Below are 57671 nucleotides of genomic sequence, written 5' to 3' on the forward strand. Positions count from 1 at the left end.
GCGGCGAGCGCACCGAGGCCGCCGAAGGCCGTGGCGAACGCAATGGCAGCAACGGCCGCCGTGGTGAACGCAACGGCAATGGCAACGGCAGCACAGAAGCCCGCAACAGCCGCCCGCAGGACGGTGAACAACGCCCCGAACGCGCACCGCGCCGCGAACGCGGTGAGCGCAGTGAGCGCGCCGAACGTGGCGAACGCCGCGATGCCGAGCAGCGCCTGTCGCCCCAGGATGGCGGCGCACAGCAACTGGCCGAAGGCGTGAGCCTGGACGCCGGTAACGAGCAAGCCCGCAGCGAACGCGCCCCGCGCCGTGAACGTGGTGAGCGCACCGAACGTGGTGAGCGCACCGAACGTGGTGAAGGTCAAGGCCGCCGCGAACGTGGCGAGCGCGCTGAACGTGGTGAAGGCCAGGGCCGCCGTGAACGCAGCCAGCCCACCACCGAAGCCCCGCAAACCACCGAGCAGCTGGACGCTGCCGCCCTGCCCCAGGACGGCGAAGCTCCCACCGCCGCACCTGTGGGTGAAGACAGTGCACCACGCCAGCGCCGTTCGCGTGACCGCTATGGCCGCGACCGCCGCCGTGGCGGCCGTGAGCAGGACGGTGTGGAAGGCGAAGCCAGCGAATCCGCTCAGCCTGCAGCCTATGCAGAGCCTGCTGCCGACGCGGCCGTGACCAGCTTGGTCGCCGACAATGTGGTGGAAACCGCGGAAGCCGACGGTGGCGCACCGGCCCGCCGCAGCTACTTCGAGCGCAATGCAGCCGCCGCGGCATCTGCACCAGCCGCTATGGAAGTGCAAGCAGCACCTGCGCCCACCCCGGTGGCCCCAGCGCCTGCAGCCGAAGCACCCGCTCCGGTGGAAGCCCCTGTGGCAGCAGCGCCCGTAGCCCCGGTCCAAGCTCCCGTGGCTGCAGCACCGGTGGCTACAGCCGCCCCCGCAGCGTCTACGGCCCGCATGCCCCGCATCGGTGACTACCAGCTGCCCATGGATGCGCTGCAGCAGATCGCCACGGCCTCCGGCCTGGAGTGGATCAACTCCAACGCCGACAAGATCGCTGCCGTGCAGGCCGCGATTGCCGCCGAGCCCAAGCCCGTGCACATCCCGCGCGAGCGTCCGCCGGTGGTGATGATCGACCAAGGCCCTCTGGTGCTGGTTGAAACTCGCAAAGACCTGGCGGCCATGACGCTGCCCTTCGAGCGCGAAAACAGCACCGCTGTCTAAGCGCTGCACCAGATCACAGGGGCCCTAGCGGCCCCTGTTTTTTTACGCCGGCACTGAATACGGAGGGTTGGAGACTGCCGGAGTGGGACTTCCCAATACAGCGGGCATGCAATCCCACCCCACAACGACCAGACAGCGCTTCAGGCGCGGCGCGGGTCCGCAGACAGTGCACGTGCACGGCAAGGGCCCGCAACAAAGCATCAAGCGCTGTATGGGCGTCTCCCAACAAAGCCCGCCCCAGCTGCGACACTCCCCTGACATTCCCTCCATCACCCGTTTTCTGGGTCTTTCGTTTCACCGTTTGCCATGTTGTTTCTGCTTTCCCCGGCCAAATCTTTGGACTACGACAGCCCCATCCCTGCCGGGCTGCCCCACACCCTGCCCGCCTTCATTCCCCAATCCCAGGCCCTGATCGAGGTGCTGCGCCAACTGGCCCCGCAAGACGTGGCCAGCCTGATGTCCATCAGCGACAAGCTGGCCGCGCTGAATGTGGGCCGCTACGCCGCCTGGAGCACCACGTTCAACGCCGACAACGCCCGCCAGGCCTTGCTGGCCTTCAACGGCGATGTCTACACCGGCCTGCAAGCGCAAACGCTGTCGGTCCCGGAGCTGGAATGGGCGCAGGAGCATCTGTGCATCCTGAGCGGCCTGTACGGCGTGCTGCGCCCGCTGGACTGGATGCAGCCCTATCGCCTGGAAATGGGCACCCGCCTGACCACGCCACAGGGCAGCAGCCTCTACCAATACTGGGGCACGCGTATTGCCAACTACCTAAACCAGCGCCAGCAAAATGCCAAGGAACCCGTGGTGATCAACCTAGCATCACAGGAATATTTCAAATCGGTAGACCTGCAGCATCTCAAGGCCCGCGTCATCGAATGCGTGTTCGAAGACTTCAAGGGCGGCAAGTACAAGATCATCAGCTTCCACGCCAAGCGCGCACGCGGGCTGATGGCGCGTTACGCCATCGAGCAGCGCATCACCCGTCCGGCACAGCTTCAAGGTTTTGACAGCCAAGGCTATGCTTATGCGCCGGAAGCCTCGGCCACCGATCGCTGGGTCTTCCGCCGTACTGCCCCTTGAGCATGCGCTGACGGTCTCTGCAGACATCCCAGAGACCGCGCAGCGCGCGCTCTTCGGTCACTGCCATGGAGACCTGCCTATGCCCGAGCGCGACACCGCCACCTTCCCTCCGGAACAACTGTCTGCGGCCACCCCCGGCTCTACGCCCGAGTTGCTGCACTGGCTGCACCAGCAGCTGCAGGCAGGCCAGCGCGAAGCCAGCTTGCTGCAGTCGCTGCGCGACACCGGCTGGACCGACACCGTGGCCCACCAGGCACTGAAAGCCGTGGTGCAGTGGCGCACCAGCCAGGCACAAGCCCCCTGCGCGCCCACACCGCTGCCCGGCGCAGACCTGACACGCCGCCCCTGCCTGCTGGATGCCGGCGACCGCCAGGTGCAGGTGCTGATGTGCATGGAGCAGCCCCACATCCTGCTGCTGGGTGATCTGCTCAGCCCCGACGAATGCGAGGCCATCATCGCCGCCGCACAGCCGCAGATGGCACGCTCGCGCACCGTGGCCATACGCACAGGGGGTGAAGAAATCAATGCCGACCGCACCAGCGAAGGCATGTTTTTCCAGCGCGGCGAGACCCCTGAGGTGCAGCGCCTCGAAGCCCGGCTGGCCCGGCTGCTGCGCTGGCCGCTGGCAAATGGCGAGGGCCTGCAAGTGCTGCACTACGGCCCCGGCGCCGAATACAAGCCCCACCACGATTACTTTGACCCGGCCGAGCCCGGCACGCCCAGCATCTTGCGCCGTGGCGGCCAGCGCCTGGGTACGGTGGTGGTCTATCTGAACGAACCCGAGGAAGGTGGCGCCACCTACTTTCCCGAGACCGGGCTGCGCATCCAGCCGCGCAGGGGCAATGCCGTGTTCTTCCGCTATGCCCAGCCCCAAGCCCATACACTGACGCTGCATGGCGGCGACCCGGTGCTGCGCGGCGAGAAGTGGATTGCCACCAAATGGCTGCGCGAGCGCGAATTCCACTGAACACAGCCCCTGCCGCCACCCTTTACTTTTTCAGTCAAAACCGGCTCTAACGCTTATACAGAGAGCGTTGACAGCTCACTTTTCGATGAACACCCCTGAACAATCTCCGCTGGGCCACTCCTCGGCCTATGCCGACCAGTACGACCCCAGCCTGCTCTTTCCACTGCCACGCGCGGCCAAGCGTGAAGAGATTGGCATCCATGGCCAGCTGCCTTTTTTTGGTGCCGATCTGTGGACCGGCTACGAGCTGTCCTGGCTGAATGTGCGCGGCAAGCCCCAGGTGGCGCTGGTGCATTTCACCATCCCCTGCGAGACACCGAATATTGTGGAGAGCAAGTCCTTCAAGCTCTACCTGAACAGCTTCAACAACAGCCGTTTTGCCAGCGCCGACGAGGTCCTGGCCAAGCTGCGAGCCGATGTCAGCGCCGCCGTGTGGCGCGGCGCCCCGCATGCAGCCACCGTGGGCGTGCGCCTGGTGCTGTCCGAGGCCTTTGCCCAGCAAAAGGTTCAGGAGCTGCAAGGCCTGGAGCTGGACCGCCTGGATGTGGAATGCAGCGACTACCAGCCCCGCCCCGAGCTGCTGCGTGCCGATGCCGACAGCCCTCCGGTAAGCGAAACCCTGGTCAGCCACCTGCTCAAGAGCAACTGCCTGGTCACCGGCCAGCCCGACTGGGGCAGCGTGCAGATTGCCTATACCGGCCCTGCCATCGATCAGGAAGGCCTGCTGCGCTACATCGTGAGCTTTCGCAACCACAACGAATTCCACGAGCAATGCGTGGAGCGCATCTTCACCGACATCTGGCGCCAATGCCAGCCGCACAAGCTCAGCGTCTACGCCCGCTACACGCGCCGCGGCGGCCTGGACATCAGCCCCCTGCGCACCAGCCATCCACAAGCCATGCCCACCCCACAACGCACGGCAAGGCAGTAAAGGGACTCCAGCGCTACGACAAGGAGTGGGTTGGCATGCGTAGGTCTGCCGGAGCGGGCCTTGGATATTCAGCGGGCGCTCCACGCCCTCCACAACGGCCAGACAGCGCTTCAGGCGCGGCGCCTCGCCCGCAGGCAGTACTTGGGTACGACCAGGGCGAGCAACAAAGCATGAAGCGCTGTATGGCCGCCTCAACACGAGGCACCAGCCAAGCCGCAAGGCTTGGCAAAGCGTCTTTTTGAAATTCAGTGGCTGTTTTCCCAGGGCCAGTCGTCGCGCTGCAGCAGCACCTGGGTATAGCGCTGATCCTGCTTGCGCATCCACAACCCACGCGCCCCCTCGGTCAATCGCTCCACCTTGGCCTGGTCCCAGGCATTGCCGGCCACGGTATGCCGCGTGGCTGCCGCCGCCTCACCTTCTGCCACCTGGGTGCGAGGCCGGTCGCCATCGCGCCAGTGCAGGCCGCTGGCATCCCAGCCCAGCAGCAGCGGCATGCCCGCCCGCAGCTCCAGCGTGCGCACCTCCCGGGCATCGGGTCGCAGCCAGTGCAGCAGCCAGTGATGGGCATCGTCATTGGAGCGCGCCGCCAGCTCCAGCACCGCCCAGCCCTTGCCTTCCGGCTGCGGCACCGCACAGGGGCCGGTGCCGCACAACACGGCTCCGCCACTGGTCACGCTCACACCCTGGATGCGTGGCTCCTCGGGCGACCAGTAATTGTTCGCTCCCTGGTGGATACCGCCCCACCACCACAGCTCATCGCCCCCCGGGGCAAAACGCCAGACATAGTCCCCATCCGCGCAGGGGTGCTGCACCTGGTGGGTCTCGCGCCAACGCGGCTGCAGACGCCAGAAGCCATGTTCATCCTGGGCAATGTCCCGCCACTCATAGACAGCGGAGTTGTCGATCTGGCCCAGCGGGCCGGGTGAGGCCTCTTGTACCGGCCAACGCCAGGTGCCGGTACAGGCTTCCACCAGCTTGTCGGGCACGCAGCCTACCAACACCAGGGCCTGTACCCGGGCACCATGGCGCGCATCGGAAGGAGTGGGCCGCAGGCGCACCACGGCACCGGGCAAGTCCACGCGCTGCAACTGCTCGCCATCCCAGATCTGCACATAGCGCACACCACCATGGCGTGGCACGGCGCCGGAAGGCAGCAGCACGGCCCAGCGGCCACGCACCACCACATGCTCCAGCTCCCAGGTGTTGGGGAATTTCTGCCCCGCCCATTGCAGCTGGTAGCCTGCCGTGGCGCCATGCACATCGGCGGCCGCTTCGGTCAAGGTCCATTCCAGTGCTGTGCCGGCCACCGGCACACTGTGGGCCCGCCAGCGTTCGGGATGCTTCAGCTCGCGGCGCCAGAACAGCGGCGTGCGCGGCTGTGGACGCAGCAGCACGCGGCCATCGCGGGTATGGGCTACGGCGTTCTCTATGTCGCTGACCGTACAGCTGAGGCTGCGGCCGTCATGCAGGCGCTCCAGCTCCGGGGTGTCGATCAGCATGCGCTGCACCAACACCTCGCCATCCCATTCCAGCGCGGCCGGTGCGGCGGGTGCATCCGGATCCTGGGGTTCGGGCATGTCCACCATCAGCGACCAGGGTTTGCGGTCTTCCGGCATATTGCCGGACCAGTGCTGCCAGCCATAGGTCTGGCTCCACACGGCCAGTTGCTCCCGCCCGTCTTCGCCTTCGGACAGCAGCATTCCCATCAAGGCCAGTGCCTGGCCATCGCCACGCCATTGGATGCAAGGCTGGTGCGGCACGCCCCAGGGCTGGGCCGCATCGTCAAAGTACAGCTGCCATACGGGCGCCTCCAGCGCCTGCATGGGATGGCGCAGGGTGCGCAGCGAAGGCGGCAGATGGCGCTGCAGCGACAGCTTGACGGCGGCGTCCCTGGGCGGCTGGGGCAGAGTGGGCGGCAGCATGCGGCTGGCATCCGGCATGCAGTCCGGGGGAATCCACAAATCCAGGGCGGCAACCAGTTCCTGGGCGGAGTTGGAGACATGCTCGCCCAGCCAGCTGTCAAAGTCTTCATCACTCAGGGCGTTTTGGCCGTCTTCGGCCGCCGCCCCTTCTGCCAGGTTCCAGCGCGGCAGGCGGCCATATTCCGCCGTCACCACGGCCGCCTCATCGTGGCTCAGCAGCCAGCAGCGCCGCGTCTTGCGGTCCACCAGACGGGCCACCTGACCGGCATGGCTGCTGGTACGAATCCAGCGCCCGTCGAAGGAGGTATGGAAATGGTCTTCCCAGACATGGGGCAGGTAGATCCCGTCGGCGCAGAGCAGATCACCGTAGACCGGCCCACCCATGCCCCGCTCGCCCTGGGCGCGAAACTCCACATCCCTGGGCCCGACCTCTGGCGCAGCGGCTGCCAGATGGTGCTGCAGCGACGAGGGCCGCTTGGTGGCCGCCGCAGGCGCAGCCGCAGAAGCGGCCTGACCGGCCTCACGTTTGCCCGCTTTGAGCAAACCAAAGGCACGCCGGCTCCACCACAGCAGCCACACGCCCAATGCTGCCAGCAGCAGCCAACCCAACAGACTCATAACGGATTTCATAACCGCCGATGCTACCCAAGCCAGGCCGCTTGCATCAGGCATATTCAAGCTTCTGTGTACCCTGAAGCAAAAAGGCGGCCCAAGGACCGCCTTTTTGCACGTTCAGACCCGCACAGTGTTGCGCCCGGGCCGCATCGGCCCCATGGCACCGGCCCTCAGCGCATGGTGAACACATCCACCGAGCGTTCCAGCGTCTTGGCGCTGTGGCGCAGCGAATGGGCCGCACTGGTGGACTGCTCCACCAGGGCCGCGTTTTGCTGGGTGACCGAGTCCAGATGCGCCACGGCCTCGTTCACCTGGGCAATGCCCATGGACTGCTCGCGCGTGGCAATGCTGATCTGGTGCACCATATCGCTCACCCGCTCCACCGCCGTCACCATGCCGCTGATGGTCTGGCCTGCGGCATCCATGCGGGCATTGCCATCGTTGATGCCATCCACCGTGCGGTTGATCAGGACACTGATTTCCTTGGCGGCTTCGGCACTGCGCTGGGCCAGGGCCCGCACCTCGCCGGCCACCACGGCAAAGCCACGGCCTTGCTCGCCGGCCCGGGCCGCTTCCACCGCGGCATTCAGCGCCAGCAGATTGGTCTGGAAGGCAATACTCTCGATGACGCCAATGATTTCCCGCATGCGGGTCGAAGAGCCACGGATATGCTCCATGGCAGAGCCGACTTGCTGGATGGCCGAGCCGCTGTGACGGGCCACGTTCTTGCTGGCTTCACTTTCACGCTCCATCACCTGGGCCATGTCGGCGGTCTGGGCCACGGTGCCGGAGATCTCCTCCATCGAGGCTGCCGTTTCCTGCAGATTGCTGGACTGGGACTCGGTGCGGGTGGCCAGATCCTGGCTGCCATGGGCAATTTCCTGGGCCGTGATGGCAAAACCCCTGACCTCGCTGCGCACATCGCCCACCACGGCCCGCAGATTGATCTGGATCTGCAGCAGCCGCTGCATCAGCGCGCCCATGTCTCCGCCATAGTTGTGCTGGCAATCGGTGGACAGGTTGCAACTGGCAATGTCGGCAGCAAAGCGGCTGGCCTGCTCCAGACCGCGCACGCAGCGGTCATAAAAGCGCCAGGTGATCCAGGCACCACCGGCCAGCATCACGGCCAGTCGTGTGCCCCAGGCCTGCGCCCCTTGCCAGCCCAGCATGTCCGGCAGCAGCAGCAACAAGGCGAGCACTGCCAGCATCAGCTCCATGCGCACCACCATGCCCACGTCCTTGCGGCTGTCCCACCAGCCACGCAGGCCTTTGTGGCGCACCTCGCCGGAGCGCAGGCGGAAGCTCTCCTGGCCAGCTTCGGCTTCGGTGCGCATGTGCGCATACAGTGCTTCGGCGGCCTGGATTTCAGAGGCCGATGGCTTGGTACGCACCGACAGATAACCCCGGGGCTTGCCACCTTCCATGATGGGCGTGACATTGGCACGCACCCAGTAGTGATCCCCGTTCTTGCGCCGGTTCTTGACCAGGGCCGTCCACGGATAGCCATGGGCAATCGTGCGCCACAGGTCCTTGAACGCGGCCGCCGGCATATCGGGGTGGCGGATCAGGTTGTGGGGCTGGCCCAGCAATTCCTCATACGTGTAACCGCTCACACTGGCGAAAGCGGCATTGCAATGGGTGATCTCACCTTTGGGGTTGGTAATCGAGACCAGCAGCTCATCGCCAGGGAAATCGTAATTGTTCTGGGTAACTGGCAGATTGATGCGCATGTATGGATGCTTCCTCAACGATGCCTGAAACCTGCAGGCACATGAAAAAAGACCGCTGCGAAACGGTTGTGAGTTTCGCAGCGGCCCTCAACGATCTATGGATCATCGCACATGACGTCAGGGCCTAGAGCACTGCCGGCGGGGAAAATCCATGCTGTTTATGGCACTACCACCCTCGCGTGCCGCGCCTAGGCCACCGCCATGGCGACCACTTTTTGGGCGCCTGCCAGACTAGGGGCAGCCATGCTTGCCGTGGTCTGGGCGTGCGCCTGGTGCTGGTGTAGCGAGACATCGCCCGGCAGGCGAAACACATCCAGAGTGCGCCCCAGCACCCCTGCATTCAGGCTCATATCGTTGGCCGATGCGGCCGCCTCCTTGACCAGGCGCGCGTTGTCCTGCGTGGAGCGGTCCAGGTCCGTGACCACATCGTTCACCTGCGCAATGCCACTGGACTGCTCCCGCGTGGCATTGCCAATCTGGCCCATCAACCCATTCACATGCGCCACGGAGCTGACCACCTTCTCGATGGTGTGACTTGCCTGCACCATCTGCTCAGCACCCAGCCCGATCTGGGATTTGGACTCGCCAATCAGGTTGCGAATTTCACCGGCTGCCGCCGCACTGCGCTGGGCCAGGGCACGCACTTCGGTGGCCACCACGGCAAAACCGCGCCCCTGCTCTCCCGCACGCGCGGCCTCTACCGCCGCATTGAGCGCAAGAATATTGGTCTGGAATGCAATGCTTTCAATGGTGGTGATGATGTGGCCCATCTGCTGTGACGAATGCTCGATGCGCTGCACCACATCCGTGACCTTGCGCACCGCGTCTCCCCCTTGGCGGGCCAGCGATGCGCTGTGTTCGCTTTCCGTCATGATTTTCTGGGTGGTGTCTGCGGTCTGGCGCACCGTGCCGGAAAGCTGCTCCATGGCCGCCGCCGTTTCTTCCAGGCTGCTGGCCTGATGTTCGCTGCGTTCCGCCTGCTGGTGAGCGCTCTGGGCAATGGACAGCGCCAGCCGGCCAAAACCCTGAATCTCACGCCGCGCATCGCCCACCACCACACGCAAGTTGATGTGGATTTGGTGCAGGCGCTCCATCAGCAGGCCCATGGGGTGGTGCTCGCCGAGCGGTGGCAGCTCCTGGGACAGATTGCAGCCCGCCAGATCGCGCGCCAGATCATTGGCCTCCTGGAAAGCACCCGTAATGCGCCGGTGAAAACCGTAGAGCATCAGCAGTGACAAAACCGCCACCACGGCCAGCTGCAACCCTTGCTGCCAGGGCTGGTTCCAGCCCATAAAGCCCGGCAACAGGGCCGCCACCAGAATGGGCAGCAGCATGGCCGTCAGGCGCTGGGTGAACGTGGCGCGCCGCAGCCCGCCCCATGCATCGCGCCAGCCCTTTTGGCGGACATGGCCTGCGCACAGGGCAATGCTTTGCCTGCCGGCCTCACGCTCTTTTTCCAGCCGCTCATACAGGGCCTCAGCCTCTCGCACCTCTTCGCGCGAAGGCTTGGTACGCACCGACATATAGCCCCGGGGCTTGCCATGGACCACGATGGGCGTCACATGGGCGCGCACCCAGTAATAGTCGCCATTCTTGCGGCGGTTCTTGATGATGCCGCTCCAGTTGCGCCCACGACCGACGGTGGTCCACATGTCTTTGAAGGCCTCGCCTGGCATATGGGGATGGCGCACCAGGTTGTGCGGCTGCCCCATCAGCTCCTCCATGGTGAATCCGCTCACGCGGACAAAGGCGGCATTGCAGTGGGTGACCAAGCCCTTGTTGTCCGTCATGGACATCAACAGCTCTTCATGGGGGAAGTCGTACTCTTTTTCCGTGATGGGAAGATTGGTGCGCATGGTCCGGCTTTCATGGCTGACTTAGATGGTCATTCATACTCCGTTGCGGTATACGCTGCCCCCGCGCAGCCGACATCCACCGCTCAGCGCATTCTGAGGACTTTAGGTAGTCAGAACAACGACGCGGTAAACGGGTCTGTCCGGTGCGCCCGGTGCACGCCCGTCGCAGGCTGCAAAGGTTTGGGCTCACACACGGCATCGCCGGCCCCACCGGCCCGGGCCGCCAGACTCCCCACCCGAACACCCAGCAGGCGGATATGTTGCTTTAGTTCCACACGCTTGAGGCACTGCCCTGCAGCATGGCGAATCGCGGCGGCATCCTGGGTGAAGTAGTCCAGAGAGATGTCCCGCGTCACGCTGCGAAAGTCGGCATAGCGCAACTTGATGCCTATGGTGCGCCCCACATAGCCTTTGCGCTGCAAGTCTTCGGCCACGCGCTCGCACAGGCGCGTGAAGATGGCACCCAGCTCAGCCCTGTCCTTCACAGCGTGCAGATCGCGCTCGAAGGTGGTCTCCCGGCTCATGCTCACCGGCTCGCTTTCGGTGACCACGGGCCTATCGTCCTGCCCCTGCGCCGCGGCATGCAGCCAGGCGCCGTAGGAGCGGCCAAAGTGCTGCACCAGCCCTGGCAGCGAGCAAGCCGCCAGCTCGCCAATGGTGGTGATGCCCAGGGCCTGCAACTTGGCATCGGCCTTGGGGCCAACACCATTGATCTTGCGGCAGGGCAGCGGCCAGATGAGCCGCTCCAGATCCTGGGGCTGGACGATGGAAATGCCCTTGGGCTTGTGGAATTCGCTGGCCATCTTGGCCAGCAGCTTGTTGGGCGCCACGCCCACCGAGCAGCTCAAGCCCGTGGCCGCGTGGATGGCCTGCTGAATGCGCGCCGCCAGCGCGCGCCCGCCCTCTTCCTGACCGCCAGCCACCTGGGTGAAGTCGATATAGACCTCGTCCACCCCGCGGTCCTCCATCAGCGGCGCTATGGAAAGAATGACTTCCTTGAACTGGCGCGAATAGGTCCGGTAACGCTGAAAGTCTATGGGCAGCAAAACGGCCTGGGGGCAGCGGCGTGCAGCCTTCATCATGCCCATGGCAGAGCCCACGCCAAACTGCCGCGCCGCATAGGTGGCGGTGGTGATCACGCCCCGCCCCACATAGCGCCCCAGGCGCTCGAAGGCATCCAGCGGCACCTGGTCCAGCGCACCCCAGCGCGCCACCAGTTCGGCTTCTTGCTCGGGCGTATGCCGGCCCCCGCCAATCACCACCGGCAGCCCCTCCAACTGGGGATAGCGCAGCAGCTCCACGGAGGCAAAAAATGCATCCATATCCAGATGGGCAATGCGGCGGGGCAAGGCAGCGTTGGTCACCCCGCTATTGTGGCGGCTGACGCACGGCCTTGCAGGCCAGCAGCGCCACCATCACCTCGCTACACGGCCTGCAGACAGATCAGCACCAGGCCCAGCAGCATCAACCCCATGCCCCATTTCTCAGGGCGGCTCAGCGACTCGCTCAGCAGCCGGCGCGAGACCAGATAGCTGAACACCACCTCCACCATACCCAACGTGCGCACCGGCCCGGCACCCTGCATGGCATAGGCCGTGAACCAGGCCAGCGAGGCCGCCGCGCCCATGCTGCCCGCCACCAGCGAGATGCGCCAGGCCCTGAACAGCGGCATCAGCCCCTGCGGCGTGCGCAGCTGAACCCACAGCCCCAAGCCCAGGGTTTGCAGGGTTTGGGCAATCAACACGCCCCAGGCACCGGACAGCCAGGGCGACTCCGCCCCCAGCGCCAGCGCGCCGCCGCGAAAGCCCACGGTGGCAATGGCAAAACAGGCGCCGCAAATCAATCCATACAGCGCGCTCTTGCTCATCCAGGCTTGCAAAGACATCAGTTGGCCGCGCGGCGGCAGCGACAGCATCAGCACACCCACCGTGGCCACCACCATGGCCAGCAAGGCCAGCGGCGTGGGCAGTTCATGCAGAAACACCGTGGCAAACAGCGCCACCTGCAGCACCTCGGTCTTGGACAGGGTCACGGCCACGGCGAAGTTGCGCTCCTTCATGGCCATCAACAAAGCCACCGTGGCCCCTACCTGGAACAAGGCCCCCAACGCAATCCAGCCCAGATAGCTGTTGCTGAATGTGGGAACGGCAGGCATCTGCGCCGGCAGCCCGTACAACAGGGCCAGCCACAGCGCGGCAAACGGCAGGCCATAGAGAAAACGCACCAGCGTGGCCGACAGCGTGCCCAGCTCCTGGGTCAGGCTGCGCTGGGCCGTGTTGCGCACGGTCTGGGCCAGGGCGGCGAACAAGGTGATGGGCACCCAGAGCCAGGCAAGGTGTTGCAGGGAATCAGACATGGAACATTCAACAGACAGGGCAGCAAGCGGGTGCCCAGCATAGCCACGCCCCTGCGCGCTGCGCCCCAGCCATTGACGAGGAGCGCCCCACCCCGCAGCGATGCAATCGCCAGCGGCGAAGACCCTGTTGCCCGAGCAACAAGCCCCTGGCAGACCAAAATAAAAAAGAGAGCATTCAACGCCTATGAATCAACAGTTTCCAATGGTTTTTCATTGGAGGCCCAGATTCATCAAGCACTCAACGCTCTCTTTTTAGCAGTACCCACAGCACATGCGATGCCTTCCCATGGGGCTTGCAAAACATCAGCCAGGCCCGTTTTCACCCCTGCCGCCTAAAACCGGCGCAGCCCACGCCAGGGCACCGCGCAAGGGCCGCCCCTTACGCTCCGGTGCCGTCCCCCTCCATCGCGAAGCGATAGAGAGGGGGAAGACGCGCAGCGGCTCAGGGGGTGTTTGCAAAAGGTTTTGGGTAGGTCCCCGGCAGCAAGATCTCCTTGCCCACCTGGTCAATCTGGGTGTGGCCGCAAAAAGCCATGGTGGTGTCCAGTTCCTTCTGGATGATTTGCAGCGCGCGTGTCACGCCCGCCTGGCCGAAAGCACCCAGACCGTACAGGAAGCTGCGACCGATCAACGTGCCATGCGCACCCAACGCACGGGCCTTGAGCACATCCTGGCCGCTGCGTATGCCGCCATCCATCCACACCTCGATGTTCTTGCCCACGGCCTCGGCAATGCTGGGCAGGGCTTCGATGGACGAAGGCGCACCATCGAGCTGGCGACCGCCGTGGTTGCTGACCACCAGGGCATCGGCGCCGCTGTCCACGGCCAGACGTGCATCGGCCTCATCCATGATGCCTTTGAGGATCAGCTTGCCGCCCCAGCGCTGCTTGACCCATTCCACATCGGCCCAGCTCAAGGAAGGGTCGAACTGGTCCGCCGTCCACGAGGACAGCGAGCTCATATCGGCCACGCCGGTCACATGGCCGACGATGTTGCCAAAGCTGCGGCGCTTGGTTCCCAGCATGCCCAGGCACCAGCGTGGCTTGGTGGCCAGGTTGATGAGGTTGGCCAGCGTGGGCTTGGGCGGGGTGGACAGGCCGTTCTTGATGTCCTTGTGGCGCTGACCCAGGATTTGCAGATCCAGCGTCAGCTGCAGGGCCGAGCAGTTGGCGGCCTTGGCGCGGTCGATCAGGCGCTCCATGAATCCACGGTCGCGCATCATGTAGAGCTGGAACCAGAAGGGGTGGCGGCCGGTGTGCTCGGCAATGTCTTCCAACGAGCAAATGCTCATGGTCGACAGCGTGAACGGAATGCCGAATGCCTTGGCCGCCTTGGCCGCCAGGATTTCGCCATCCGCATGCTGCATGCCGGTCAGGCCGGTGGGGGCAATCGCCACCGGCATGACCACATCATGGCCGACCATGGTGGTGCGCGTGCTGCGCCCTTCCATGTTCACCGCCACGCGCTGACGCAGCTTGATGTGCTGGAACTGCTCCTCGTTGGCACGGTAGGTGCTCTGGGTGTAGGAGCCGGAATCGGCGTAGTCATAGAACATGCGCGGCACGCGGCGTTCGGCGATCACGCGCAGGTCTTCAATGCAGGTAATTTTGGAAAGGTCAGCGGACACAGGGCATCCCTCGCTATGCAACGGCGCCCATGGTAGTGCGCGTGTGCGGGCAGCGCTTTGAATGTATTTGTGCAGGGCGTGAATATTTTGAGAACGGCCTGTGGACACAGGGTTAACCCAGGCAAGCCTCCATGAAAATGGCCCGGAACCAGGGCTGATTCCGGGCCATTCACCGCGGTCGGCGGTTTGCACCAGGCTCAGCGCCTGGGCATATGCAGGCGCTCAACCACCCACGGCAGGAATGATGATGGCCACGCGCCGGTTCTCCTTGCGGGCATTCTGGCCCGATGCCATGGGCAGGGGCTTGGTATTGCCCCAGCCACGGGTGCTGACCTGGCTGGCGTTCATGCCCGCCTTGACCAGCTCTTCGGCCACCCGCTTGGCACGCCGCTCCGACAGCTTCTGGTTGTACGCCACCGTGCCCGTATCGTCCGTATGCCCTTCCACGCGCACGGTATAGAGGCCCACCTTCTGCAAGGCCTTGGCCAGCTGGTCCACGTAATCGGCCTGTCGGGGCTCGAGCTGGTCGGTGTCCACGGCAAACAGCAGCTTGGAAGGCATTTGCAGCGCCCAGTCGCCCTCCATGTCCTCAAAACCATAGCTCTGCAGCACCTGCAGCTGCTCGGCCGTCATACCCGGCTCCGGCTTCACCGGTGGGCTCTGGCAGGCCGCCAGAACCAGAGCCAAGCCACCCACCGCCACATACTTCACGAATCTGCGCCACATCCCCTATCCCCCCTCATTGACATTGATTGAAATCGCAAGCCTCCCGGATTGGCCTTTTGCTTGACCGCATACATGGCCGTGTCGGCGGCTTCCATCAAAGCCTCCATGCTCTGGCCATGCTCCGGGTACATGGCCATGCCAATGCTGATGGAGGGCTGGAGCACCAGGCCTCCATCGCAGGGCAGCGGCTTGCTCACGGCCGTCGCAATCTTGTGCAGCACATGTTGTACCGCAGCTTCCGAGCGCGGCTCCAGCAGCAGCACCACGAATTCATCGCCACCCAGGCGGGCCACCAGATCGGCATCCCGCACCTGGGCCTGAATGCGCTGGGCCACGGCGATGAGCAGCACATCGCCCATGCCATGGCCATAGGTGTCGTTGACTTCCTTGAAGCGGTTCAGATCCATGAACAGCACGGCCAACCGCCCCTGGGTCTGCCCGGCATGGCGCAGGGCAGACATCAGCCGCAGTTCGAAATACGCCCGGTTGAAAACGCCGGTCAGCGCATCGTGGCTGGCCTGGTGCTCCAACGCCATGTTCTCCTGCTGCAAATGCTGCTGGCGCGCCTCCAGCTCATCGAGCAAGGCGTTGAAGTGCTCGCCCAGCTCCTGCAGCTCATCGATATCGGCGCTGCGCACGCGCAGCCCCATGGCGCGGTCGCAGTGCACGGCCCGGGCCACACGGCCCAGCTCCTGCAGCGGCTGGACAATGTGGCGGTGCATGCGGCGCGAGACGATGTGCGCCACCACCATGCTGGCCGCCACGCACAGCCCCAGCGCCAGCAGGGCCCACAGCAAAAATCCCAGCAGGCCACGGCCGCTGCTCACCACGCCAATGCGGCCCACCACATGGCCATGGCTCAGCACATCCTGCTGCGCCACCTTCACACCCAGCACCCGCGCCAGCTGCGTGCCGCAGCGGCAGGGCAAGGCTTCCGGCGCCACCCACTGGGCAAATACCTGGCCCTGGGCATCCCACACCATGGCTTCGGCTACATCTTCGTTTTGCACCATGCGCTTCAGGGATTGCGCCGCATCGCCCTGGTCGCCAAAGATCAGCGCGGCCTCCACGTTGTAGAGCAGCGAACGCGCCATCAAATCCAGATTGTTCTGGGTGATGGTGCGCTGTGCCAGCAAGCCGGCAATCAGCAGCAGCACGCTGGCCACGGCCACGGCCGTGACGGCAATGCGCGTATGCGTACGGCGCAGGATCTGGCTCAAGCGCATCAGCCGCCCTCCTTGTGGCGCGCCAGGCTCAACACCCGGGGGTTCACACGGACACCGCTGCGCGCCATGGAGTCCAGGCTGAGCTCAAAACTCACGGGGGCCTTGGAAACATCCAGGCAGAACATGCCTCCCAACTGGCAGGCGCCAGCGTCTTCACTCAGGGTCAGCAGGGGCTGAGATTTGGGCCAAGCCGCCATCAGCTGCTGCCACTGGCCGCCGTGTAGCCGCCCCGCATAGACGGCGTGGCAGCCCTGCAAGGGCGCACTGCCTTCCAGCGCAATGCGCTTCACCTGTACCGTTCGCCCATCGGGCAGCTTGGTGCCAGCTTGCAGCGCTGCGGCATAAGGCGTTTCCCCCACCAGACACAGCTGCAAGGCTTCGGGCTGACCGGGCCAGCGTGCATAGCCCAAGATGCCCCACACCGTCTGGGTCAGCGATGCCACCGGCGCCCCCTGCGCTGCAGGCGTTTGGGCACCAGCTCCTGTGCTGCACAGTGCCAGCAGCACGCCTGCGGCAAGCAAGCGCATCCTGGCAGTCTGCAGCCGCAGCAAAGGTGAATTCATACATCCCGGCCCAAGTGAAAAAAACATTCTAGAAGCCCGCGCCCCTTCATGTCACGGGACAGCGCAGGCACTTTCCGGGTCTTGACATGGAACAGCTCTGTCACTCGGGTCTGCGCTGCCTTCGTTGCAGCACAGGGCCTTCCTGCCCGTGTTTGCTAGCGCACACCTGCGCCGCGCACCTCCAGCTGCACGCTATCCAGCACCTTGCCATCGGCCCCCAGCAACTCGATGCGGTGGCGCCCGGGCCAGGGCAGCCACTGGGCCTCGGGGCCCCGGCCCAGCTCACGGCGCGCGGCGGGCACGGTGTCTCCGGCCACACGCCAGCGCCACTGGCTGGATTCACGCTCCGTACTGGCGCGGGCACGCAACTGCACCCGCTGGCGGTTGGGCGGAATATCGGGGTCCAGAGCCAACACACTGCCACTCACGGGCTGGAGAATGCGCCCCGCGCCCACGGTGGCACTGCCTGGGCTGCTGCGTTCCATGCGGAACTCGGCCTGTGCCGTGCCGGGCAGAAACCATTCCTGGCGCGCGCTCTCCAGCGGCATGCCGGTGTGCGGATCACTGCCATAGCGCACGGCCTGTTGCACCAGGCCGGCCGGTGCCTGCGGTGCACGGCTGGCCTGGTTGGCATGCAAATGCCCCATGACTTCGGCCCATACCGGCGCTGCGCCACTGGCGCCGCTGACGCTGTGCATGGCCGCGCCGCTGGCATTACCCACCCACACCCCCACGGTGTAGCGCGCCGACCAGCCCACCACCCAGTTGTCGCGCATGTCCTTGCTGGTGCCGGTTTTCACGGCCGTCCAAAAGCGCGTGGCCAGCATGCTGTCCAGGCCAAACGTCATGGCACGCGCATTGCGGTCGGCCAGCATATCGCCCACGATAAAGGCCGCACCAGCATCCACGGCCTGCTGCGCGGCGGGCTGGGGGGTACTGCCCCAGCGCACGGGCTGCCAGCGTCCCTGGTTGGCCAGTGCGCGATAGGCATTGGTCAAATCCAGCAGCGTGACTTCGCTGCTGCCCAGGGCCAGGCTGTAGCCATAGTAACCACCGCTTTCGGGCAGGCGCAGGCCCAGGGCCTGCAGTTGCTCAAAGAATGCATCGGGCGTGACCATGACCAGGGTGCGCACCGCAGGCACATTCAGCGAGGCCCCCAGCGCCGTGCGTGCCGAGACCCAGCCCTTGAAGCTGCGGTCGTAGTTTTGCGGGATGTAAAGGCCGTTGGCCGTGCGAATCTGGGCCGATGAATCTTCGATCAACGAAGCTGCCGTCAGCCGCTTTTCGGCAATCGCCTGGGCATAGAGAAAAGGCTTGAGCGTGGAGCCGGGCTGGCGCCGCGCCAGCACACCATCGACCTCGGCCGCCTGGCTCAGGCTGCCCGACGAGCCCACCCAGGCCAGCACCTCACCACTGGCGTTGTCCAGTACCACCACGGCCCCGTCTTCTACATTGCGCCCCGACAGCTCGCGCAGATGCTGCTGCAAGCTGCGCAAGGCCAGACGCTGCACATCGGCACGCAAGCTGGTGCGCAGCTCGGCGGGCTTGCTTGGGTCGGGCACGCGCTGCAACCACTGGCGGGCAAAGTGCGGGGCATCGCCCTCGCTGGCCGGCCAGCGACGCTGCTGCAGCAATTGCCCCAGTTGCCACTCCAGCCCCTCGCAGTTTGGCTCTGCGCTCTCATTTTTGCTGTTTTTTGCAGCCTGGGCGCGCAGCATGTCGCGCCATACGCCGCAGGCGCGCTGGGCCACGCGCTGGGCACTGGCATTGGGCGCACGCACCAGGGCTGCGGCAATGGCGGCCTCTTGCAGGTCCAGCCCATGCGGTGCCTTGCCAAACAGGCTGCGTGCCAACGCGTCTATGCCCACAATCTCGCCGCGAAACGGCACCAGGTTCAGATAGGCCTCCAGAATCTGGTCCTTGCGCCAGCTGCGCTCCAGCCGCTGCGCCGCCACGGCCTGGCCCAGCTTCTGCGTCACGCTGCGGCCGCTGCCGCCCTGGCGCCAGTCCTCGTCCAGCAAACCCGCCAGCTGCATGGTGATGGTGCTGGCGCCGCGCGTGCGGGTGTTCCACAGATTGCCCCAGGCCGCGGCCGTGACGGCCGCCCAGTCCACGCCGCTGTGGGCATAAAAACGCTGGTCTTCGCTCAGCACCAGGGCCATGCGCAGCGCGGGCGAGATGTCGGTCAGCGGCGTCCAACTTCCGCGGCGCACCGTGGCGTCGGTGCGCAAACGCTGCAGGGGCTCACCCTCGCGCGAGAGCAGCCAGGTTTCCGAGGGGCGAAAGTCGCTGCGCACCTCCTGGTAGCTGGGCAAGGCCCAGGCGGCAGGCAGCAGGCCAACGGCCAGGCACAGGCGCAGCGCCCAACGCAGGCACCCCACTCGAAACAACGACAAAGACCCACGCACAGCAGCAGCCACGGACAACACCCACAAAAAACACCAGCCGCGGTTGTAGCAGAGCTGCAGCGGCTTTGCGCCGTGCATGGCCTCCGCAAAGCCCACCACAAAGCCCACAACCAGGGGGCCTATGCCCTGTTTTCCGCAACAGATGGGCGATGATGGGCGTTTGCCTGCGCACCCGCACCGGGTGTGCATCTGCCGACCGGAGAAAGAAAACATGAGCACGCCTTGCTTTACCGATGCTGCCTGGCAGCGCAACCTGCCCCTGTTCAATGCCACGCTGGCCCTGCCCTTCAACCGCGAACTGGCCGCCGGCACACTGTCGCGCGAGCGCTTTCAGCACTACATGATCCAGGACGCGCATTACCTGGTGGCCTTTGGCCGCAGCTTGGCCGTGGCCGCCGCCAAGGCCCATGACGCCGAGGGCGTGGTGCAGTTTGCCAAGGCTGCCGAAGAGGCCGTGGTGGTGGAGCGCGCCCTGCACGACGGATTCATGCGCGAATACGCGGTGAGCGCGGAGCAGTTTGAAGCCACACCGCTGTCCCCCGTCTGCCACCACTATGTGCACTATCTGCAGTCCATGGGCTGGAGCCGCAGCTACCCCGTGGCCCTGGCCGCGCTGCTGCCCTGCTTCTGGATCTACGCCGAAGTGGGCCGCGCCATCCTGGCCGAGGCACAGCCGAACAACCCTTACCAAAGCTGGGTGGACACCTATGCCGGCGAGGAATTCCACGCCCTGGTCGCCCGGGTGCGCACCACCATCGATGCGCTGGCGGCCCAGGCCGATGCGCGCACCTTGGAAGAGATGCACCAGGCGTATACCGATGCCGCACGACTCGAATGGATGTTCTGGGACAGTGCCTACCGACTCGGCCAATGGCCTTGCTAATTTGCTTTTAACTTGGCTTTTTTACCAGGTTGGGCGCTCCGTTTGGAGGCGCCCATACAGCGCTTCATGCTTTGTTGCGCGCCCTTGCCGTACATGCGTACTGTCTGCGGGCACACGCCGCGCCTGAAGCGCTGTTTGGGCGTTGTGGGTTGGGGTGCAAGGCCCGCTGCGCTGCATGGGCCCTCTCCGGCAAACCATCAGAAACCGTCCGACTTCTAGCCCAGGGTCACGCACACGGGCTGGTGGTCGGACAGCTGGGTGGCACTGTCCGTGTGCCAGCTGCGCACCTGACCCTGCAGGCTGTCGCTGACCAAGACGAAATCGCAGGCACCGGGCTCGGGGCCCCAGGTACGGTCGAACAGGCGAAAGGTGTCCGGCTGTTTTTTGCCAGGGTGCCGCAATGGCCAACAGTCGTGGAATACGGCTTCGCCCGGCCCGGCTGGTGCCACCAGTTGAGCGTATTCAGCCTCATGCGGCTCCAGGTTGAAGTCGCCGCAGAGCACGGCATGCTCGGTATGCACCGGCGTGGCATAGGGTGTGGCCACAGCGGCTGCACCGGGTTGGGCTGCACACTGCGCCAGCGCCTCGGCATGCAGGGCACGCAAGGCACGCACCTGCTCCTGGCGCTGCCTGGCACTGTGGTATTCCAGATGCGTGGTCATCACCCGCACCAGGCCCAATGCGGAGTCACACACCGTCACCACCAGGCAGCCGCGCGGCATGCTGACCACGCCGGCCTCGGCCCGCCAGGGCAGGCGGTGCTGGGCCACTTCGGCCACCGGCAAACGCGTGGCCACCAGATTGCCAAAGGCGCGGTGGCGGCCCTGGGCATCAAAGCCTTCGGTGGTAGCCGCGAAAAACACCTGCCAGCCCGGCAGCAGCGCACGCAGCTGCGCCACCTGGTCGCCCGGCCCGCCTTGCAGACCGCCATGGCCCACGGCGACTTCCTGCAAGCACAGCACATCCAAGCCACCGGCCTCGGCGCCCATGGCCAGCGCATGGGCCGCTATGCGCTCGGGGCTGACCACCGCATCCAGCCCGCAGCACCATTGCACATTCCAGCTCAGCAATTGCATGGGTTTTTCGCTGCGCGCTGCAGCGTCCTTGTTGGAGATTTTTGAATCAAATCGACCGCTCATTCAGCTGTAGCGCGCTACAGACGCTCCAGATACAGGAGCGGAATTCAACCATGTCGGCAGGAGCGGGCTCAGGCAGCGTAGCGGGCACCCAATCCCCTCCCACAACGGCCAGACCGCGCTTCAGGCTAGGCGCCTCGCCCGCAGACAGTACGCCTGTACGGCAAGGGCGAGCAACAACGCATGAAGCGCGGTATGGCCGCCTCAAAAAGAAGCCCCGCGAAGCCGCAAGGCTTCGCAAGTCCTTCCTTTTTATTTAATCCCAGCGCGCATAAAGCTTTGGACGAATTGGCGTTGGAAGAGGATAAAGGCCAGCAGCAGCGGCGCCGAAGTCATCAACGTGGCGGCGGTAATGGTGGACCAATCCACCCCCTGCTCCACGCTGGAAAAAACCTGCAGCCCCACGGTGAGCGGGCGCGACTCCACGCTGTTGGTGATGATCAGCGGCCAGAGAAAGTTGTTCCAGTGAAAGCTGACCGACACCAGCGCAAACGCGGTGTAGACCGGCTTGGCCAGCGGCACATAAACGCGCCACAGAATCTGCAGCGTACTGGCACCTTCCACCCGTGCGGCCTCGTCCAGCTCCTTGGGGATGCCCATAAAGGTCTGGCGCAACAAAAAGATGGCAAAGGCCGAGGCAAAGTACGGCAGGCCAATGGCGAACAAGGTATCCACCAAGCCGAGATTGGCCATGGTTTTGTAGTTCTCCACCAGCAAGATGTCCGGCATGATCATCAGCTGCACCAGCACCAGGGCAAAGGCAATGTGCTTGCCCCGGAATTCATAGCGTGCAAAGGCAAAAGCCGCCAGGGTGGACAGAATCATCTGCGCCACCAGGATGATGATCACCAGCAGCGTGGTGTTGAAAAAATAGCGCGCAAACGGCGCGGCTTCCCAGGCGTTGCGGAAGTTCTGCAGCGTCCACGGCGCGCTCAGGTCAAAGCGGATGGCGTAGTCGCTGGGGTGGAAAGCCGTCCACACCGCATAGGCCAGCGGCAGTATCCACAGCAGGGCCAGCACCCAGGCGGACAGGGTGTCCAACCAGCTGTGGCGGTAAATCACGGCAGGTGCTGCATTCATTTGTAGTGCACCTTTTTGTCTAGAACAAAGAACTGAAACAGCGCCACGCTGGCCAGCACCACCACCAGCACCACGGTGATGGCTGCGGCATAGGCCGTGTCCCAGAATTTGAAGCCCACCTCGTACAGGTGGTAGAGCAGCAGGCTGGTGGCGTTGTCCGGCCCGCCACGCGTCAAGATGAACACATGGTCCACCAGGCGGAAGGCGTTGACCACGGCATTCACCAGCACAAACAGCGTGGTGGGCATCAGCAGCGGCCATTGCACGCGGCGGAAGAAATACCAGCGCGATGCGCCTTCGATGGCCGCCGCCTCTTTCAGGCTGGGGTTGAGCGTCTGCAGCGCGGCCAGGTAGAAAATCATGAAGAAGCCGGCCTCCTTCCACACCGCCACCAAAGTCACGCAGGCCAGGGCCGTGCGCGGGTCACCCAGCCAGTTGTGCGAGGGCAGGCCCAGGGCGCCGGTCACCTGCTCCAGCAGGCCGTATTGCGGCGTGTAGAAAAACAGCCAGATATTGGCCACGGCAATCATGGGCAGCACCGTGGGCGTGAAATACGCCATGCGCACCCACATGCGCCCGGCGATGCGCTCGTTCACCCACAGCGCCATCAGCAGCGCCAGGCCAATGGATGCCGGAATCGTGGCCGCCGCAAACCACAGGTTGTTGCGCACAGCCTGCCAGAACACCGGGTCGTCCGCCATGACCTCGTAGTTCTCCAGCCCCACCCACACTGCGGCGCGCACGCCCTTGGGGGTGGAATAAAAGCTGTCGATCAAGGTGGCCACGGCCGGCCAGTGGGTGAAGGTCACCAGCAGCACCAGCGCAGGCAGCAGCAGCAACCAGGCGTGGATGCTGCGCTGGCCCGAACCGGCGATGGAGGAAGAAGAAGCACGCATTCCCAAAATTTCTCTGTTTGCCATCTCAAATCACCACCATCCAAGGTGGCAGCACAAGGTCTGAGACGAGGCGCCCAGCCGCAGGCAGTAGCAGCGCTACGGCAAGGCTGGGCAACGACATATCAGGCCTTGTGTTGACGCCGCTTACTTGTACGAACGCAGGATGCGGTCCGCTTCTCGCTGCGCATCCTTCATCGCCTGGGCCGACGTCTTGCTGCCATTCAATGCGGCCTGCACCGCATCGTTCAGCACCTTGGTCACGCGCTGGTTGTCGTGGGTGGAGAACTCGGCCACCGACACCGGCAGCTGGTCGCGGGCCACCAGAGCTTGCGGAAAGTCCTGGCCGTATTTTTTCAGCGCCGGCGTGTCATAGGCAGCGGGCGAGACGGCCACATAGCCGCTGTCCATGCTCCACTGCGCGGCGCGCTCGGGCTGGGTCACCCATTTGGCGAATTCAAAGGCAGCTTGCTGCTGCTCCTTGGCCGCCTTTTTGAAGATGTAGAAATTGCCGCCACCAGTGGGCGAGCCCTTGCGCACATTGCCAGCGATCTGGGCCACGCCAAAGTCAAACTTGGCATTGGCCTTGAGGTTGGTCAGATTGCCGGTGGTGGTGACGATGATGGCAGCCTTTTTCTCCATGAAGTCCTTGGGCGTGGTGCCCCACTCCACCACCCCCTTGGGGTGCACGCCCTGCTTGGTCAGATTCACCCAGAAGTCCAGCGCCTCGACCACCTTGGGGTTGTCGAACGTGACCTTGGTGCCGGCCTCGTTGGCCAGCAGCACGCCATTGGGCGTGGTCAGGGTCTGCAGCATCCAGTAGGCAAAACCGGTGGAGGGAATCTGGATGCCGTACTGCGTGACATTGCCATTGGCGTCCTTTTTGGTCAGCTTCTGGGCGGCCTCGCTCAGCTCCTTCCAGGTGGCGGGGGCCTTGTTCGGGTCCAGGCCTGCTTCCTTGAAGGCGTCCTTGTTGTAGTACATGACCACGGTGGAGCGCTGGAAGGGCACGCCCCAGGTCTTGCCCCCGGTCTGGCTGTTGGCCATGAAGGCGGGGTAAAAGCCCTTGAGCCAGGCCTTGTCGGCATCGGTCTTCACAAAGTCATCAATGGGGGCGATGGCGTCCTCATCAATCAGCGTGAACATATCGGTGGACAGCAGCACCGAGGTGGCAGGGGCCTTGCCGGACTTGTTGGCCGTCAGCGCCTTGACGATGGTTTCCTGGTAGGTGCCGGCGTAAATCGGCGTGATCTTGTATTGGGGATGGGCCTGATTGAACTCGGCCGCATAGCCATCAATCACCTTGGTGATGGGGCCACCCACGGCCACGGGGTAATAAAACGGTACTTCCAGCGGATTGGCAGCCTGGGCCACGGTGGCGCTCAGGCCCAGCATGGTGGCCGTGGTGGCGAGCATGGACTTCAAAAAGGTGTTGCGTTGCATGGGAACTCCAGGCGAGAGGGGAAAGAAACGAGAGGGGGAAATGGGCGAAAACGGGCAAGTGGGGGACAGAAAGCGCGGCCTGGCCCTTTGAACACGTTCTTAGGCCATGCGGCAGCCTTGCGCGTCAAAAAAATGCATGTCCTGCGGCAGCCAGGCCAGCGAGGCCGCAGCCCCTTGCGCGGCCTGCTGCTGGCCGGGCGCGCGCACCGCGAACTGCTCGCTGCCGATCTGGCAGCGCAGCACCACATCGGCGCCCAGGTATTCCTGCCCCACCACGGTGGCGGCCACGCCGTCGCGCCCGGCATCCACCCAGCGCACGGCTTCGGGCCGCAGGCCCAACCAGGCCGCACCGGCGGGCGCGGGCAGACGTATTTCGCTGCCGGCGATGGCATCACCCTGCAGCTGCAGCAAATTCATGGCCGGCGTGCCAATGAATTTTGCTGCGAAAGTGGTAGCAGGTTGTGCATACATGGTGCGCGGTGCAGCGCATTGCTCCACCTTACCCTGGTGCAGCAGCACCACCTGGTCGGCCATGCTCATGGCCTCGGCCTGGTCGTGGGTCACATAGACCACCGTGAGGCCCAGACGCTGCTGCAGCTCGCGCAGCTCGGCACGCATTTCCTGACGCAGCTGGGCGTCCAGATTGGACAGGGGCTCGTCCATCAAACACACATGGGCCTGGGCCACCAGCGCCCGACCCAGGGCCACGCGCTGCTGCTGACCACCCGAGAGCTGGCCGGGTTTGCGGTCCAGCAAATGGGTCAGGCCCAGCAGCTCGGCCGCCTCCTGCAGGCGCCGGCTGGCTTCCGCCTTGGGCACTTTGCGCACGGACAGGCCAAAGCCGATGTTCTCGCCCACGGAGAGATGGGGAAACAGGGCGTAGTTCTGAAACACCATGGCAATGCCGCGCTCTGCCGGTGGCAGATGGGTCACATCTTTTCCGCCGATGAGTACCCGGCCGGAACTGGCCGATTCCAGGCCGGCAATGATGCGCAAGGTGGTGGATTTGCCACAGCCCGAAGGGCCTAGCAGCACACAAAACGAGCCTGCAGGAATCTGCAGGTCCATCGCCCTCAGTGCCGTGGTGTTGCCCCAGGACTTGGCGATGGCTTCCAGTTGAATCGTCGACATGCAGCCAGTCTAGGCAATGCATGTGTCAAGGCCATGACGGGTAACTCCCTGTTGTCGGTCATGCACGTGACAGGGCCATGACAGGCAACACGCATGCACAGCTGTTGCGCTTTACCACAAGCACAAGCTCACAAAAACAGAGCTATCAGCGCAACAGGCATAAGCTTTACAGCCACTTCCCATGAAAATCAGGGCACTCGTGGATCATCGGCCCAGGAGATTTGTGCATCCCCCGAGATCGTCAACAGTTTGACGGGCTGGTGCGCCAGCTGCCGATGCCATAGACCTTGGGGCACGATGCAGACACTGCCTTGCCTCAGCATCGCTGTCTGCGGCCCAGCTTCTGTCAGCAACGTGAGTTCTACCTCCCCTTCCACGGCGTACAGCAGCTCATCCGTGTGGGGATGGTTTTCCCAAGGGGTCAATCCCACAAAGCTGCCGATGTAAAGCCCCCCAGTTCCGAAAGCGGTCTGCATGGGGAAAGCATCCACGTCCTGCGCTTCTGCCGCTCCCTGTGTGAGATTGGCCAGCGGAAGGGTATGGAGAATGGCGTTGACATCGAAAATGCGTAGAAGGTCTTGGGTCATGTCGTGCTCCTGAAGTGGAAAAACCCATGCTCAGCAAAAGCCTCCGACCTGTCTTGAAGAAATGTGACCTCGCCACGCAACGCAGGCTTGCAAAACCGTAGGCAATGAAAAGAAACTGCCCACGCTGATGGCCATCGGTTTTTTCAAGCAGCTCAACCACCAGGTATCTGCCATGCTGAACTGGATCGAAACCCCTGCCGGCCCTCTTCCTCCACCTGCGGCAGCTGTGAGCTTGCGCCGTCGGATTCCCCATGCCCTGCTCCGACACGCTGTGGTCGAAATCTCCGCCTACCAGGAAGGCGGCATGGTGCCGTTGCGGCAGGTTCAACCTGCACGGCTCGAAATCCCCTGGATCATCAGCTTTGGAGAGCCCTTCTTCGTCAAGATGGGCAAAGCGATACAGGCCTGCACCACGCCGGGGAGCTTTGTGGCCGGCCTCGTGGCCGGCCCTGCCGTGATCGATTCACAGGGCAAGAGCTCCTGCATCACGGTCAGCTTCACCCCTACCGGAGCCCGCCGTTTTTTTGCGCTGCCTCTGCACGAAATGACGGGATGCATGGTCACGCAGGAAGATCTGCTTGGAAACACAGGCGCCGCACTGCGCGAGCAGCTGAATTCCGAGGCCGATTGGGAGCGGCGCTTCGATATGGTGGAGCATTTTCTCGCCAGGCGTCTGCATCGCACAGAGGGGAGAGATGCCGCAACGGCGTGGGCCTTTGAGCGACTGCGGCAATCGCAGGGCAGGGGAAAAATAGAGGCTATTGCCCGTGAGATCGGCTGGAGCCGAAAGCATCTCGCCGTCAAATTCCGCGATGAGATAGGACTGACGCCCAAGACCGTTGCACAGATGGTGCGATTTCACTGCGTGCTCGCCCAGGCACGCCACCGGGCCGGCAGTTGGGCGGACCTTGCCTCAGCATGCGGCTATGCGGACCAGGTTCACATGGTGAGGGATTTCACCCGGTTCACAGGAGAAAGCCCGACGACTTGGTGGAAACGGCTGGCACCTTAGGCGCCCGTCAAGCCTCTGGCTCCCCATGGGTGAAGCGACGGCACAGCCCCCTCTCACGTCGGGCGGATCGGCGTCTTGGCGTCCTTGCCCACCACCGTGGTCCAGGGCTGGATCTCGTAGCGGGCGACCAGACCGTTCTGGTAGTAGGGGTCATCCTGCACAAAGGCTTCGATGGGCGCCGTGCTGGGCACGTCGAACACATAGACGGCGCGGTCTGGCGGGTCGCCCACCGCGCCGGCCAGCAGCAGCAGGCCCTGTGCCTGGGCCTGCCAGGCTTTGGCGATATGGACATTGCGGTAGGCGCCGCGACGCTCCAGGTAGTCGGCGGTGTAGTGGTAGGTCAGCAGATGGTGCATGGCAGTACCTCCAAAAGCTTGGTCCAGCAGATCCTGCCTTGGTGCAGCGACTCCAACAAGAGGATTTACGAAATGTCGTCGCGCCGTACAGATCCGCTCCAGCGGGCAGCGGCCAGGCCAGGAGCCGGCATAAGGCTTGGCCACAAAAAAACGCCGCAGCGGCAAAGCCGCGCGGCGCTGGTTCAAGGGCTGTGCTGCTGCCATCCATGGACAGCGGCAGCACAGTCTCGGCCCATCAGGGCTTGCCCTGGGTCACCTGCATGGTAGCGTTGGGCGCCTCACCAAACATTTCCGGGGCGTACAGCGCTTCGACCCGGGTGGGTGGCAGCGCAAACGTGCCGGCATTGTTCAGGCGCATGGTGTATTCCACCGCCGACTTGCCCTTGGGCAGGTAGGCGTAGTAGGCCCGGAAGCCGTCCTGCGCCCGCTCTTCAAAGGCGGGCCAGGCGCCTTCGGCCGGCTTCTGACCGACCACGGCGACTTCGGAGTCCCGGCCCAGGCCGCTGCCCAGGATGGTGGCGCCGGCCGGTATGGGGTCGTTGATTACGGCCCAGGTCATGTCGGCGCCAGCCTCCACTTCCAGCCGCACGCGCAGCACATCGCCGCGCTGGTAGCTACCGGCGCTGGCACCTTCACCCTGTTGCACCGCGGTGATGGTTTTGCGCACGGCATAGCCGGCGTTGAAGGCCTGCTTGCGAGGCACGGCGGCCAGCGATTGCAGCGTGACCCAGGGCTTGCCTGCGCCATGGTGGGTGATGCGCAGCTCGCCCTGGCGACGGTCACCCCAGGGCATGTAGATGCGCTGTGGCTGGGTCGGGTCTTGCTGCACGCCACCGGCCAGGACCGAGGTCAGTGCGTCCAGCGCGGCGCCGTCCTGCGCGGTGGCGGCCACGGCAGGCTGGGTCTGCACGTTCTTCCAGTCCACATTCACGGACTGGGCGCCCAGCACCGTGGTGGTGGTGCCATTGACCGGCGTGGACTCGAACTGGCGCGAGAACTGGCGCAGTGCCAGCCCACCCCAGACGTTGGCCGTGGTCGTGCCCCAGGCGCCGCCTTGCTGGCGGGCCAGCAGACCGGCCACCATGCGCGGCAGTTCCGCATGCCAGGAGCTGTCGCCCATGGCCAGCAGCAGCAGGCGTGCGGCATTGCTGTCGGTGTCCTGCATCAGCCACCACCAGCGGTCCTGGGCATCGGTGCTGAAGGCCAGCTGGCTGCCGTGGTAGCTCAATCGGCTGCGCAGCTGTTGCTGGGCTTCGGCCAGGCGCTCTTCGCGCTGGGGTACGTCCTGCACCTTGTGCAGCACGGTGATCCAGTCGATCAGCGTGTGCGTGGGCCATTGCACCGGCGTGATGTCGATGCTGCCCAGCATGCGGGCCTGGGCCTTGCCGCTCAATGCCAGGGCGGCAATGGCGGCCAGCTTGCGCTCTTGCAAGTCCTGGCGCGGGCTCCAGAACTTGCGCTGCAGACGCCCTTCGACAAAGGCGATCAGGCCGGACTCCATCTGGGCGCGCTGGGCGCCGGGGATGGCAAAGGCCGTATCCAGCTGGGCCGCAGCATGGGCCACGCTCAGCAGGTGGGCGGTGAGGCTGTCACTGCCCTGGGCGCGCTGGCCGTCCGATACCGGGAAGTACAGGGCCAGGCCGTCGCTGTCCAGGTAGGTGGGCAGGCTTTCCATGCTGCTGCGCCACAAATCGGCATTCTTCATGCCGATGGCGCGGCTGGTGGTCTGCTCCAGGCAGGTGTAGGGATAGCGTTCCCACCAGGCGCGCACGCCCGGCAGGCCATCCGGGCCACCGGCCAGTTGGGGGCTGAAGTTCAGGCGCAGGCCGCCGCGACCCGGCAGGGCATTGGCCGGCAAGCTGACCTGCTGGTTCCAGGGGCCGTCCAGCTGCTGCAGCACCGATTGCTGCACCGACAGCGGCACGGCCGCATCCACGCGCTGGCTGATCTTCAGCGTGTCGCTGGCACCGCTCTTCTTGTCCTTGGCCTGCACTTCCCACAGCAGTTGCTGGCTGCGGCTCTGGCCCAGGGCGGCGGGCACGGTTACCTCCCAGACCACCTCGCGCGATTCACCGGCAGGAATGTCCACGGTCTGGGCCTTGAGGTCCAGCCAGGTGGCACGTGGGCTCAACTCCACCTGCATGGCTGCGGTGGTGGTGTTGCGCAGCGTGAGCTGGGCGCGGAACTGGTCGCCCTCACGCACCAGCGGCGGCAGGCCGCTGACGATTTGCAGATCCTGCGTGGTGCGGATGGTGGCATCGCCGGTACCAAACCACTGCACGCCATCATCGGCCACGGCCGCAATGCGGAAGGCGGTGAGGGCATCGTTCAGCGGCACATCCACCGTGGCCTTGCCCTGGGCGTCCAGCACCACACGCGGGTTCCACAGCAGCAAGGTGTCCAGCAGCTCACGTGTGGGTGCGCGGCCACCGCCACCGCCGGCGGGTACGGCCTTTTTGCCATAGTGGCGGCGGCCGATGATTTCCATCTGCGCCGTGGCGGTCTGCACGCCCCAGCTGCGGCGCTGCCACATGGCGTCGCGCAGCTGCCAGCTGGCATTGGGCATCAGCTCCAGCAGGGCCTGGTCCACCGCGGCCAGGGCCACTTCGGCACCGGCTGCAGGCTTGCCATCGGGTCGCTTGACCTCGATGGTCACGCGGGCGGTTTCGCGGATGCGGTAGCTGTTCTTTTCCGGGGTCACGCTGACCTGCAGGGTCTGGCCCTTCTGGCCCACTTGCAGCTCAGCCATGCCCAGACGGTAGGCCGGCTTGGACAGATCGACCAGGGCCGTGGGTGCCACGTACTGCTTGCCGTCATGCCAGAAAGCCTGCCACCAGGCACGGGGGGTCTTGTAGCCCCAGGTGAAGAAGCTGTACCAGGGCACTTCGACCAGGCGGCCACGCAGCGCCATCACGCTGACGTAGACATTGGGGCCCCATTCCTTTTGGATGGGTACGTCCACCGTCGGGTTGTCGCCATGCAGCTCGACCACGCGGGCATCCAGAATGCCTTCGCGCTCCACCGTCACCAGGGCCGTGGCCTGGCGGAAGGGCATGCGCACCTGCAGGCGCGCGGTTTCGCCGGGCTCGTAGCTGCGCTTTTCGGGCAGCAAGTCCATGCGGTCATGGTCCTGGCCGCCAAACCACAGCTCGCCCTGGCGTGTGATCCACACGCTGGTGGCGGCCTGCACAGCATTGCCCTTGTCGTCCTTGGCAATGGCAATCAGCTCCACCTCGCCGGACTGCTCCAGCTTGGTGTTGCACAGCAGCAGGCCGCGGCTGTCGCTGCTGCCGCTGCAAACCTCACCCAGGTCTTTGCTGCTTTCGTGGTTGTCGTAGGTATAAAAGCCCCCCACCATGCGCTTGCGCGCCGACGTGGTGGTGTGCAGCACGGCCTTGACCGCCAGCGAGGCTCCGGCCTTGGGCTTGCCATCCAACCCCAGGGCCAGCGCCTGAAAGCGCAGTTGCTGACCGGCTGCGGCCCAACCTTCGGCGCGCACAGCGGCCACCACGGCCGAGGGCCACAGGGTGTGCGTGCTGCGCAGGGTCTGGATCTCGCCGTTCGGGTCGGCATAGGTGGCTTCCAGCACCAGGTCCTGGGCTTGCTCGGATGCGGGCAGCTTGTCGATCACTACCTGGCCCTGGCCTTGCTTGTCCAGCTTCAGCGGGGCACGGTCCAGCACGATGCGGTTGTGCTCGGTGGCTTCGCCACCGTCCTCACCTTCGCCGCCGCGCTGGGACTGGGGCGTGCCGAAGCTGTAGTCGTCCCAGCCGGGCAGGCTGGCGTAATGCGGACGCACCATGGCCGTGACCTGCACCGGCAGGCCAGCGGCGGCGCCACCGTTGACATAATCCAGGCGCACGCCCACTTCCAGCTTGGCCGGACGCACCAAGGGGCCCTTGGCCACCGGAGCCACCTGGCCTTGCAGCACGGGCAGGCGGAAGGCCTCCACACGGAAGCTGCCCGAGTCCATGGAACTGCCATCGGGCAGACGCAGCTCCACCATGTATTCACCCAGCTTGGCCGCGCGCGGCACGGCAAAGCTGCTTTCGGCGTTCTTGCCGCCGCTGGCCGTGGTGCGCCACTGCAGCGCCTGCTTGAACTGCTGACCGCTGCCCACATGGGTGATGACGGCCTCCTGCGGCCATTGCTTGGGCAGGCCCAGGCCAGCCAGCGTCTGGGTGCGCAGGAAATGCTTCATGGACACGGTTTCACCGGCACGCACCAGGGTGCGGTCCATCACCGTATGCGCCACCTGCTGGCGCTCGCCATACCAGGACACGGGCACGTTGAAGCGCCAGGGCTCTATGCCTTTTTGCCAATCGCTCCAGGTGAAAGCCATATCGGCCACACCGGCCTGGGTGGCGCGAGCGCTGATGAAGTAGGCGCCGCTGCCATGCTGGTCATCGCAGCGCGGTGCCTCATCGGGCAGCTGCGGCAAGCGCAACATGCCCTGGGCATCGGTGCGGCCCTGTGCCACGGACTTGCCACGGCAGTCGGAGACCTGGACCTGGGCGTCGGCCACGGACTTGCCCTTGTCCAGCGAAGTCACCCAGACCATGGAGCCTTCGCGGCCCAGCTTGAAGTGCACGGCCAGGTTGGTGACCAGGGTGGCGGTGCGCACATACATGGTGCGATTGTCGCCATAGCGCTCGTCCAGCAGGGCTTCGCCCAGACGGGGCGAGGCAATCTCGACCACATGAAAGCCCGTAGACAGCGGAATGCCCACCACCTCGAAGGGGCGTGGATCGTCCTTGCTGCCCTTGGGCAGCTGCAGGCGCTCGACACCGCTTTGGCCCTGCAGCAGGGAGAGCTGGCGCGTGGCGACATAGTGGCGCTGGTCTGCGTCGATCACCGGCGGCAGCGGGGACTTGAGATCGCTGCCCGCGCGTTTGCGGGACACCGAGCCCTCGTGGTAGCGGTGCACCTTGTCCAGCCAGCGGATGATGTCGGCGTCGCTTTGCGCCTTCAGCGTGCTGACCTGAGAGGCGGACAGATCCAGCTGCGGCTCCACCTTGCGCAGCGTGACGGGCAGCAGCGCCGGGCCGTCCGGCCCTTCAGCAAAGCGCTCCACGATGCCGAATGGTGCGGCCGCGAACTTGGCCAGCGGCGGCGTGTCACCCGTCTTGATGATCAGGGGGAACATGGAGGCATTGCGCAGCGGGCGGCCCGCGTCGTCGCGCAAATCCTTGGGCAGCTCCAGCTTGTAAGGCGTCAGCGGCTTGAGCCCGCCTTCAAAGCGCAGGCTGCGCACATCGCCGCCCTCGTTTTCCAGCACCGGCTTGAGGGTGTCGCCCCCGCCCACCAGGCGGATGCTTTCGGCCTGGGCACGCGGCACGGGCGCGGTGAAAGACAGGCGCATGGGGCGCACGGGCAGGCAGCCGGCCTGGGCGTTTTCGCGTTCGCAATGGGTTTCGGCGCTGAAGGCTTCGCGCACCGAGTAGTCAAAGCGCTTTTCCTCGCGGTTGGCCACGCCTTGCGGGCCGGCCACGCCCTTGCCATAGACCAGTTGCATGCTGCTGCCCGCGGTCAGGCGGCGGTTGCAGGCCAGCACGGCAAATTGGTCGGGCGATTTTTTCAGCAGTTCCTTGTCCCAGACCTGGGACTGCAGCAGGGCGTCGCGGTCCTTGCCCTCGATCCAGCGCACGGGAATGCGCTCGCCCACGTCTTCGGCCTGGCAATGCACATGCTCGCTCAGGCTTTTGCTTGTGGCCGCACCGCTGAGTTGCAGCACAAAGAACTGCTCCTCGTCGATGGACTGCCAGCTGCGCGGCCAGATTTGGCGCACAAAGGGGCCGGCCGTCTCGAATTGATAGCGTTTGCTGCTTGTCAGTGCTGCGCCTGCAAGCGATTTGAATGATTTTTTGGGCGTGACGGTGCAACGCGTGCCCGGGGGCAGCGGGCTGTTCCACTGCCAGACCCATTCACGGGCGTTGTTCCAGCGGCCGCTGCCACCGGGCAGCGCATCGGGGGTGCAGGCCATGTCGACCGGTGCCGGCCCCTCGGCCGAGCCCAATGCCACGGCGTCGGCATCCAGCCGGACCACCAGCTGGCGAATCTCCGCCACCTGCCCTTGCGGGGTGACGTTCTGTATATCCAATGCCTGGGCTTGCCCTGTCCACGCCACGGTGGCGGCTGCTGCCCATCCCAGCAAGTGCTTCATGCGGTCTCCTCTTGCGAAGCGACGAGCGTACCAAAGCATTGCGGGTGTTCAGCGTAGGAAAGCAAAGCATTGCAAGCAATGCCACTATCTTTTCCAGGCTGCGGCGGACCCTCACCCGCTTAGAACGTGTTCAAAGTCTCGCCAGATGTGAGAAGCTCGCAGGATGAGAAAAGGCTACCCCAGCGATATCAAGCGCGAGCAGTTCGAAGTGATCCGGCCAATGCTGGAGAGTGCGCGCAAAAGGACGGCCCCACGCAAGGTGGAGCTTTACGAGGTGTTCTGCGCCGTGCTGTATCTGCTGCGCACGGGCTGCCAGTGGCGAGCGCTGCCCAGCGACTTTCCCAAGTGGCGCACGGTGCATTCGTACTGGGCGATCTGGAGCGAGCCCCGCGAGGAAGGCAGCCTGCTGGAGCAGGCTTTAAAAAAATCAGGTTGGCGCGGCCCGCGAGAAACTGGGGCGCAACGCATGCAGCGCGTTCTTGATTGTGGACGCGCAGAGCGTGAAGAACACGGACACGGCGGGGCTGAAGGGCTATGACGCGGGCAAGAAGGTCTGTGGGATCAAGCGCCACATTGCGGTGGACACGCAGGGGCTGCCACATGCCATTGCGGTGACCACGGCCGAGGTAACGGACCGCAAAGGTGCCCTGCAGGCCCTGCAGCGCTGTAAGCGGACGTTGGGGCGAGTGCAAGGCGTGCTGTGCGACAGCGGCTACGTGGGCCAGCCCTTTGCGCAGGGCGTACAAGAGATTCTGGGCGAGCACGTGACGGTGCAAATCGCCAAGAGGAGCGAGATGCACAGCTTTAAGGTCATGCCCAAGCGCTGGGTAGTGGAGCGCAGCTTCGCCTGGCTGGAGAAGAACAGAAGGTTATGGAAAAACTGCGAGCGTTGGCTCAACACCAGCTTGCAGTTCGTCCATCTGGCGTTCTTGGGGCTCTTGCTCAGGAGACTTTGAACACGCTCTAAGCGCGCAGAGAGTTCTGCGCCAGGCCCTGTGTGCTGGGTGATGCAGGTTGCCCCGGCGCGGTAGCGCTGGGGTCGGGGATAGCAGGGGCGCATTCTTCGCCTACCTTCTTGTGCGAGCAAGAAGGTAGGTCGCCCGCCGGGGCGAGACCCGGCTTCGGAACATTACTTCACAACAGTGCCTGAGATAAGTACCTAATCAGGTAAAAAGCATTGAAAAGCAAGACAGCAAGCGCTATGGGTGCTCTGTTTTTGAGACTGGCTATGCAGCACGAAACCCATAAAAGGCGGCCGGAGTGGGCTGGAGAAGTCCGGCTGCGCTTTGGCTCTGCCCCAAATGATTCACACCAAGCCGCGAGGCTTTGCTTACTCTGCTGTGCGGCCGATTTCGGGCCAGCGGCGGTGCAGATAAATCCAGGAGCAAAGCCCTATCAACATCAGACCGCCAGAGGCCAGTGCCAGGGCGATGGCCGAATGCATCACCAACGGGGCCAGCACGCCGGCCACCACGCCGTTGGCGGTGGAGCCCACCACGGCCTGCAGCGAAGAAGCCATGCCTCGGCGCTGCGGGTACAGATCCAGCACCAGCAGGGTGACCACGGGCACCATCAGCGACCAGCCAAAGGCGTAAATGCCCACCGGCAGCAAGGCCCAGCCGGCATGGGCGGGGAACAGCAAATTGGCCACCACGTTGGCGATGGAGACCAGCGTCATGATCAGCAGGCCATGGCGAATCTGGCGCTTGGGCGCGATGCGCCCGGCCAGGCGGCCGCTGACCCAGGCACCACCCATGATGCCGCCAATGGTCAGCAAAAACAGCCAGAAAAACTGGGTGGGACCCAGACCTAGCAGATCACCCAGAAAAGCTGGTGACGACAGCACATAGAGGAAAAAGCCATTGAAGGGCACGCCGCTGGCCAGGGACAACAGCACAAAGCGTGGGTCCAGGCACAGCTGCTTGTAGCCCCGCATCAGGTGGCGCACATCAAAGGGCTGGCGCTGGGATGCGTGCAGCGACTCGGGCAGCTGGCGCCAGTTGACGATGAGCAGCAGCACGCCGATCAGGGTCAGTGCCCAGAAGATGCTGGCCCAGTCCAGGTGCACAAACAGCCAGCCACCCAGCATGGGGGCAATGGCCGGGGCCACGCCGAAGAAGATGGTGATCTGGCTCATCACCCGCTGGGCTTCGGTAGGGTGGAATAGGTCACGCACGATGGCGCGCGACACCACCACGCCTGCGCCGGTGGACAGGCCTTGCAGCGCGCGGAAGAACACCAGTTGGCCGATGCTGTCCGACAGCGCGCAGCCGGCCGAGGCCAGGGTGAACACGGCCAGGCCCCACAGAATCACGGGGCGGCGGCCAAAGCTGTCGGCCAGGGCTCCGTGGAACAGGTTCATGAAGGCAAAGCCGAACAGATAGGCCGACAGCGTTTGCTGCATCTGCACCGGCGTGGCGTCCAGTGCCTGGGCAATGCCGGTAAAGGCCGGCAAATAGGTGTCGATGGCAAAAGGCCCCAGCATGCCCAGCACGGCCAACAGCACGGCGAGGGTCCAGCGTGGGCCGCGCCACAGGGTATCGGCATGGGGGTGCATGGTGCGGGTTCCTTTGAACGAGGGGCAATGACTGCGCAATGCCACAGCGCTGTGCAGTGTGCCAGCTTAGGGTCGGGGTGCGCGCAGTAGGGGTGAGCGAAAAAGCACGCATGCAAGCCGGGCAGCGCCCAGCAAAAAGCCCACCGTGGACAGCCAGGGTGGGCGAAGAACATGTCGGCAATCTCTCTGCAGGCGTTCCGCGAGGAGATCGTTCACATGTCCTGAGAAAACTGGTGGGCCCTGAGTGATTCGAACACTCGACCAACGGATTAAGAGTCCGCTGCTCTACCAACTGAGCTAAGAGCCCTGGCGCAAGCGAGTGCTTGTGCAGGATGCCTGACCGATATGCACCGGAGGTGCTTCGGCAAAGCGAAAAAAACTGGTGGGCCCTGAGTGATTCGAACACTCGACCAACGGATTAAGAGTCCGCTGCTCTACCAACTGAGCTAAGAGCCCTTCCGAAAAGCCCTGAAAGCTTCCCGAAGGTGCCGGTCTGGCCAGGCAGCCAAGCCGGTGAAAAAGTGGTGGGCCCTGAGTGATTCGAACACTCGACCAACGGATTAAGAGTCCGCTGCTCTACCAACTGAGCTAAGAGCCCACTTCATTCGTATTCCGACTGCGTAGCACCCGGAAGCCCGCTATTATGCGCCAATTTTTTCCGACTGTCAGATTGCAGCCCCAAAAAAGGCAAAAAAACTCACTGCATGGCGTTGCGGCTGGCCAGTTCCACGAAGAGGCCGCTGTGGTCCAGCTCGTTGAGGCCATGCTCCACACCATCGGCGTAGAGCTGCTCGAACAGCTGGGTAATGGGTGCGTCAAAGCCGATTTCACTGGCCGTGGCCAGGGCATTGCGCATGTCCTTGAGCTGCACGCTCATCTTGGCGCGGGCGGCAAAGTCGCGCTCCACCATGCGCTGGCCATGCAACTGCAGGATGCGGCTGTCGGCAAAGCCGCCGGAGATGGCCTCGCGCACCTTGGCCATGTCGGCACCGCCCTTGGCGCACAGCAGCAAGGCCTCGGCCACGGCGCCAATGGTGATGCCCACAATCATCTGGTTGGCTGTTTTGGCCAGTTGGCCTGCGCCATGCGGGCCGACATGGGTGGCGCGGCCCAGCGGGGCAAAAAGCGGCTGGGCGCGGGCAAAGTCTTCGGCCTTGCCGCCGACCATGATGGCCAGGCTGCCGGCCTCGGCGCCCACGGTGCCGCCGGAGACGGGGGCGTCCAGGTGGCGCAGGCCGCGCTCGGCCAGGCGCGAGGCGTGGTCGCGTGCCTGGCGAGGCTGGATGGACGCCATGTCGATGAACAGGCCGCCGTCACGCATGCCATGCACCGCGCTTTCGCTGCCCATGCCGAACAGCACTTCACCGACCACACCGCCGTCCTGCAGCAGGCTGAGCACCATGTCGCTGCGCGCGGCTGCCGCACAAGGCGTGTCATGCACGATGGCTCCATGGGCCTGCAAGGCCTCGGCCTTGGCACGGGTGCGGTTCCACACCTGCACCTGGTGGCCGGCTTCGCACAGGCGGCGCACCACGGGGGCGCCCATCAGGCCGGTGCCCAGCACGGCGATGCGCAAAGAGGGTGGTGGGGTGGGGGTGGTCAATGCATGGTCTCCTAGGGCGGCTCTCGTCGGCGCCATGATGCCGAGTGTGGCGCGGCGGAGCTTGCAGATGGCTTGCACCAGTGGGCTGCGCCATGCCAATGCGCGATGCACGCAATCGGTAAAACGCTCCCAAAAAAGAAGCTGCCTGTGCGTATAGGCCAAGGATTCCACCGTGATATGGGCTGGGAATCCAAGGCCTGTGCGCACAGGCAGCTTCGGTTTTGCTGAGATGTAACTTTTTGCAGTCACACCTTGCAGCAGGACGGGCCTGCTGCCTGGGGCTTACATCAGCAGGTGTTCGCCCTGGTTGTCGCCACCCAGGACCACATAGTTCACCTTGCGGATGTCCATCAGCTTGTTCCCGCCGGCGTAGCTGATGGAAGACTGCACGTCCTGCTCCATCTCGATCAAGGTGTTTTGCAGCTTGCCCTTGATGGGCTCCAGAATGCGCTTGCCTTCCACATGCTTGTACTCGCCCTTGTTGAAGTCGCTGGCCGAGCCGTAGTATTCCTTGAACAGCTCGCCGTCCACTTCCACGGTCTGGCCGGGCGATTCTTCATGGCCGGCGAACAGCGAGCCAATCATCACCATGGTGGCGCCAAAGCGGATGCTCTTGGCAATGTCGCCATGGCTGCGGATCCCACCGTCGGCAATGATGGGCTTGGTGGCCACGCGGGCGCACCACTTCAGCGCCGACAGCTGCCAGCCGCCGGTGCCAAAACCGGTCTTGAGCTTGGTGATGCAGACCTTGCCCGGGCCCACGCCCACCTTGGTGGCGTCGGCGCCCCAGTTTTCCAGGTCGATCACGGCCTCGGGTGTGGCCACGTTGCCGGCAATCACAAAGGCCTCGGGCAGCTTGGCCTTGAGGTACTGGATCATGTTCTTCACGCTGTCGGCATGGCCGTGGGCAATGTCGATGGTGATGTATTCGGGGCAGATGTCTTCGGCCACGAAGCGGTCCACTATGGCGTAGTCCGGCTGCTTGACACCCAGCGAGATCGAGGCGAACAGGCCTTGCGACTGCATGGCCTTGGTGAAGGCCAGGTTGTCGATGTCAAAGCGGTGCATCACGTAGAAATAGCCGTGCTGCGCCAGAAATTTGCAGATCTTCTCGTCCAACACCGTTTTCATATTGGCCGGCACCACGGGCAGGCGGAAAGTGCGACGGCCCAGCTCCACGCTGGCATTGCATTCCGAGCGGCTTTCCACCACGCACTTGCGGGGCAGCAGCAGGATGTTGTCGTAGTCGAAGATTTCCATTGAATTCCAAGCTCCTGATAAGGATGCGGCAGTCTCGCCCACCGCAGAGATTGTCGAGAAAGGCGCTTGGCTTGGAGGCCGGTTCTGGGCCCTGTCACAAAACAATGGGCAAAAAAAACCGGACCACAAGAATCTTGGGCCCGGTGATTGATTCTACCCGGCAGCCTGCCGGAAAGGGCTAAGTCGGCATGCCATGCCGGGTATATGTAAAAGCATATAACCCCCTGAGTCGCTGCGCGCCTTCCCCCTCTCTGGTGCTATGCGCCGGAGGGGGACGACACCGGCGCTGCGGGGCGGCCCTTGCGCGGTGTCCTGGCGTGGGTTGCGCTGGTTGCGTGCAGATAGAAAGGCCTGGAGTTGGGACTTAGATGGAGAAACGCTCCGGAAGGGCTGGGGATTTCTACAATGCCGCTATGTTTCCGCTTGACCTGCTCGATGACGCCGAAGGCTCTTCCGCGTCCACCCACCACTCCCCCTTGCTGGCCAACCTCAATGAGGAGCAGCTGACGGCCGTCACGCTGCCGGCCGGCCATGCGCTGATCCTGGCCGGTGCCGGCTCGGGCAAGACGCGGGTGCTGACCACGCGCATCGCCTGGTTGCTGCAGACCGGGCAGGTCACGCCGGGCGGCATCATGGCCGTCACCTTCACCAACAAGGCTGCCAAGGAAATGGTGGCGCGGTTGACGGCCATGCTGCCGGTGAATGTGCGCGGCATGTGGATTGGCACGTTCCACGGTCTGTGCAACCGCCTGCTGCGCGCCCACCATGCGGCCGCCGGCCTGCCTGCCACCTTCCAGATCCTGGATACGCAAGACCAGCTCTCGGCCATCAAGCGCCTGTGCAAGCAGCACCAGGTGGACGAGGAGCGCTTTCCGCCCAAGCAGCTCTCCTGGTTCATCGCCGGCTGCAAGGAAGAAGGCATGCGGCCCAAGGACGTGGTGGCCGCCGACCCCGACACCAAGAAAAAAGTGGAGCTCTATCAGCTGTACGAAGACCAATGCCAGCGCGAAGGCGTGGTGGACTTTGGCGAGCTGATGCTGCGCAGCTTCGAGCTGCTGCGTGACGACACCCATTTGCGGGCCCACTACCAGCGCCGCTTTCGCTTTATTTTGGTGGACGAGTTTCAGGACACCAACAAGCTGCAATACGCCTGGCTCAAGCAACTGGCGGGCGAAATGGTGGCCGGCCGCATGCAGTCCGCCAGCAGCGTGCTGGCCGTGGGCGATGACGACCAAAGCATCTACGCCTTCCGCGGTGCGCGCGTGGGCAATATGAGCGACTTTGTGCGCGAGTTCGATGTGCAGCACCAGATCAAGCTGGAGCAGAACTACCGCTCCTTCAGCAACATCCTGGACTGTGCCAACCAGCTCATCAGCAACAACAGCCAGCGCCTGGGCAAGAACCTGCGCACCACCCAGGGTGCGGGCGAGCCGGTGCGCGTGTACGAGGCCCCCACCGATCTGGACGAAGCCAGCTGGATGGTGGAAGAAATCCGCAACCTGGTGCGGCAAGACGGGGTGGCGCGCCAGGAAATCGCCGTGCTCTACCGCAGCAATGCCCAGAGCCGGGTAATTGAAAGCAAGCTGTTCAACGCCGGCGTGCCCTACCGCGTGTATGGCGGTCTGCGCTTTTTCGAGCGGGCCGAAATCAAGCATGCCCTGGCCTATCTGCGCCTGTTGGAGAACCCGCACGACGACACCAGCTTTTTGCGCGTGGTGAATTTCCCTGCGCGCGGCATTGGCGCGCGCAGCGCGGAGACGCTGCAGGAAACCGCACGCGCCGCGGGCTGCTCGCTCAGCGATGCCGTCACCGCCGTGGGCGGCGCGGCAGGCAGCAAGCTGCAGGGCTTTGTGGCAAAAATCGATGTGCTGCGCGAAGAAACCCAGGGCAAAAGCCTGCGCCAGACCATTGAGCGCATGCTGGAAGTTAGCGGCCTGATCGACCACTACCTGAATGAAAAAGAAGGCCAGGACCGCATCGAGAACTTGAAGGAGTTGGTGAACGCGGCCGAGAGCTTTGTGACCCAGGAAGGCTTTGGCAAGGACGCGATTGCCCTGCCCATTGACGAACACAGCCGCCCCGATGCCGCGCTGACGCAAAGCCCGGCCAGCCAGGGTTTGGATGCTTCGCTCCCGCTACTGGACTTGCCTCTGGGTGGCGTGTCCAGGGACACGGACGCCGAAACCGGCGAAACCCTGTCGCCCCTGGCCGCCTTTCTGGTGCACGCGGCACTGGAGGCCGGTGACAACCAGGCCCAGGCCGGCCAAGAGGCCGTGCAACTGATGACGGTGCATGCCAGCAAGGGCCTGGAGTTTGACGTGGTCTTTATCGGCGGGCTGGAAGAAGGCCTGTTCCCGCACGAGAACGCCATGAGCGACCGCGGCGGCCTGGAGGAAGAACGCCGGCTGATGTATGTGGCCATCACCCGCGCACGCAAGCGCCTGTATCTGAGCCACTCGCAAAGCCGCATGCTGCATGGGCAAACGCGCTTCAACCTGCCCAGCCGCTTTCTGGATGAGCTGCCCGAGGGCTGCCTCAAATGGCTGACGGCCAAGGGCGGTTTTGGCAGTTTTGCTCCCAAGTCGGGAGCTGCTCCCGCATGGGGGACGGGCTCCAGGGGCTCATTTGGCTCCAAGTCTGCCGAGGTGTTTGCCAACCCCGTGGTGCCAGCGCAAAAGGCAGTGCCCGGTCATGGCATCGTCAAGGGCATCACGGTGTTCCACGCCAAGTTTGGCGAGGGCAAGGTGCTGGCGGTGGAGGGTACGGGCGACGACGCCCGCGCCCAGATCAACTTCCCGCGCCATGGCACCAAGTGGCTGGCGCTGGCGATTGCCAAGCTGACCATCGTCGAGTGAAGCGCTTCACGGCATTGCACGGCACAAAAAAAGCGATCCCAAGGGATCGCTTTTTTGATAGCTGAAAACGCCTGTATCTATTGGCGTGTCACGGGTTTTGGTGCGGGTCGTTGTAGGTCACATCGTCTGCCTCCAGTTCGTCATCCCCATCGGGGGCGGAGAAGCAGTCACGGAAGGTGAACACCACCGAGGTGAAGAACATGGCCGCCAACACCATGGCGGCGGCCACCATCAGACCGGCCGCCATATTGCCCACCAGGGTGGACAGCAAGGCCGTGAGAAGGGCCAGCACCAGGCCGGCGACGATGAACACGCCCACCCAGGACAGGAAGAACACCACAAAGGCGCCCAGATTGCGCCAGCAGGCCACAAAGCTGAAGAACAAGGCCTTGGTGGGCGGAATGGCATGCCAGTGCACCAGGCCGGGCGCATGCCAGAACAGCAGCGACAGCGGCAGATACAGCAGCATGGCGCACCACATGGCGGTCTGGAATTCGGGCTGCTGGGCCAGCTCGGGGGTCATAGGGATCTGGCCCAGATAGACCTGGGCGAACTGGCCGTCATCGATCAGGGCCGACAACCCCATGACCAGCAAAAAGCCCACGGCATAGAAAACGCCCAACTGGGCCATGGCGTGCAGGCGCTGGCGCCCGGTGTGAAAGGCCACCAGCAGCAGCGCGGGCGTGGGCATGCGGCCCTGCAATGTTTCGGCGGCACCCACCATCATCACCAGCGAAGCCGTGGGCAGCATGGCCAGCGCCAGTGCCGGCCCGATGAGGGGGAAAAGCGTGACCAGGGACATGGCGGCCATGCACAGCAGGAACAGGGCGGACAGCGCCATGGGATGGCGCCAGAAAGTCTGGATACCCAGCTTGACCCACTGGGTGCCGGTGGCGGCGGGAACGATATTGAGTTTCATGGCAGGCGAGAGAGGGGCGGGGCCGTGGCAGCGCCGCAGTGGCAGGCCGCGCTGCAGGGGCCTGGGGTAGCAGGACTGTACCCCAGCCGCCTGAAAGACCCTGTGCAGCGGGTCGGACGATGCCGCTGCGTTTTACCAGCAGGCCGACAGGGTGGCTTAGATCGTAAACACGCTCTTAGGCCAGTGCGGTTTCGTGCGCCGCGTGGGCGGACAGGGACAGCGGATGGGCTATGCGTTGGCGCAGCACGCGCTCGAAGTGGGTGGGGTCGTGGGGCTGCAGCAGCGCAGCTTCGCGCGGGAGGTAGAAGTCCCACAGGCGCGACACCCAAAAGCGCAGCGCCCCGGCACGCAGCATGGGGTTGAGCAGCTCGCGCTCGGCCGCCTCCAGCGGTCGCACGGCCTGGTAGGCGGCCAGCATGGCGCCGGCCTTGGCCGCATCGTGGGCGCCGCTGGCATGGTCTATGCACCAGTCGTTCAGGCACACGGCCAGATCGAACAGCCAGCTGTCGACGCCGGCGAAGTAGAAGTCAAAGAAGCCGGTCAGTGCCTCGCCGTCGAACATCACGTTGTCGCGGAACAGGTCGGCGTGGATGGGGCCGCGTGGCAGGGCCGCATAGTTGGGGCTGACAGCCACATGGTTCTGGAAGGCCAGCTCGCTGCGCAGCAGATCGGCTGCTTCCTGCTCCAGATGGGGCAGGACCACGGGTACGGTCTCGTTCCACCAGGGCAGGCCGCGCAGATTGGGTTGCTCGCGGTCATAGTCGCGCCCGGCCAGGTGCATGCGGGCCAGCATGTCGCCCACGGCGGCGCAGTGCACGGCCTGGGGCTGCAGCTGGCTGTGGCCACGGAGCTTTTGCACCACGGCCGCGGGCTTGCCGGCCACCTGGTGCAATATGTCGCCGCTCTTGGCATCGGCCTGGGGGGCGGGCACGGGAATGCCGGCCAGCGCCAGGTGCTTCATCAGATAGAGGTAAAAGGGCAACTGCTCGAACGTCAGGCGCTCGAACAGGGTCAGCACCCACTCGCCCTGGTCGGTGGTCAGGAAGTAGTTGGTGTTTTCAATCCCGCCTTGAATGCCGCGCAGTTCGGTCAGGTTGCCCAGGGGGATGCGGCGCAGCAGCTCGCGCGCTTCTTTGTCAGAGACTTCGGTAAAAACAGCCATCGCTCAAAAGATGCAAAACGGTGGGGATGGAATGGAAAGCGCCGGCGCAGTCCCCGGGGGCTGTGCCGGCGCAAAGCCGGAGGCGGGCGGAGAAATCCAGGCTTAGAAGCTCAGGTTCCAGACGCGGCGGCCATTGGTGCCGTCGCTGCCGCCCTGGTTGATGCCGTCCTTGCCGGCATTGCCGGGCTTGACCTCGTAGGCAGGCATATTGCCGGCCTTGGGCTGGACATTGATGCTTTGCGTCTGACCACCCACACGCAACTCGTCCACACGGCTGCCGGCATCTTCCTCGCGGATTCGCTCGATGCGCTGGTTCTGGCGCGATGGCGCCGTGCTGTTTTCCTGCGCGGAATCGCCGCTGGCAGACACCGCAGCAGGGGTGCTGGAAGCCGGCTCGCTGGAGGGCTGTGCCCACGCCGCAGCGGAGGTCAGAACGGCAATGGAAAAGAGGAGGGGTGCGCGCATGGTGAGATTGTAGTGGCGCGTGCACAATCTTGGTATGAGCAATTCCAAGACATTGGTGCTGGTGGATGGTTCCAGCTACCTCTACCGCGCCTACCACGCCATGCCCGATCTGCGGGCCATTCCCGGCGACCCGGCCAGTCCGGCTACGGGCGCCATTCGCGGCATGGTGAACATGATGCAGGCCCTGCGCAAGGACGTGCAGGCCGACTACGCCGTCTGCGTATTTGATGCCTCAGGCCCCACCTTCCGCGACAGCATGTACAGCGAGTACAAGGCCACGCGCTCCCCCATGCCCGATGACCTGCGCGAGCAGATTGCCCCTATCCACGAAGTGGTTCGGCTGCTGGGCTGGAAAGTGGTGGCCGTGCCCGGCGTGGAGGCGGACGACGTGATTGCCACGCTGGCCCAGATGGCCGCGGGCCAGGGTATTGATGTCATTGTTTCCAGTGGTGACAAGGACTTGAGCCAGTTGGTGAACGAGCGCGTCACCATCATCGACACCATGAATGGCAAAAAGCGCGACGTGGCCGGTGTGACGACCGAGTTCGGCGTGCCGCCCGCGCTGATGATCGACTACCAGGCCCTGGTGGGCGACACCGTGGACAACGTGCCCGGGGTGAGCAAGGTCGGCCCCAAGACCGCCGCCAAATGGCTGGAGGAGCATGGCACGCTAGACAATTTGATAGCGCATGCCGCAGACATCAAGGGCGTTGCAGGCCAAAACCTGCGCGATGCCATCGCCAGCGGCCAACTGGCGCTGAGCCGCCAGTTGGTGACCATGAAGACCGACTGCGATCTGGCCGGCCATATCGCCGGCCTGCCGCAGCTGGATGACATCACGCTGGCCGCACCGGACAGCGCTGCCCTGGTGCCTTTCTATGAAAAATACGGCTTCAAGGGCCTGGCGCGGGCCATGGGGGCTGCTGCTGCCGAAGCAGCGCCGGCCAAGAAAGCGCCTGCGACCGACCAGGGCGGGCTGTTTGACGCTGACGACGCCGCAGCCACCGAAGTGGCCGTGCAGGCCCAGCAACGTGATGTGGTTTACACCACCATCCTGACCGAGGCCCAACTGGAGGAATGGCTAGCCAAGATCCAGACGGCCGCGCTCACGGCCATCGATACCGAAACCGATTCGCTGGACGAAATGCAGGCGCAGATCGTGGGCATCTCGCTCAGCGTGCAGGTGGGGGAGGCCGCTTACATTCCGCTGCGCCACGAGGGCATGGACGTGCCCGAGCAACTGCCCATGGACTGGGTGCTGGCCAAGCTCAAGCCCTGGCTGGAAGATGGCTCCCGGAAAAAGCTGGGCCAGCATGTCAAATACGACCAGCATGTGTTTGCCAACCACGGCATCACCGTGCGCGGCTATGCCCATGACACCATGCTGCAGTCCTATGTGCTGGAAGTGCACCGTCCGCACAATCTGACCAGCCTTGCGCTGCGCCATGTGAACCGCACCGGCATCAGCTATGAAGACCTGTGCGGCAAGGGCAAGGGGCAGATTCCTTTTGCGCAGGTGGCGGTGGACCAGGCAGCGGCCTACAGCTGTGAGGACTCGGACCAGACCCTGGACGTGCACGGCGTGCTGTGGCCGCAGATCCAGGCCAATGCTGGCCTGCTGCATATCTACGAGCTGGAAATCCAGACCAGCGAAGCCCTGTTCCGCATGGAGCGCAACGGCGTGCGCATCGATGCCGGCGAGTTGGCGCGCCAGAGCAACGACCTGGGTGCGCGCATCTTGAAGCTGGAGGAAGAGGCTTATGAGATCGCCGGCCAGCCCTTCAACCTCGCAAGCCCCAAGCAGTTGGGTGAGATCTTTTTCGACAAGCTGAACATGCCCGTGGTGAAGAAGACTGCCACCGGCGCGCGCAGCACCGACGAGGAAGTGCTGGAAAAGCTGGCCGAGGACTACCCCCTGCCCGCCAAGCTGCTGGAGCACCGCAGCCTGTCCAAGCTCAAGGGCACCTATACCGACAAGCTGGCGCAGATGGCCTCGCCCAAGGATGGCCGCGTGCACACCCACTACGCCCAGGCCGTGGCCGTGACCGGGCGTTTGTCCAGCAACGACCCCAATCTGCAAAACATTCCGGTGCGCACCCCCGAGGGCCGGCGCGTGCGCGAGGCCTTCGTGGCGCCCGAGGGCAAGCTGATTGCCAGCGCCGACTACTCGCAGATCGAGCTGCGCATCATGGCCCATCTCTCGGGTGACGAGGCCTTGCTCAACGCCTTCAAGAACGGCCAGGACGTGCACCGCGCCACGGCGGCCGAGGTGTTTGGCGTGGCTGTGGACCAGGTCAGCAGCGAGCAGCGCCGTTACGCCAAGGTCATCAACTTCGGCCTGATTTACGGCATGAGCAGCTTTGGCCTGGCCAAGAACCTGGGCATTGAAACCAAGGCCGCGGCCGCCTATATCGACAAATACTTCCAGCGCTACCCCGGTGTGAAGCGCTATATGGACGAAACGGTGGAGCTGGCCCACAACCAGGGCTATGTGGAAACCGTGTTTGGTCGGCGTCTGTACCTGCCCGAGATCAATGGCGGCAGCGGCCCGCGCAAGAAGGCGGCAGAGCGCGCCGCCATCAATGCGCCCATGCAGGGCACTGCGGCCGATTTGATCAAGAAAGCCATGGTGGCCGTGCAGGCCAAGCTGGATGCGGACAGGCCGCAGATCCAGGTCATCATGCAGGTGCATGACGAACTGGTGTTCGAGCTGCCGGTGGCCGAGCAGGACTGGGTGCGAGCCGAAATCCCGGCACTGATGGCGGGTGTGGCCGATCTGCATGTGCCGCTGCTGGCCGAGATTGGCTTTGGCTCCAACTGGGAGAAGGCGCATTGATGCGCTTTTGAGCCCCAGGCGCTGCCATAAAGGCGTCTTGTAGGAGAAGTTCTGCTGGCTTTGTGGGGAAAGTGGTGAGCGGTATGCCGCGGGCCGCTTCTGTGCGAGATCATCTGCTAGCAGATTTTTTCAGCAGGAGTAAGCGGTAGATGCGGTATTCAGGGCCAGCGCGCCACCCCATGTCCCAGGTGCGGCGGGCCCTGGCGCGTTGGCGAGCCCGACTGCTTGCCGCAGGGCTCGCTGCCTGCATGGGCTGCAGCCTGGCGACGGAGAAACCACCGTTGCTGCTGGTGCAGCCTATGGACCGCCTGATGCCGGCCAATGCCGTGGTTCAACACTTTGCACATTGGCTGCCGCATTACCTGGGCGAAAAAGCGGTGCTGCACCGCGAAAGCAACGGCCAGGGCCTGGCCAGCATTGCCTGGGCCGCCAGTGCGGCGCCACCGGAGCGCACGGTGCTGCTGATGTCGCAGCTGTGGCAGTCCCGGCTGGATGCCTTGCCCGCATACACACCAGGAGCCCGCAACTGGGTGCCTTTGCAAATGGTGCTGCAGGGCACCTGGTGCTTGATGGCGGGAAAAGACCGCCACCTGCCCGACTATGCCGCGCTGCACCGCTGGCTGCGGACATTGCACCGCCCGGTGCGCCTGGGCGTTCCCCACAGCTTTGGTCTGCCTGATCTGTGGATGCAGGCAGTGGCCCGCAAAACCGATCTGCCCTGGGTGAGCACATCTTTTGCGCTGCAGCGCCAGGCCATCCATGCCCTGCTGGCCGGGCAGGTGGATCTGGTGCTGGAGCGTTGCAGCGATGCGTCCCTACACCCGGACAGCAAGGTGGCGGCCCGCATTGACTGGCAGGGCGTACAGCTGCTGGCACAGGTGGGTCTGCCGGCATCGGTGAGGGTGCCCTCGTTTGTCCAGTGGCAGCTGCCGCCGATTGCACCGGGCTGGATGGCCTGGTTTGTCCGTTCCGAGATGTCGGCAGACCGGCAGGAGGCGGTGGCCCGGGCCTTAAACGCCATCTTGTTGCGCGATGACACCCAGGCCTTGATTGCAGCCCTGCAGCAGCAGCCGGTGCGCATGAGTACCACGGACTCCCAGCGCTTTGTGCGCCATACCCAGACACAAGAGCAGTCGCTGCAGCAATGGCTGGAACGCGCCGCCAACCCGCTGCTGGACATGGGCAGCCTGGTGCCCTGAAAGCCCTTTCCGTCGAGTCTTTGCGCTCTCTTATCATGTGCTGCTGGCTTGGCCGGCTGCTGTCCTGCCGCCATGGGTATGCAGGCAGTCAAACCGCTGCTCCTGCAGCAGGGGAGCACATGAGGAGCTATGGTTTTGAGATCTTCTGATGCCGCTTTTGCGCCGCGATGGCGAGCGGGTCTTACACCCGCTGTGCGCATGGGCCTGTCCATTTCCGTGGCCACCGGGCTGTATGGCATTTCCTTTGGTGCGCTGGCCGTCGCCGCAGGCTTGCAGCTGTGGCAGGCCATGGCCTTGAGCGCACTGATGTTCACCGGTGGCTCGCAGTTCGCCTTCATTGGCGTCATTGCCGGTGGCGGCACGGGGGCTGCAGCGCTGGGGGCCGCCAGCCTGCTGGGTGTGCGCAATGCGGTCTACGGCATGCAGATGAACCGCATGCTGGGCCCGCGTGGCTGGCGCCGCTGGCTGAGCGCCCAGCTGACGATTGATGAATCGGCCGCCACGGCCGTAGGCCAGCTGGATGCGGCCGAGCAGCAGCGCGGCTTTTGGACTGCGGGCATTGGTGTGTTTGTGCTGTGGAATTTGTGCACATTGCTGGGTGCCTGGCTGGGCGATGCCCTGGGGGACCCGCGCCAATGGGGGCTGGATGGCGCGGCCGTGGCCGCCTTTCTGGGTCTGCTGTGGCCCCGGCTGCAGCAGCGCGAGCCTGTGGCGCTGGCCGTGCTGTGCGGCGTGGTGACGGCCTTGGCCGTGCCGCTGCTGCCGCCGGGCCTGCCCATCTTGCTGGCTGCGGTGGTGGGCGCCGTCTGGGGTTGCTGGCACCGCAGTGCCGCACAGGAGGCCGCATGAACCTGGTTGATAGCGGGCTGTGGCCCTGGATTTTGGCCGCCTGCGCCGTGGCCTTTGTCACCAAGCTGGCCGGTTACGCCGTGCCTGCGCGCTGGCTGCAAAGCCCGCGCATGGGCCAGGTGGCGGCTTGTATGACCGTGGCATTGCTGACGGCCCTGACGGTGATGAACACCTTTGCCAGCGGCATGGCCCTGGTGCTGGATGCGCGCTTGGCATCCCTGGTGGTGGCCGCTGTGGCCTTGTGGCTGCGAGCCCCGTTTTTGCTGGTGGTGGTGCTCGGTGCCGCGGCCGCGGCACTGGTGCGCTGGCTGGTGTGAAGCGGCCTGTTCTGGGGCAAGGCCTGGGCCTTGACCGGTTCAAAACCCTGGCCCTGGAAATGCTGGCCCGATCTGCACGGACAGCATGGAGCGGCGGGTGTAAGCTCTTGCCCCTTGTCTGACCAGGGTTGGCGGTATGTGTCTGCGGCCCCTGGTGCACAGCTTGTGGAGACCTGCCGCTGGGGCCGCATGCCCCGTGCCTTGCTGGATTTACCTTCTTTAGCGCGTTAAAGCGCTTACCAACTGCATAAGCAGCTATGACTTTAGTAGCGATCATCTTGGCCACATTGGCCGCCGGTATTGGCAGCGTCTGGGTGGCGGATCTGTTGTTGCGCATGGGCCTGGGGCGCGGCAGTGCCCAGCAGGGCATGCTCAGTCTGGCGGCGGGGGCGCTGCTGGCGACAGCTTTCATGCATTTGCTGCCGGAGGCCTTCGAGAGCGAAGCCGGAGCCCATGACTTGTTCATGACGCTGTTGATTGGCGTGGTGTTTTTCTTTTTGCTGACCAAGGCCGAGCTGTGGCACCACGGCCATGAGCACCACCATGCGCCCGTGGAGGTCGCACATGCCGAGGCCCACGATGGCCACCACGATCATGCACATGGGCATACGCACGGGCACGCCCATTCCCACCGCAGCGGTGGCGGGTGGTCGCTGTTGACGGGCGACAGCGTGCATTGCTTTGGTGACGGTATCTTGATTGCATCGGCTTTTCTGGCCGACATCCGCCTGGGTGTGATCGCCGCCGTTTCGGTGCTGGCCCATGAGGTACCGCACCATATGGGCGATCTGGTGGTGATGCGCCAGACCAGCCACCGCAGCGCGGCCGTGCTCAAGGTGTCGCTGGCTGGCGCCGTCACGGCCCTGGGTGGCCTGGCGGGCTATTTCCTGGTGGGACAGCTGCAGGACTGGCTGCCGTTCTTTCTGACCATTGCCTCCAGCAGCTTTGTCTATGTGGCCCTGTCCGACCTGATCCCCCAGCTGCAAAAACAGTTCTCGGCCCGCGAGACCCTGGCCCAGGTGGGCTGGTTGACGGTAGGCATTGTGCTGGTGACGGTGGTCAGCGGGCTTGCCCATGGAAGCCGCTGACCAGCGCTGCTGCAACGGCGGACCACGCTGGGCAAGCGCATAAAAAAACGCTGGTCGAATGACCAGCGTTTGGCGTGTGAGCTTGGGTGGGGTTATGCGGGCTCGGCCTGGATATGCACCAGCGGCTGGTTCATCACCGCACGCACGGCAGACAGTTGGCGGCGCGAGACCATCAACAGCTCGGGCACGGCATGCATGCGCAGAGCCCAGCCTTCGCCGTCGTCTTCGGTGTAGTGCTTTTCCAGACTGCGCATCTGTTCGCGGGTAACCAGGGCGTTGCGGTGGATGCGCACAAACTGCTGGGGGTAGCGGCCCTCCAGCTCGGTCAGCGAGTTGTCCAAGATATAGCTGCGGGTGGCGGTGCGCACGGTGACGTACTTTTGTTCTGCCTTGAGATAGATCACCTGGTGCAGCGGCACGCGCTCGGTGCGGCCACGGTCGCGGATCAGCAGCGCAGCGGCACTGCCCATGGGCATGGAGCTGGGCGATTTCATTTCCATGGCATAGAGCCGACGCACCTTGGCCACGGCCTGTTGCAGGCGATCCAGCCGCACCGGCTTGGTCAGGTAGTCCACGGCTTCCACTTCAAACGCATTGGCCGAGTACATGGCGTGGGCGGTCACAAACACCACCGCGGGCGGACGCGGCAGGGAGCGCAGGGTCTGGGCAAAGCGCAAACCATCCTGGCCCGGCATTTGCACATCCAGAAAAATCAGGTCCACCGGGTGGTGGTCCTTGGTGCGCTGTAATACATCCAGAGCTTGTGCTGCAGTGGCGGCCTCGGACACCAGAAAGGGTGCGCTGGGGTCTTCGCAGTCGCTGAGCAGTACGCGCAAGCGATTACGGGCCAAGAGTTCGTTGTCAACGATCAGGACGTGCATAGCTCCATCTCCCTTCATCTCTGTGTGGGTCATGCCTCGGGGACGGACAGCGTGGCGGTGCGCAGGCGTTTTTCTCTGGATCGAAACGCCGGCCTGGCGGTCATGCTGCGGTGCTCAAGGCGGTTGCACATTTGCGACAGTTTTTCCTTGACTTTTCGCAAACTCTCGCTGTTCTGCGGGAGTGAAACAAAGTGTATGGGTGACTAGAAAGATGCATTTGTGACTGATGAGTTTTGTTGTGACTGTGACGTTTTCGATGAATTTGCAGGCTTTTACACGCTGCTACACGGTGTTTTCCCCAGGTGTTTGCGCATGGTGCCGCCGTGAATGGGCGTGATTTCGGTTGGGCGGCATGCAAGGCGTTTCGTCTTCAGGCGCTGTGCAGCTGTCCTTGCAAAGCCCTGTGTAGTGGTGCTGCGCAGGGGGCCGATAGGGCGGAATCAGCGGGCCGCGGTGGGGCTCGATAAAATTGAGGGCTTTTGCATCGCTGCATCCGGGGCTCCGGGTGCTTGAACTACCGGAAACCCTGTCCCCGCTTATGTCCTCCAACACCACCGCGCAGCCCTCTCACAACCAGCTCGATACCAAGGCGCAAGCGTGGTCTGCCCTGTTCTCCGAGCCCATGAGCGATCTGGTCAAGCGCTTCACCTCCAGCGTGTTTTTTGACCAGCGCATGTGGAAGGCGGACATCACCGGCAGCCTGGCCCATGCCGAGATGCTGGCCGCTCAGGGCGTGATTGGCCAGGACGACTACGCAGCCATTCAAAAAGGCATGGCCCAGATCCAGTCGGAAATCGAAGCCGGCCAGTTCGAATGGAAGCTGGACCTGGAAGACGTGCACCTGAATATTGAGGCACGCTTGACCGCCCTGGTGGGCGATGCCGGCAAGCGCCTGCACACCGGCCGCAGCCGCAACGACCAGGTGGCCACCGATGTGCGCCTGTGGCTGCGCGATGAGATCGATTTGATCGCCGGCCTGCTCAAGGAGTTGCAGCTGTCCCTGGTGGATGTGGCGGGCAAGAACGTCGAAGTGATACTGCCCGGCTTCACCCACTTGCAGGTGGCCCAGCCGGTGAGCTTTGGCCACCACATGCTGGCCTATGTGGAAATGTTCAAGCGCGATGCCGAGCGCATGCAGGACGTGCGCCGCCGCGTCAACGTGCTGCCCCTGGGCTCGGCGGCCCTGGCCGGCACCACCTACCCGCTGGACCGCGAGCGCGTGGCCAAGACCCTGGGCATGGATGGCGTGTGCCAGAACAGCCTGGATGGCGTGAGCGACCGTGACTTTGCCATCGAGTTCACCGCCGCTGCCAGCCTGTGCATGGTGCATGTCTCGCGCCTGTCCGAGGAGCTCATCATCTGGATGAGCCAGAACTTCGGCTTCATCAAAATTGCCGACCGCTTCACCACCGGCTCGTCCATCATGCCGCAGAAGAAGAACCCCGACGTGCCAGAGCTGGCCCGTGGCAAGACCGGCCGCGTCGTCGGCCATCTGATGGGCCTGATCACCTTGATGAAGGGCCAGCCCCTGGCCTATAACAAAGACAACCAGGAAGACAAGGAGCCGCTGTTCGACACCGTGGACACCTTGAAGGACACGCTGCGCATCTTTGCCGAAATGATCGGTGGCCAGCTCAATCCCGCCACCGGCACCAAGGAAGGCGGCATCACCGTGAATGCCGAAGCCATGCGCGCTGCCGCACTCAAGGGCTATGCCACGGCCACCGACCTGGCCGACTACCTGGTCAAGAAGGGCCTGCCCTTCCGCGATGCCCACGAAACCGTGGCCCATGCCGTGAAGCTGGCCACCATGAAGGGGGTGGACCTGACCGAGCTGCCCCTGGTCGAGCTGCAGGCCTTCAACCCCCATATCGAAGCCGATGTGTTCGAGGCGCTGAGCCTGGAAGGCTCGCTCAATGCCCGCAACACCCTGGGCGGCACGGCACCGGCCCAGGTGCGCGCCCAGCTGGCCAAGCACCTGGCACGCCTGGCCTGATCCCTGCTTGCAGGCTTTCTGCTGAAGCGGCAAGCCCGCATCAGCCCCACAGCGCAGCGTCCGGTGGGCCCTGCGCTTTTTCTTTGTGCTTTGTCAGAGCGCCACACCATGTCCCATACCCGACGCCATTTCCTCTCCCGCACTGCACAGGCCGGCATGGCGCTGGCGGCGGCCTCCTCGGTAGGCCGGGCATGGGCCAAAAGCGGCAAGCCGTTGCGCATTCTGGTGGGCTTTCCTCCGGGCGGCGGCAGCGATGTGATTGCGCGGCTTCTGCAAGAACCCTTGTCCTCCATGCTGGATGTGCCGGTGATGGTGGAAAACCGTCCCGGTGCCGGTGGCCAGATAGCGGCCCAGCAGCTCAAGGCGGCCCAGCCCGACGGCAGCACGGTGTTTTTGACGCATGACCACACCATCTCCATCTTGCCGCAGGTGGTGCGCAACCCCGGTTTCGATCCGGCCAAGGACTTTGTGCCGGCCGGTGGTTTTGCCTCGTTTGTGAACTGCCTGGCCGTGCCCGGCAGCCACCCCGCCAAGACTTTTTCCGAGTATGTGCAGTGGGTGCGCACGGCGGCCCAGGGACGCAGCGCCATCGGCATTCCGGCGCCGGCATCCACCCCCGAGTTTCTGGTGCAGCAGCTGGCCCAGCATTTCCAGTTGGACCTGGTGGCTGCACCCTACAAGGGCAGCGCGCCCATGATCGGCGACCTGATGGGGCGGCAGATCGAAGCCGGCATTGGCTCGGTGCAGGACTTCATCGAATACCAGAAAACCGGCAAGCTGCGCGTGCTGGCCGTGTTGGGTGGCCAGCGGCAAAAAGCCTTTCCCGAGGCGCCCACCTTTGGTGAGCTGGGCCTGGCCGGCCTGGAAGACATGCCTTACTACGGCTTCTACGCCCCGCACGGCACCCATGCTGCCTGGATCCAGCGCTTTTCCCTGGCCTTGGCCGAAGCCGTGGCGCGCCCGGCCATACGCAGCCAGTTGGAGCAGCTGGGATTGACCGTGGGCGCCATGACGCCCGAACAGTTGCAGCAGCGAGAGCGCGCCTATACCGCTGCCTGGCAGACCATTATTCGAAAAAGCGGATTTCAGCCGCAGTGAGCGCGCGCTGACAAATTCACTCTAAGAGCGTGTTCACGATCTCCTCGCGGCGCTCCAGCGTCTTTGCGGGATGGGATACAAGGCGCGATACCGCAGCAATAGCCGTGCTATTGCGAGGATTCGCAACACCGTAGACCGCCCGCAAAGGCACTGGCCCTTCGGGTTGAAGCGAAATCGGGCGACTTCTTCGCGCTGGCTCTTGCTTGCACCCCGGTGCAAGCTGCGTCCCATCGGCTCGAACTCATTCCGATTGCGCTCCAACGCGTCTGCGTAGAGATTGTGAACACGCTCTAAGAGCGTGTTCAAAGTCTCCTGAGCAAGAGCCCCAAGAACGCCAGATGGACGAACTGCAAGCTGGTGTTGAGCCAACGCTCGCAGTTTTTCCATAACCTTCTGTTCTTCTCCAGCCAGGCGAAGCTGCGCTCCACTACCCAGCGCTTGGGCATGACCTTAAAGCTGTGCATCTCGCTCCTCTTGGCGATTTGCACCGTCACGTGCTCGCCCAGAATCTCTTGTACGCCCTGCGCAAAGGGCTGGCCCACGTAGCCGCTGTCGCACAGCACGCCTTGCACTCGCCCCAACGTCCGCTTACAGCGCTGCAGGGCCTGCAGGGCACCTTTGCGGTCCGTTACCTCGGCCGTGGTCACCGCAATGGCATGTGGCAGCCCCTGCGTGTCCACCGCAATGTGGCGCTTGATCCCACAGACCTTCTTGCCCGCGTCATAGCCCTTCAGCCCCGCCGTGTCCGTGTTCTTCACGCTCTGCGCGTCCACAATCAAGAACGCGCTGCATGCGTTGCGCCCCAGTTTCTCGCGGGCCGCGCCAACCTGATTTTTTTAAAGCCTGCTCCAGCAGGCTGCCTTCCTCGCGGGGCTCGCTCCAGATCGCCCAGTACGAATGCACCGTGCGCCACTTGGGAAAGTCGCTGGGCAGCGCTCGCCACTGGCAGCCCGTGCGCAGCAGATACAGCACGGCGCAGAACACCTCGTAAAGCTCCACCTTGCGTGGGGCCGTCCTTTTGCGCGCACTCTCCAGCATTGGCCGGATCACTTCGAACTGCTCGCGCTTGATATCGCTGGGGTAGCCTTTTCTCATCCTGCGAGCTTCTCACATCTGGCGAGACTTTGAACACGTTCTTACAGCGCTCCGCTCGAACAGCCGCGGCAAGTCAGTCTACGAAGCATGGCTGTCCTACGGCAGCCATGCGGCCCTGTGTGCTGTGCGCCGCAGGCGTGTATAGAAGGGGAATAACCGCAGCGCGAGCAGCGTGACGAAGCATCAGGTGTTTATGGCTTGGAGATAAAGTTCGTCAACGGCACAGCCTACGCAGGGCAGGTATCCGGTTCCCGCCTTCCCCTTTTGCCCATGGCTCGGCGCGCAGAGCCCGGGGCGGGCAGCTGTGCCGCAGGACACAGCTGCTTCGTGGTCAAGCTTGCCGCAGCATGTTTGAGCAGAGCGGCCGCGCCGCGAGTTCTGTGGCGTCGCCCAGGGATCGAGCACCGAGCTTGCCCGGAGCGAAGCGCAGGGACATGGGCAGCAGGGACGGCTTCTTTTGCTTCCGTTTTCTTGAGCGTTCAAGAAAATGAAGTCGCCTGCCTGGGCGAGACCCGGCCTCGGCACGTCATATCCGCGCAGCAGCGCAATTCGGAGTGAAGCTTCATCTGAGGCATGTAGCTAATCAGGGCTTTTTACTTTCAAACCTCGCACAGGAGCGCTATAGGCGCTCCTTTTTTCACAGCCTTCAATCAAACGCTAGCTCACCTGCCACGGGCTGACCCACGGTCAAGATCAGCCCTGCCCCCTGGGTAACGATAGCATTCATGCCAAAGGTGATGGCGCCACCCACACGCGCGTCGGCGCGGTAGCCGGCCAGGGTCTGGCTGACATGGGTGCTGCGCTGCGCCGTGGCCGGGTCGATGTCGGGAATCGGGCAGCGCGTGCAAGGCTTGACCGGACGCAGCGTGGCCACGCCCGCCGCCGTGCCGATGTGCAGCTGGGCCAGATGGTCTTCCTCATGCGCTTCCAACCCCGCCAGCACCACATTGGCGCGAAAGCGCAGCAGCTCCACATGCGGGCCGCCAGCCGCCTGGACACGCGCAGCCAGCTCGCTGCCTGCGGCCTCGGTGGCCAGCAGCAGCGGGTAGCCGTCGGAAAAATAGGTGCTGGCCGCGTCCTCTCCCGTCCACTTGCGGCTGCAGGGCCGCGTGCTGCGGCGGTCAAAGCGCACCAGGCGGCAAGGCGTACCCAGAAAGGCCGTCAACCACTGTGCCGCCGCATCCCCCTGATCCCAGGCGCTCACCTGGTCATCCCACACCTCCACCAAGCAGGGCAAGGCTTCAGCCGGGGGCTGCACCACCAGACGCTCGCAGTCCGGCGCCGTCAACGCCAGCACCATGTCGGTGGATGCACCGACTTCCAGCAGCTGCGGGCGGATCAAGGCCATGCGCGGGTGGCTGCGCTGGGTCAAGAAAACACCTTGCGGGTCCACCACCATCCATTCACGGTCATGGGCCAGGCCGGTAGCGTCCAGGCGCACCGTATCCACGGCCACACCGGCGCAGGATTTCACAGGAAACACCCAGAGCTGGGCGATATGCCCCTGCACATCGGCAGCGTTGGCAAAGCCGTCCCAAGCGGGGTGGACGGAGGCGGGAATGGCGGCGGAAGTGGTC

At 64.3% G+C, this 57671-nt stretch carries 42 protein-coding genes and 3 tRNA genes (2 of these 45 running past the window's edge); 15 read left to right on the forward strand and 30 right to left on the reverse strand.

Going from position 1 to position 57671, the window contains the following annotated elements; genetic code table 11:
- The 4 genes from ACA027_RS18435 to queF form a co-directional block, all read left to right on the forward strand.
- Positions 1-1220, forward strand: partial view of a ribonuclease E/G gene (locus tag ACA027_RS18435; protein ID WP_370679648.1) — the 3' end only. 1879 nt of this gene lie to the left of the window's left edge; the window shows 1220 of its 3099 coding nt (coding positions 1880-3099); the start codon falls outside the window, past its left edge; the stop codon is at positions 1218-1220.
- Positions 1221-1526: 306 nt separating this feature from the next.
- The gene (gene yaaA / locus ACA027_RS18440) at positions 1527-2303 is read left to right on the forward strand and encodes a peroxide stress protein YaaA (protein ID WP_370679649.1); all 777 of its coding nucleotides are present in this window, start codon (positions 1527-1529) and stop codon (positions 2301-2303) included.
- A 79-nt stretch (positions 2304-2382) separates the two neighbouring features.
- Positions 2383-3270 carry a prolyl hydroxylase family protein gene (locus ACA027_RS18445; protein ID WP_370679650.1) on the forward strand — a complete coding sequence of 296 codons (888 nt, stop codon included), beginning with the start codon at positions 2383-2385 and terminating at the stop codon, positions 3268-3270.
- Between the two features lie 85 nt (positions 3271-3355).
- Entirely contained in the window at positions 3356-4201 is an 846-nt protein-coding gene (gene queF / locus ACA027_RS18450) for an NADPH-dependent 7-cyano-7-deazaguanine reductase QueF (RefSeq protein ID WP_370679651.1), read from the forward strand.
- Positions 4202-4446: 245 nt separating this feature from the next.
- Here the strand turns inward: queF and ACA027_RS18455 are convergent, their stop codons facing one another.
- From ACA027_RS18455 to pbpC, 10 genes are all read right to left on the reverse strand, one after another.
- The gene (locus tag ACA027_RS18455; protein ID WP_370679652.1) at positions 4447-6741 is read right to left on the reverse strand and encodes a hypothetical protein; all 2295 of its coding nucleotides are present in this window, start codon (positions 6739-6741) and stop codon (positions 4447-4449) included.
- 167 nt (positions 6742-6908) lie between these two features.
- The gene (locus tag ACA027_RS18460; protein WP_370679653.1) at positions 6909-8468 is read right to left on the reverse strand and encodes a methyl-accepting chemotaxis protein; all 1560 of its coding nucleotides are present in this window, start codon (positions 8466-8468) and stop codon (positions 6909-6911) included.
- A 188-nt stretch (positions 8469-8656) separates the two neighbouring features.
- The gene (locus ACA027_RS18465) at positions 8657-10324 is read right to left on the reverse strand and encodes a methyl-accepting chemotaxis protein (RefSeq protein WP_370679654.1); all 1668 of its coding nucleotides are present in this window, start codon (positions 10322-10324) and stop codon (positions 8657-8659) included.
- A gap of 110 nt (positions 10325-10434) precedes the next feature.
- Complete coding sequence (dinB, locus tag ACA027_RS18470) at positions 10435-11646, reverse strand: DNA polymerase IV (RefSeq protein WP_370682625.1); 1212 nt, start codon at positions 11644-11646, stop codon at positions 10435-10437.
- Positions 11647-11747: 101 nt separating this feature from the next.
- Positions 11748-12680 (reverse strand): EamA family transporter, encoded by a 933-nt coding sequence (locus ACA027_RS18475; protein ID WP_370679655.1) that lies wholly within the window; start codon positions 12678-12680, stop codon positions 11748-11750.
- 442 nt (positions 12681-13122) lie between these two features.
- On the reverse strand, positions 13123-14307 hold the full coding sequence (locus tag ACA027_RS18480) for an L-lactate dehydrogenase (RefSeq protein ID WP_370679656.1): 1185 nt from the start codon (positions 14305-14307) through the stop codon (positions 13123-13125).
- 222 nt (positions 14308-14529) lie between these two features.
- Positions 14530-15033: an OmpA family protein gene (locus tag ACA027_RS18485; protein ID WP_370679657.1), complete on the reverse strand. Its 504-nt coding sequence runs from the start codon at positions 15031-15033 to the stop codon at positions 14530-14532.
- Entirely contained in the window at positions 15015-16259 is a 1245-nt protein-coding gene (locus ACA027_RS18490; protein ID WP_370679658.1) for a diguanylate cyclase domain-containing protein, read from the reverse strand. The genes ACA027_RS18485 and ACA027_RS18490 overlap by 19 nt, the downstream gene beginning before the upstream one ends.
- Positions 16259-16786, reverse strand: a complete 528-nt coding sequence (locus tag ACA027_RS18495) for a YfiR family protein (protein WP_370679659.1) — start codon at positions 16784-16786, stop codon at positions 16259-16261. The genes ACA027_RS18490 and ACA027_RS18495 overlap by 1 nt, the downstream gene beginning before the upstream one ends.
- Before the next feature lie 191 nt (positions 16787-16977).
- On the reverse strand, positions 16978-19194 hold the full coding sequence (pbpC, locus tag ACA027_RS18500) for a penicillin-binding protein 1C (RefSeq protein WP_370682626.1): 2217 nt from the start codon (positions 19192-19194) through the stop codon (positions 16978-16980).
- 247 nt (positions 19195-19441) lie between these two features.
- Between pbpC and tenA the strand changes: the two genes are divergently transcribed.
- Complete coding sequence (gene tenA, locus ACA027_RS18505) at positions 19442-20113, forward strand: thiaminase II (protein WP_370679660.1); 672 nt, start codon at positions 19442-19444, stop codon at positions 20111-20113.
- 215 nt (positions 20114-20328) lie between these two features.
- Here the strand turns inward: tenA and ACA027_RS18510 are convergent, their stop codons facing one another.
- The 6 genes from ACA027_RS18510 to ACA027_RS18535 form a co-directional block, all read right to left on the reverse strand.
- Positions 20329-21189, reverse strand: a complete 861-nt coding sequence (locus ACA027_RS18510) for an endonuclease/exonuclease/phosphatase family protein (protein ID WP_370682627.1) — start codon at positions 21187-21189, stop codon at positions 20329-20331.
- Between the two features lie 312 nt (positions 21190-21501).
- Positions 21502-22329 (reverse strand): carbohydrate ABC transporter permease, encoded by an 828-nt coding sequence (locus tag ACA027_RS18515; protein ID WP_370679661.1) that lies wholly within the window; start codon positions 22327-22329, stop codon positions 21502-21504.
- Positions 22326-23225 carry a carbohydrate ABC transporter permease gene (locus tag ACA027_RS18520; RefSeq protein ID WP_370679662.1) on the reverse strand — a complete coding sequence of 300 codons (900 nt, stop codon included), beginning with the start codon at positions 23223-23225 and terminating at the stop codon, positions 22326-22328. The genes ACA027_RS18515 and ACA027_RS18520 overlap by 4 nt, the downstream gene beginning before the upstream one ends.
- A 144-nt stretch (positions 23226-23369) precedes the next feature.
- Positions 23370-24665: an ABC transporter substrate-binding protein gene (locus ACA027_RS18525; RefSeq protein WP_370679663.1), complete on the reverse strand. Its 1296-nt coding sequence runs from the start codon at positions 24663-24665 to the stop codon at positions 23370-23372.
- A 99-nt stretch (positions 24666-24764) separates the two neighbouring features.
- On the reverse strand, positions 24765-25796 hold the full coding sequence (locus ACA027_RS18530; RefSeq protein WP_370679664.1) for an ABC transporter ATP-binding protein: 1032 nt from the start codon (positions 25794-25796) through the stop codon (positions 24765-24767).
- Between the two features lie 188 nt (positions 25797-25984).
- Positions 25985-26383 carry a cupin domain-containing protein gene (locus ACA027_RS18535; protein ID WP_370679665.1) on the reverse strand — a complete coding sequence of 133 codons (399 nt, stop codon included), beginning with the start codon at positions 26381-26383 and terminating at the stop codon, positions 25985-25987.
- Between the two features lie 127 nt (positions 26384-26510).
- Here ACA027_RS18535 and ACA027_RS18540 point away from each other — a divergent pair, with 127 nt between their 5' ends.
- Positions 26511-27395, forward strand: a complete 885-nt coding sequence (locus ACA027_RS18540) for a helix-turn-helix domain-containing protein (RefSeq protein ID WP_370679666.1) — start codon at positions 26511-26513, stop codon at positions 27393-27395.
- A 53-nt stretch (positions 27396-27448) separates the two neighbouring features.
- Here the strand turns inward: ACA027_RS18540 and ACA027_RS18545 are convergent, their stop codons facing one another.
- Together ACA027_RS18545 and ACA027_RS18550 are read right to left on the reverse strand one after the other, a co-directional pair.
- The gene (locus tag ACA027_RS18545; RefSeq protein ID WP_370679667.1) at positions 27449-27751 is read right to left on the reverse strand and encodes a YciI-like protein; all 303 of its coding nucleotides are present in this window, start codon (positions 27749-27751) and stop codon (positions 27449-27451) included.
- A 235-nt stretch (positions 27752-27986) separates the two neighbouring features.
- The gene (locus ACA027_RS18550) at positions 27987-33914 is read right to left on the reverse strand and encodes an alpha-2-macroglobulin (RefSeq protein ID WP_370679668.1); all 5928 of its coding nucleotides are present in this window, start codon (positions 33912-33914) and stop codon (positions 27987-27989) included.
- A 163-nt stretch (positions 33915-34077) separates the two neighbouring features.
- On the opposite strand from ACA027_RS18550, the gene ACA027_RS18555 reads away from it, so the two are divergent.
- Positions 34078-34870, forward strand: a protein-coding gene (locus tag ACA027_RS18555; RefSeq protein ID WP_370678786.1) for an IS5 family transposase whose coding sequence is annotated in 2 segments (ribosomal slippage) — positions 34078-34337 and positions 34336-34870 — 795 coding nt in all. Because the reading frame shifts where the segments join, the coding sequence is not laid out codon by codon here.
- A gap of 374 nt (positions 34871-35244) precedes the next feature.
- Here ACA027_RS18555 and ACA027_RS18560 read toward each other — a convergent pair.
- The 6 genes from ACA027_RS18560 to ACA027_RS18585 form a co-directional block, all read right to left on the reverse strand.
- The gene (locus ACA027_RS18560; protein WP_370679669.1) at positions 35245-36471 is read right to left on the reverse strand and encodes a multidrug effflux MFS transporter; all 1227 of its coding nucleotides are present in this window, start codon (positions 36469-36471) and stop codon (positions 35245-35247) included.
- Positions 36472-36702: 231 nt separating this feature from the next.
- Positions 36703-36778, reverse strand: a tRNA-Lys gene (locus ACA027_RS18565).
- A gap of 73 nt (positions 36779-36851) precedes the next feature.
- Positions 36852-36927: transfer RNA gene (locus tag ACA027_RS18570), tRNA-Lys, on the reverse strand.
- 66 nt (positions 36928-36993) lie between these two features.
- A tRNA-Lys gene (locus ACA027_RS18575) sits at positions 36994-37069 on the reverse strand.
- 99 nt (positions 37070-37168) lie between these two features.
- The gene (locus tag ACA027_RS18580; protein WP_370682628.1) at positions 37169-38017 is read right to left on the reverse strand and encodes an NAD(P)-dependent oxidoreductase; all 849 of its coding nucleotides are present in this window, start codon (positions 38015-38017) and stop codon (positions 37169-37171) included.
- A gap of 339 nt (positions 38018-38356) precedes the next feature.
- Positions 38357-39334 (reverse strand): GMP reductase, encoded by a 978-nt coding sequence (locus ACA027_RS18585; protein ID WP_370679670.1) that lies wholly within the window; start codon positions 39332-39334, stop codon positions 38357-38359.
- A 413-nt stretch (positions 39335-39747) separates the two neighbouring features.
- Between ACA027_RS18585 and ACA027_RS18590 the strand changes: the two genes are divergently transcribed.
- Positions 39748-42189, forward strand: a complete 2442-nt coding sequence (locus tag ACA027_RS18590) for a UvrD-helicase domain-containing protein (RefSeq protein WP_370679671.1) — start codon at positions 39748-39750, stop codon at positions 42187-42189.
- Positions 42190-42277: 88 nt separating this feature from the next.
- Here the strand turns inward: ACA027_RS18590 and ACA027_RS18595 are convergent, their stop codons facing one another.
- From ACA027_RS18595 to ACA027_RS18605, 3 genes are all read right to left on the reverse strand, one after another.
- Positions 42278-43108 (reverse strand): BPSS1780 family membrane protein, encoded by an 831-nt coding sequence (locus ACA027_RS18595; RefSeq protein ID WP_370679672.1) that lies wholly within the window; start codon positions 43106-43108, stop codon positions 42278-42280.
- 175 nt (positions 43109-43283) lie between these two features.
- Positions 43284-44270 carry a homoserine kinase gene (locus ACA027_RS18600; protein WP_370679673.1) on the reverse strand — a complete coding sequence of 329 codons (987 nt, stop codon included), beginning with the start codon at positions 44268-44270 and terminating at the stop codon, positions 43284-43286.
- A gap of 102 nt (positions 44271-44372) precedes the next feature.
- On the reverse strand, positions 44373-44735 hold the full coding sequence (locus tag ACA027_RS18605; protein ID WP_370679674.1) for a hypothetical protein: 363 nt from the start codon (positions 44733-44735) through the stop codon (positions 44373-44375).
- 34 nt (positions 44736-44769) lie between these two features.
- Here ACA027_RS18605 and polA point away from each other — a divergent pair, with 34 nt between their 5' ends.
- The 5 genes from polA to ACA027_RS18630 all read left to right on the forward strand — a co-directional run bounded on the left by polA (position 44770) and on the right by ACA027_RS18630 (position 51024).
- The gene (polA, locus tag ACA027_RS18610; protein WP_370679675.1) at positions 44770-47571 is read left to right on the forward strand and encodes a DNA polymerase I; all 2802 of its coding nucleotides are present in this window, start codon (positions 44770-44772) and stop codon (positions 47569-47571) included.
- Positions 47572-47870: 299 nt separating this feature from the next.
- Positions 47871-48770, forward strand: coding sequence for a hypothetical protein (locus ACA027_RS18615; RefSeq protein ID WP_370679676.1), 900 nt, complete (start codon positions 47871-47873; stop codon positions 48768-48770).
- 198 nt (positions 48771-48968) lie between these two features.
- Positions 48969-49619, forward strand: a complete 651-nt coding sequence (locus ACA027_RS18620) for an AzlC family ABC transporter permease (protein ID WP_370679677.1) — start codon at positions 48969-48971, stop codon at positions 49617-49619.
- Positions 49616-49936 carry an AzlD domain-containing protein gene (locus tag ACA027_RS18625; RefSeq protein ID WP_370679678.1) on the forward strand — a complete coding sequence of 107 codons (321 nt, stop codon included), beginning with the start codon at positions 49616-49618 and terminating at the stop codon, positions 49934-49936. Before ACA027_RS18620 ends, ACA027_RS18625 begins: the two co-directional genes overlap by 4 nt.
- A gap of 257 nt (positions 49937-50193) precedes the next feature.
- Positions 50194-51024 carry a ZIP family metal transporter gene (locus ACA027_RS18630; protein WP_370679679.1) on the forward strand — a complete coding sequence of 277 codons (831 nt, stop codon included), beginning with the start codon at positions 50194-50196 and terminating at the stop codon, positions 51022-51024.
- 92 nt (positions 51025-51116) lie between these two features.
- Here the strand turns inward: ACA027_RS18630 and ACA027_RS18635 are convergent, their stop codons facing one another.
- Positions 51117-51905: a LytR/AlgR family response regulator transcription factor gene (locus ACA027_RS18635; RefSeq protein WP_370679680.1), complete on the reverse strand. Its 789-nt coding sequence runs from the start codon at positions 51903-51905 to the stop codon at positions 51117-51119.
- Between the two features lie 538 nt (positions 51906-52443).
- Between ACA027_RS18635 and argH the strand changes: the two genes are divergently transcribed.
- Both argH and ACA027_RS18645 read left to right on the forward strand, forming a co-directional pair.
- Complete coding sequence (argH, locus tag ACA027_RS18640; protein WP_370679681.1) at positions 52444-53901, forward strand: argininosuccinate lyase; 1458 nt, start codon at positions 52444-52446, stop codon at positions 53899-53901.
- A 108-nt stretch (positions 53902-54009) separates the two neighbouring features.
- Positions 54010-54999: a Bug family tripartite tricarboxylate transporter substrate binding protein gene (locus ACA027_RS18645; RefSeq protein ID WP_370679682.1), complete on the forward strand. Its 990-nt coding sequence runs from the start codon at positions 54010-54012 to the stop codon at positions 54997-54999.
- A 302-nt stretch (positions 55000-55301) separates the two neighbouring features.
- Here ACA027_RS18645 and ACA027_RS18650 read toward each other — a convergent pair.
- A protein-coding gene (locus ACA027_RS18650; RefSeq protein ID WP_370678786.1) for an IS5 family transposase occupies positions 55302-56094 on the reverse strand; the annotation gives its coding sequence in 2 pieces (ribosomal slippage) (positions 55302-55836 and positions 55835-56094; 795 coding nt in all).
- Positions 56095-56740: 646 nt separating this feature from the next.
- On the reverse strand, positions 56741-57671 hold the 3' portion of the coding sequence (locus ACA027_RS18655) for an MOSC domain-containing protein (protein WP_370679683.1). Its footprint extends 2 nt past the window's final position; 931 of the gene's 933 nt are visible here — the last part of the coding sequence; the start codon is cut by the window's right edge — 1 of its three bases falls inside, at position 57671; its stop codon occupies positions 56741-56743.

This window comes from Comamonas sp. GB3 AK4-5 (assembly GCF_041320665.1).
In the GTDB taxonomy this organism is placed as follows: Bacteria; Pseudomonadota; Gammaproteobacteria; order Burkholderiales; family Burkholderiaceae_C; genus Comamonas.

Excerpts from the sequence above, each read along its gene's own strand:
- yaaA (WP_370679649.1), top strand. The coding sequence starts at position 1,527 with ATGTTGTTTCTGCTTTCCCCGGCCAAATCTTTGGACTACGACAGCCCC.
- ACA027_RS18445 (WP_370679650.1), top strand. The coding sequence starts at position 2,383 with ATGCCCGAGCGCGACACCGCCACCTTCCCTCCGGAACAACTGTCTGCG.
- queF (WP_370679651.1), top strand. The coding sequence starts at position 3,356 with ATGAACACCCCTGAACAATCTCCGCTGGGCCACTCCTCGGCCTATGCC.
- ACA027_RS18455 (WP_370679652.1), bottom strand. The coding sequence starts at position 6,741 with ATGAGTCTGTTGGGTTGGCTGCTGCTGGCAGCATTGGGCGTGTGGCTG.
- ACA027_RS18460 (WP_370679653.1), bottom strand. The coding sequence starts at position 8,468 with ATGCGCATCAATCTGCCAGTTACCCAGAACAATTACGATTTCCCTGGC.
- ACA027_RS18465 (WP_370679654.1), bottom strand. The coding sequence starts at position 10,324 with ATGCGCACCAATCTTCCCATCACGGAAAAAGAGTACGACTTCCCCCAT.
- dinB (WP_370682625.1), bottom strand. The coding sequence starts at position 11,646 with ATGGATGCATTTTTTGCCTCCGTGGAGCTGCTGCGCTATCCCCAGTTG.
- ACA027_RS18475 (WP_370679655.1), bottom strand. The coding sequence starts at position 12,680 with ATGTCTGATTCCCTGCAACACCTTGCCTGGCTCTGGGTGCCCATCACC.
- ACA027_RS18485 (WP_370679657.1), bottom strand. The coding sequence starts at position 15,033 with ATGTGGCGCAGATTCGTGAAGTATGTGGCGGTGGGTGGCTTGGCTCTG.
- ACA027_RS18490 (WP_370679658.1), bottom strand. The coding sequence starts at position 16,259 with ATGCGCTTGAGCCAGATCCTGCGCCGTACGCATACGCGCATTGCCGTC.
- ACA027_RS18495 (WP_370679659.1), bottom strand. The coding sequence starts at position 16,786 with ATGCGCTTGCTTGCCGCAGGCGTGCTGCTGGCACTGTGCAGCACAGGA.
- tenA (WP_370679660.1), top strand. The coding sequence starts at position 19,442 with ATGAGCACGCCTTGCTTTACCGATGCTGCCTGGCAGCGCAACCTGCCC.
- ACA027_RS18510 (WP_370682627.1), bottom strand. The coding sequence starts at position 21,189 with ATGCAATTGCTGAGCTGGAATGTGCAATGGTGCTGCGGGCTGGATGCG.
- ACA027_RS18515 (WP_370679661.1), bottom strand. The coding sequence starts at position 22,329 with ATGAATGCAGCACCTGCCGTGATTTACCGCCACAGCTGGTTGGACACC.
- ACA027_RS18520 (WP_370679662.1), bottom strand. The coding sequence starts at position 23,225 with ATGCGTGCTTCTTCTTCCTCCATCGCCGGTTCGGGCCAGCGCAGCATC.
- ACA027_RS18525 (WP_370679663.1), bottom strand. The coding sequence starts at position 24,665 with ATGCAACGCAACACCTTTTTGAAGTCCATGCTCGCCACCACGGCCACC.
- ACA027_RS18530 (WP_370679664.1), bottom strand. The coding sequence starts at position 25,796 with ATGTCGACGATTCAACTGGAAGCCATCGCCAAGTCCTGGGGCAACACC.
- ACA027_RS18535 (WP_370679665.1), bottom strand. The coding sequence starts at position 26,383 with ATGACCCAAGACCTTCTACGCATTTTCGATGTCAACGCCATTCTCCAT.
- ACA027_RS18540 (WP_370679666.1), top strand. The coding sequence starts at position 26,511 with ATGGCCATCGGTTTTTTCAAGCAGCTCAACCACCAGGTATCTGCCATG.
- ACA027_RS18545 (WP_370679667.1), bottom strand. The coding sequence starts at position 27,751 with ATGCACCATCTGCTGACCTACCACTACACCGCCGACTACCTGGAGCGT.
- ACA027_RS18550 (WP_370679668.1), bottom strand. The coding sequence starts at position 33,914 with ATGAAGCACTTGCTGGGATGGGCAGCAGCCGCCACCGTGGCGTGGACA.
- ACA027_RS18560 (WP_370679669.1), bottom strand. The coding sequence starts at position 36,471 with ATGCACCCCCATGCCGATACCCTGTGGCGCGGCCCACGCTGGACCCTC.
- ACA027_RS18580 (WP_370682628.1), bottom strand. The coding sequence starts at position 38,017 with ATGGGCGCCCCCGTGGTGCGCCGCCTGTGCGAAGCCGGCCACCAGGTG.
- ACA027_RS18585 (WP_370679670.1), bottom strand. The coding sequence starts at position 39,334 with ATGGAAATCTTCGACTACGACAACATCCTGCTGCTGCCCCGCAAGTGC.
- ACA027_RS18590 (WP_370679671.1), top strand. The coding sequence starts at position 39,748 with ATGTTTCCGCTTGACCTGCTCGATGACGCCGAAGGCTCTTCCGCGTCC.
- ACA027_RS18595 (WP_370679672.1), bottom strand. The coding sequence starts at position 43,108 with ATGAAACTCAATATCGTTCCCGCCGCCACCGGCACCCAGTGGGTCAAG.
- ACA027_RS18600 (WP_370679673.1), bottom strand. The coding sequence starts at position 44,270 with ATGGCTGTTTTTACCGAAGTCTCTGACAAAGAAGCGCGCGAGCTGCTG.
- ACA027_RS18605 (WP_370679674.1), bottom strand. The coding sequence starts at position 44,735 with ATGCGCGCACCCCTCCTCTTTTCCATTGCCGTTCTGACCTCCGCTGCG.
- polA (WP_370679675.1), top strand. The coding sequence starts at position 44,770 with ATGAGCAATTCCAAGACATTGGTGCTGGTGGATGGTTCCAGCTACCTC.
- ACA027_RS18615 (WP_370679676.1), top strand. The coding sequence starts at position 47,871 with ATGGACCGCCTGATGCCGGCCAATGCCGTGGTTCAACACTTTGCACAT.
- ACA027_RS18620 (WP_370679677.1), top strand. The coding sequence starts at position 48,969 with ATGGGCCTGTCCATTTCCGTGGCCACCGGGCTGTATGGCATTTCCTTT.
- ACA027_RS18625 (WP_370679678.1), top strand. The coding sequence starts at position 49,616 with ATGAACCTGGTTGATAGCGGGCTGTGGCCCTGGATTTTGGCCGCCTGC.
- ACA027_RS18630 (WP_370679679.1), top strand. The coding sequence starts at position 50,194 with ATGACTTTAGTAGCGATCATCTTGGCCACATTGGCCGCCGGTATTGGC.
- ACA027_RS18635 (WP_370679680.1), bottom strand. The coding sequence starts at position 51,905 with ATGCACGTCCTGATCGTTGACAACGAACTCTTGGCCCGTAATCGCTTG.
- argH (WP_370679681.1), top strand. The coding sequence starts at position 52,444 with ATGTCCTCCAACACCACCGCGCAGCCCTCTCACAACCAGCTCGATACC.
- ACA027_RS18645 (WP_370679682.1), top strand. The coding sequence starts at position 54,010 with ATGTCCCATACCCGACGCCATTTCCTCTCCCGCACTGCACAGGCCGGC.